The 42,985-nt window shown below is 60.4% G+C and carries 46 protein-coding genes (2 of these 46 running past the window's edge); 34 read left to right on the top strand and 12 right to left on the bottom strand.

Translation table 11 applies throughout. The annotated features are described in order from the left end of the window. Positions 1-669 carry the 5' portion of an acyl-CoA dehydrogenase gene (locus tag AB4N53_RS20535; protein ID WP_024015035.1) on the bottom strand. It extends 513 nt beyond the left edge of the window, so only the first 669 of its 1,182 coding nucleotides appear in the window; the start codon lies at positions 667-669; its stop codon lies off the left edge, out of view. Positions 670-826: 157 nt separating this feature from the next. On the opposite strand from AB4N53_RS20535, the gene AB4N53_RS20530 reads away from it, so the two are divergent. The 10 genes from AB4N53_RS20530 to AB4N53_RS20485 all read left to right on the top strand — a co-directional run bounded on the left by AB4N53_RS20530 (position 827) and on the right by AB4N53_RS20485 (position 10,678). Beyond that, positions 827-1,726, top strand: a complete 900-nt coding sequence (locus tag AB4N53_RS20530; RefSeq protein ID WP_460122687.1) for a LysR family transcriptional regulator — start codon at positions 827-829, stop codon at positions 1,724-1,726. A gap of 434 nt (positions 1,727-2,160) precedes the next feature. Further along, positions 2,161-3,282 (top strand): Re/Si-specific NAD(P)(+) transhydrogenase subunit alpha, encoded by a 1,122-nt coding sequence (locus tag AB4N53_RS20525; RefSeq protein WP_434767301.1) that lies wholly within the window; start codon positions 2,161-2,163, stop codon positions 3,280-3,282. Between the two features lie 15 nt (positions 3,283-3,297). Beyond that, a complete protein-coding gene (locus AB4N53_RS20520) occupies positions 3,298-3,618 on the top strand; it encodes an NAD(P) transhydrogenase subunit alpha part 2 (RefSeq protein WP_003220416.1) in 321 nt (106 codons plus the stop codon). Beyond that, positions 3,618-5,051 (top strand): NAD(P)(+) transhydrogenase (Re/Si-specific) subunit beta, encoded by a 1,434-nt coding sequence (locus AB4N53_RS20515; protein WP_460122684.1) that lies wholly within the window; start codon positions 3,618-3,620, stop codon positions 5,049-5,051. Before AB4N53_RS20520 ends, AB4N53_RS20515 begins: the two co-directional genes overlap by 1 nt. Positions 5,052-5,265: 214 nt before the next feature. Then, positions 5,266-6,759: an acetyl-CoA hydrolase/transferase family protein gene (locus AB4N53_RS20510; protein WP_460122682.1), complete on the top strand. Its 1,494-nt coding sequence runs from the start codon at positions 5,266-5,268 to the stop codon at positions 6,757-6,759. A 321-nt stretch (positions 6,760-7,080) separates the two neighbouring features. Further along, positions 7,081-7,296, top strand: a complete 216-nt coding sequence (locus AB4N53_RS20505) for a DUF1127 domain-containing protein (protein WP_007911656.1) — start codon at positions 7,081-7,083, stop codon at positions 7,294-7,296. Between the two features lie 332 nt (positions 7,297-7,628). Next, positions 7,629-7,946, top strand: coding sequence for a DUF2388 domain-containing protein (locus AB4N53_RS20500; RefSeq protein ID WP_042608980.1), 318 nt, complete (start codon positions 7,629-7,631; stop codon positions 7,944-7,946). Positions 7,947-8,054: 108 nt separating this feature from the next. Next, entirely contained in the window at positions 8,055-8,372 is a 318-nt protein-coding gene (locus AB4N53_RS20495; protein ID WP_460122680.1) for a DUF2388 domain-containing protein, read from the top strand. 27 nt (positions 8,373-8,399) lie between these two features. Continuing rightward, entirely contained in the window at positions 8,400-8,720 is a 321-nt protein-coding gene (locus AB4N53_RS20490; RefSeq protein ID WP_039757071.1) for a DUF2388 domain-containing protein, read from the top strand. After that, positions 8,717-10,678 carry a DUF7844 domain-containing protein gene (locus AB4N53_RS20485; protein WP_460122677.1) on the top strand — a complete coding sequence of 654 codons (1,962 nt, stop codon included), beginning with the start codon at positions 8,717-8,719 and terminating at the stop codon, positions 10,676-10,678. The genes AB4N53_RS20490 and AB4N53_RS20485 overlap by 4 nt, the downstream gene beginning before the upstream one ends. Before the next feature lie 58 nt (positions 10,679-10,736). Here the strand turns inward: AB4N53_RS20485 and trpA are convergent, their stop codons facing one another. Continuing rightward, positions 10,737-11,546: a tryptophan synthase subunit alpha gene (gene trpA, locus AB4N53_RS20480; protein ID WP_460122675.1), complete on the bottom strand. Its 810-nt coding sequence runs from the start codon at positions 11,544-11,546 to the stop codon at positions 10,737-10,739. Continuing rightward, a complete protein-coding gene (gene trpB, locus AB4N53_RS20475) occupies positions 11,546-12,778 on the bottom strand; it encodes a tryptophan synthase subunit beta (protein ID WP_039757076.1) in 1,233 nt (410 codons plus the stop codon). Before trpB ends, trpA begins: the two co-directional genes overlap by 1 nt. A 114-nt stretch (positions 12,779-12,892) precedes the next feature. On the opposite strand from trpB, the gene AB4N53_RS20470 reads away from it, so the two are divergent. Then, a complete protein-coding gene (locus tag AB4N53_RS20470; protein WP_460122672.1) occupies positions 12,893-13,810 on the top strand; it encodes a LysR family transcriptional regulator in 918 nt (305 codons plus the stop codon). Here the strand turns inward: AB4N53_RS20470 and AB4N53_RS20465 are convergent. Beyond that, on the bottom strand, positions 13,783-14,109 hold the full coding sequence (locus tag AB4N53_RS20465; protein ID WP_039757078.1) for an ElaB/YgaM/YqjD family protein: 327 nt from the start codon (positions 14,107-14,109) through the stop codon (positions 13,783-13,785). The two genes, AB4N53_RS20470 and AB4N53_RS20465, sit on opposite strands and share 28 nt — an antisense overlap. Positions 14,110-14,275: 166 nt before the next feature. Here AB4N53_RS20465 and AB4N53_RS20460 point away from each other — a divergent pair, with 166 nt between their 5' ends. Together AB4N53_RS20460 and AB4N53_RS20455 are read left to right on the top strand one after the other, a co-directional pair. Beyond that, entirely contained in the window at positions 14,276-14,491 is a 216-nt protein-coding gene (locus AB4N53_RS20460) for a dodecin (RefSeq protein ID WP_016772305.1), read from the top strand. 129 nt (positions 14,492-14,620) lie between these two features. Further along, a complete protein-coding gene (locus AB4N53_RS20455; RefSeq protein ID WP_071173980.1) occupies positions 14,621-14,845 on the top strand; it encodes a DUF1161 domain-containing protein in 225 nt (74 codons plus the stop codon). Positions 14,846-15,008: 163 nt separating this feature from the next. Here the strand turns inward: AB4N53_RS20455 and AB4N53_RS20450 are convergent, their stop codons facing one another. After that, positions 15,009-16,010 (bottom strand): LLM class flavin-dependent oxidoreductase, encoded by a 1,002-nt coding sequence (locus tag AB4N53_RS20450; protein ID WP_460122670.1) that lies wholly within the window; start codon positions 16,008-16,010, stop codon positions 15,009-15,011. 240 nt (positions 16,011-16,250) lie between these two features. Between AB4N53_RS20450 and AB4N53_RS20445 the strand changes: the two genes are divergently transcribed. Both AB4N53_RS20445 and AB4N53_RS20440 read left to right on the top strand, forming a co-directional pair. After that, positions 16,251-16,682 (top strand): OsmC family protein, encoded by a 432-nt coding sequence (locus AB4N53_RS20445; protein WP_101159624.1) that lies wholly within the window; start codon positions 16,251-16,253, stop codon positions 16,680-16,682. A 240-nt stretch (positions 16,683-16,922) separates the two neighbouring features. Continuing rightward, positions 16,923-17,162 carry a DUF1161 domain-containing protein gene (locus AB4N53_RS20440; RefSeq protein ID WP_125917048.1) on the top strand — a complete coding sequence of 80 codons (240 nt, stop codon included), beginning with the start codon at positions 16,923-16,925 and terminating at the stop codon, positions 17,160-17,162. Between the two features lie 4 nt (positions 17,163-17,166). On the opposite strand, the gene AB4N53_RS20435 is transcribed toward AB4N53_RS20440, so the two are convergent. Next, a complete protein-coding gene (locus AB4N53_RS20435; protein ID WP_125917046.1) occupies positions 17,167-17,586 on the bottom strand; it encodes a PA0061/PA0062 family lipoprotein in 420 nt (139 codons plus the stop codon). 40 nt (positions 17,587-17,626) lie between these two features. After that, on the bottom strand, positions 17,627-18,049 hold the full coding sequence (locus AB4N53_RS20430; protein WP_016772311.1) for a PA0061/PA0062 family lipoprotein: 423 nt from the start codon (positions 18,047-18,049) through the stop codon (positions 17,627-17,629). Positions 18,050-18,107: 58 nt separating this feature from the next. Between AB4N53_RS20430 and AB4N53_RS20425 the strand changes: the two genes are divergently transcribed. Then, the gene (locus AB4N53_RS20425; RefSeq protein WP_460122666.1) at positions 18,108-19,184 is read left to right on the top strand and encodes an aminopeptidase; all 1,077 of its coding nucleotides are present in this window, start codon (positions 18,108-18,110) and stop codon (positions 19,182-19,184) included. A gap of 99 nt (positions 19,185-19,283) precedes the next feature. On the opposite strand, the gene AB4N53_RS20420 is transcribed toward AB4N53_RS20425, so the two are convergent. Together AB4N53_RS20420 and AB4N53_RS20415 are read right to left on the bottom strand one after the other, a co-directional pair. Then, positions 19,284-19,934 (bottom strand): HAD family hydrolase, encoded by a 651-nt coding sequence (locus tag AB4N53_RS20420; RefSeq protein ID WP_460122664.1) that lies wholly within the window; start codon positions 19,932-19,934, stop codon positions 19,284-19,286. Between the two features lie 28 nt (positions 19,935-19,962). Further along, positions 19,963-20,508: a gamma carbonic anhydrase family protein gene (locus AB4N53_RS20415; protein ID WP_460122662.1), complete on the bottom strand. Its 546-nt coding sequence runs from the start codon at positions 20,506-20,508 to the stop codon at positions 19,963-19,965. Between the two features lie 89 nt (positions 20,509-20,597). Between AB4N53_RS20415 and prlC the strand changes: the two genes are divergently transcribed. The 3 genes from prlC (at position 20,598) to AB4N53_RS20400 (ending at position 25,077) form a co-directional block, all read left to right on the top strand. Continuing rightward, the gene (gene prlC, locus AB4N53_RS20410; RefSeq protein WP_460122659.1) at positions 20,598-22,649 is read left to right on the top strand and encodes an oligopeptidase A; all 2,052 of its coding nucleotides are present in this window, start codon (positions 20,598-20,600) and stop codon (positions 22,647-22,649) included. After that, positions 22,646-22,936 (top strand): YheV family putative zinc ribbon protein, encoded by a 291-nt coding sequence (locus AB4N53_RS20405; RefSeq protein ID WP_016772316.1) that lies wholly within the window; start codon positions 22,646-22,648, stop codon positions 22,934-22,936. The genes prlC and AB4N53_RS20405 overlap by 4 nt, the downstream gene beginning before the upstream one ends. A gap of 113 nt (positions 22,937-23,049) precedes the next feature. Beyond that, on the top strand, positions 23,050-25,077 hold the full coding sequence (locus tag AB4N53_RS20400) for a M3 family metallopeptidase (RefSeq protein ID WP_460122657.1): 2,028 nt from the start codon (positions 23,050-23,052) through the stop codon (positions 25,075-25,077). Positions 25,078-25,081: 4 nt separating this feature from the next. Here the strand turns inward: AB4N53_RS20400 and AB4N53_RS20395 are convergent, their stop codons facing one another. Continuing rightward, on the bottom strand, positions 25,082-25,729 hold the full coding sequence (locus tag AB4N53_RS20395) for a phosphatase domain-containing protein (RefSeq protein WP_460122655.1): 648 nt from the start codon (positions 25,727-25,729) through the stop codon (positions 25,082-25,084). A gap of 279 nt (positions 25,730-26,008) precedes the next feature. On the opposite strand from AB4N53_RS20395, the gene AB4N53_RS20390 reads away from it, so the two are divergent. From AB4N53_RS20390 to AB4N53_RS20365, 6 genes are all read left to right on the top strand, one after another. Continuing rightward, positions 26,009-26,755 carry a gluconate 2-dehydrogenase subunit 3 family protein gene (locus AB4N53_RS20390; RefSeq protein ID WP_460122653.1) on the top strand — a complete coding sequence of 249 codons (747 nt, stop codon included), beginning with the start codon at positions 26,009-26,011 and terminating at the stop codon, positions 26,753-26,755. Positions 26,756-26,757: 2 nt separating this feature from the next. Next, positions 26,758-28,542 (top strand): GMC family oxidoreductase, encoded by a 1,785-nt coding sequence (locus AB4N53_RS20385; RefSeq protein WP_460122651.1) that lies wholly within the window; start codon positions 26,758-26,760, stop codon positions 28,540-28,542. Between the two features lie 12 nt (positions 28,543-28,554). Next, positions 28,555-29,856, top strand: a complete 1,302-nt coding sequence (locus tag AB4N53_RS20380) for a c-type cytochrome (RefSeq protein ID WP_460122649.1) — start codon at positions 28,555-28,557, stop codon at positions 29,854-29,856. 74 nt (positions 29,857-29,930) lie between these two features. Then, positions 29,931-30,989, top strand: coding sequence for a PA0069 family radical SAM protein (locus AB4N53_RS20375; protein ID WP_460122647.1), 1,059 nt, complete (start codon positions 29,931-29,933; stop codon positions 30,987-30,989). A 237-nt stretch (positions 30,990-31,226) separates the two neighbouring features. Continuing rightward, a complete protein-coding gene (locus tag AB4N53_RS20370) occupies positions 31,227-31,955 on the top strand; it encodes a carbonic anhydrase (RefSeq protein WP_016772323.1) in 729 nt (242 codons plus the stop codon). 90 nt (positions 31,956-32,045) lie between these two features. Then, positions 32,046-33,572 carry a SulP family inorganic anion transporter gene (locus tag AB4N53_RS20365; protein ID WP_056791263.1) on the top strand — a complete coding sequence of 509 codons (1,527 nt, stop codon included), beginning with the start codon at positions 32,046-32,048 and terminating at the stop codon, positions 33,570-33,572. A gap of 125 nt (positions 33,573-33,697) precedes the next feature. Here AB4N53_RS20365 and AB4N53_RS20360 read toward each other — a convergent pair whose 3' ends face one another. Beyond that, complete coding sequence (locus AB4N53_RS20360) at positions 33,698-34,348, bottom strand: hypothetical protein (RefSeq protein ID WP_042609002.1); 651 nt, start codon at positions 34,346-34,348, stop codon at positions 33,698-33,700. Positions 34,349-34,717: 369 nt separating this feature from the next. Here AB4N53_RS20360 and coxB point away from each other — a divergent pair, with 369 nt between their 5' ends. The 4 genes from coxB (at position 34,718) to AB4N53_RS20340 (ending at position 39,105) form a co-directional block, all read left to right on the top strand. Then, a complete protein-coding gene (coxB, locus tag AB4N53_RS20355) occupies positions 34,718-35,845 on the top strand; it encodes a cytochrome c oxidase subunit II (protein WP_460122644.1) in 1,128 nt (375 codons plus the stop codon). An 82-nt stretch (positions 35,846-35,927) separates the two neighbouring features. Beyond that, positions 35,928-37,514 carry a cytochrome c oxidase subunit I gene (gene ctaD, locus AB4N53_RS20350; RefSeq protein WP_016772327.1) on the top strand — a complete coding sequence of 529 codons (1,587 nt, stop codon included), beginning with the start codon at positions 35,928-35,930 and terminating at the stop codon, positions 37,512-37,514. Between the two features lie 126 nt (positions 37,515-37,640). After that, on the top strand, positions 37,641-38,192 hold the full coding sequence (locus AB4N53_RS20345; RefSeq protein WP_460122642.1) for a cytochrome c oxidase assembly protein: 552 nt from the start codon (positions 37,641-37,643) through the stop codon (positions 38,190-38,192). A 25-nt stretch (positions 38,193-38,217) separates the two neighbouring features. Then, positions 38,218-39,105: a cytochrome c oxidase subunit 3 gene (locus tag AB4N53_RS20340; RefSeq protein ID WP_460122641.1), complete on the top strand. Its 888-nt coding sequence runs from the start codon at positions 38,218-38,220 to the stop codon at positions 39,103-39,105. 83 nt (positions 39,106-39,188) lie between these two features. Here the strand turns inward: AB4N53_RS20340 and AB4N53_RS20335 are convergent, their stop codons facing one another. Then, positions 39,189-39,392 carry a twin transmembrane helix small protein gene (locus AB4N53_RS20335; RefSeq protein WP_024015001.1) on the bottom strand — a complete coding sequence of 68 codons (204 nt, stop codon included), beginning with the start codon at positions 39,390-39,392 and terminating at the stop codon, positions 39,189-39,191. A gap of 70 nt (positions 39,393-39,462) precedes the next feature. Between AB4N53_RS20335 and AB4N53_RS20330 the strand changes: the two genes are divergently transcribed. The 5 genes in view from AB4N53_RS20330 to AB4N53_RS20310 are tightly spaced (at most 10 nt apart) and all read left to right on the top strand, a layout consistent with a single transcriptional unit that may run on beyond the window. Continuing rightward, positions 39,463-40,203 (top strand): SURF1 family protein, encoded by a 741-nt coding sequence (locus AB4N53_RS20330; protein ID WP_460122639.1) that lies wholly within the window; start codon positions 39,463-39,465, stop codon positions 40,201-40,203. After that, entirely contained in the window at positions 40,169-40,762 is a 594-nt protein-coding gene (locus tag AB4N53_RS20325) for a hypothetical protein (protein WP_460122637.1), read from the top strand. The genes AB4N53_RS20330 and AB4N53_RS20325 overlap by 35 nt, the downstream gene beginning before the upstream one ends. A gap of 10 nt (positions 40,763-40,772) precedes the next feature. Continuing rightward, complete coding sequence (locus tag AB4N53_RS20320) at positions 40,773-41,852, top strand: COX15/CtaA family protein (RefSeq protein WP_460122635.1); 1,080 nt, start codon at positions 40,773-40,775, stop codon at positions 41,850-41,852. Beyond that, positions 41,840-42,739: a heme o synthase gene (gene cyoE / locus AB4N53_RS20315; protein ID WP_460122633.1), complete on the top strand. Its 900-nt coding sequence runs from the start codon at positions 41,840-41,842 to the stop codon at positions 42,737-42,739. The genes AB4N53_RS20320 and cyoE overlap by 13 nt, the downstream gene beginning before the upstream one ends. Beyond that, positions 42,736-42,985, top strand: the start of a protein-coding gene (locus tag AB4N53_RS20310; protein ID WP_460122631.1) for an SCO family protein. The gene runs 386 nt beyond the window's last position; the window shows 250 of its 636 coding nt (coding positions 1-250); it begins with the start codon at positions 42,736-42,738; its stop codon lies beyond the right edge, outside the window. Before cyoE ends, AB4N53_RS20310 begins: the two co-directional genes overlap by 4 nt.

Raw genomic sequence — 42,985 nt, 5'->3', positions numbered from 1 at the left:
GACGATCTCACCGGTGATCGAAGCGCGCAGGCCGACCTTGCCGTGAATCGCCGGAGCGCTCAGACCTTTCCAGCCTTTCTCCAGAACGAAGCCACGGATATCGCCGGCATCATCCTTGGCCCAGACCACAAATACGTCAGCAATCGGGCTGTTGGTGATCCACATCTTCGCGCCGGTCAGGCTGTAGCCGCCATCGACCTTACGCGCCCGGCTAATCATCGCGCCCGGATCGGAACCGTGGTTCGGCTCGGTCAGACCAAAGCAACCGATCCATTCGCCGGAAGCCAGTTTCGGCAGATACTTCTGTTTCTGTGCTTCGGTACCGAATTCGTTGATCGGCACCATGACCAGTGAGGATTGCACGCTCATCATCGAGCGATAGCCAGAGTCGACGCGCTCGACTTCACGCGCGATCAAGCCATAACTGACGTAATTCAGACCGCTGCCACCGTATTGTTCTGGAATGGTCGCACCGAGCAGACCGACTTCGCCCATCTCGCGGAAGATCGCCGGGTCGGTTTTCTCATGACGGAACGCTTCGAGCACACGCGGCGCCAGACTCTGCTGAGCGAACTGTGCGGCGGTGTCGCGGATCATCCGCTCTTCCTCGGTGAGCTGTTGATCCAGCAGCAGGGGATCGATCCAGTTGAAACTAGCTTTACCGCCCATGAGTATGCCCTCGCAATCGGGTGAATTAACGTGGCATTGATCCTAGGCGCGGTTCGTCATCGCGGCAAACGAGGATTTCGCATTCTGCTGTGCTAATTTCTCACTCCGAAACGTCTTGAAATGCCATTTATGCGGCGAATTAGTGAGGTTGACGTACATGCGCAGGAAGATCCCCAGCACCGCCGCTCTGATCAGCTTCGAAGCTGCCGCCCGCCATGAGAGCTTTACCCGGGCCGCTGAAGAGCTTTCCCTCACCCAGGGCGCCATTTGCCGACAGATCGCCAGCCTCGAAGAGTTCCTCAGTGTGGAACTGTTCCGGCGCTCGCGGCGCGGAGTGAAGTTGACCGAGGCGGGCCTTTCCTACAGTCGTCGGGTGGCGACTCAGCTCGATGCGGTGGAGCGCGATACCCTCTCGGTGATGGGCCAGCAGGGCACCAACGTCATCGAGCTCGCCGTCGTCCCGACTTTCGGCACGCAATGGCTACTGCCCCGCCTCAAGGACTTCCAGCTCCAGCACCCGGAAGTGACCGTCAACCTGACCAACCGCACCCGGCCGTTCCTGTTTGCCGATACCGAATTCGATGGCGCGATCTACTTCGGCGATGCCGATTGGTCGGGTACCGAATCCCACAGATTGATGGGCGAAAATCCGATGCCGGTGTGCAGCCCCGCCCTACTCGGCGATCGCAAGCAGCTGACAGCGCAAGCCATCGCCGAGCTACCACTGCTGCAGCAGACCACCCGACCTTATGCCTGGCGCCAATGGTTCAACTCGCAGCAGTTGAATATCCCTCGCGACATGACAGGCCCACGCTACGAGCTATTCTCCATGCTTGCCCAAGCAGCCATGCACGACATGGGCGTCGCGCTGATTCCGCCGTTTCTGATTCAGCGTGAACTGGCCGAGAAACGCTTGGTGGTTGCAAACCCTCAAGCGCTGTCCAGCATCAAGGCCTACTACCTGATGATTCCGGAGCGAAAGGTCGAATCGGCATCGCTGAAAGCATTTCGTGACTGGCTGGTAAATCAGGCGCGGAGCTACAGCCTAGAAGAATAAAGGCCTCGGGCAATAACTAACCCCGTAGTCAGAAAATCCAAATCCCTACAGATATAACTATTTGTCGCTTTTGCGCAGACTGTATCCGAAAGTCGTACAGACGTCCCACAAGCTGCCAACCACGTGGCTTTGAGCCTCTAATGGCGACTCATTACTGCCTATTCACGCCACCGATGCGATTTTTTTTAGAATTCAGCCAGAATCCTTGCAGGGCACGGCTTGCAAGGGTTTCAACTGGCCATCTGCGACATTCGGTCACGGCATGACTTGTAGTTAATTTTCCGTCACCCGTCATAATCCCTTGAAGGGCATAAAGTTCGCCTGCAAAATGCCGCGCCCCGCCCTGATTCGGCGGGATCGTGCTGATCGGCCGCCCCAGCCGCACCATCCGTAGTGCATGGGTTTACTCAATAAGATCACGCAGGAGATTTGACGTGCACATTGGTGTTCCTCTCGAAACCCAGACCGGTGAAACACGGGTTGCTGCAACCCCGGAAACCATCAAGAAGCTGATCAGCCAAGGCCATAAGGTCACTGTACAAAGCGGTGCCGGCGTCAAAGCCAGTGTCGTGGACAGTGCCTATGAAGCAGCCGGCGCAAGCATTGGCAGCGCCAATGACGCGTTTGGTGCCGAGCTGATACTCAAAGTGGTCGCGCCAAGCGATGCCGAACTGACGCTGATCAAGCGCGGTACGGTGCTCGTGGGCATGCTCAACCCATTCAACAACGAGACCATCGCGAAGATGGCCGAATGCGGCATTACCGCGTTCGCCCTCGAAGCCGCGCCGCGCACCTCGCGGGCGCAGAGTCTTGATGTGTTGTCGTCGCAGGCGAACATCGCCGGCTACAAAGCGGTGCTGCTGGCCGCTCACTATTACCCACGCTTCATGCCGATGCTGATGACCGCTGCGGGCACCGTGAAAGCCGCGCGCGTGCTGATTCTCGGCGCGGGTGTGGCCGGTCTGCAGGCGATTGCCACGGCGAAACGTCTGGGTGCAGTGATTGAAGCGTCCGACGTGCGTCCAGCGGTGAAGGAACAGATCGAATCCCTCGGCGCCAAGTTCGTCGACGTGCCTTACGAGACCGACGAAGAGCGCGAATGCGCTGTTGGTGTCGGCGGTTACGCGCGGCCGATGCCGGCGAGCTGGATGCAGCGTCAGGCCCAGGCTGTGCACGAGCGCGCCAAGCAGGCCGATATCGTCATCACCACCGCGCTGATTCCGGGCCGCAAAGCGCCGACACTGCTCAGCGCCGAGACTGTGGCGCAGATGAAACCGGGCTCAGTGGTCATCGACCTCGCAGCCGCCCAAGGTGGCAACTGCCCGCTGACCATCGCTGATCAGGTCGTTGTGGAAAACGGTGTGACCATCGTCGGCCCGACCAACCTCGCTGGCGAAGTCGCTGCCGATGCTTCGGCGCTGTACGCACGCAACCTGCTGGACTTCCTTAAGCTGGTGTTCACCAAGGAAGGCCAGTTCGACGTCAACCTCGAAGACGACATCGTCGCCGCGTGCCTGATGTGCCGCGACGGCCAAGTCATCCGCAAAAACGCCTAAGCAGGGATTCAGACGATGGAAGAGCTTATCTCCCCCGGTATCTACAACCTGATCATCTTCGTGCTGGCGATTTATGTCGGTTACCACGTGGTCTGGAACGTTACGCCTGCGCTGCACACGCCGTTGATGGCAGTCACCAACGCGATCTCGGCGATCGTGATCGTCGGCGCCATGCTCGCCGCTGCGCTGACCGTCACGCCGCTGGGCAAGACCATGGGCACACTGGCTGTGGCACTGGCGGCGGTCAATGTGTTCGGTGGCTTCCTGGTCACCCGCCGCATGCTTGAGATGTTCAAGAAGAAAGCCCCGAAAGCAAAAGAAGAGGCGCCGAAGTAATGAGCATGAATCTCGTCACGACGCTCTACCTGATCGCGTCGATCTGCTTTATCCAGGCCCTCAAAGGCCTGTCGCACCCGACCACTTCGCGGCGCGGCAACCTGTTCGGCATGCTTGGCATGGCGCTGGCTATCATCACCACGGTCGGCCTCATCTATAAGTTGGGCGCTGAACTGGCCACGGCTGGCATCGGTTATGTGATCGTCGGCCTGCTGATCGGCGGCACCGCCGGGTCGATCATGGCCAAGCGCGTTGAAATGACCAAGATGCCGGAACTGGTGGCGTTCATGCACAGCATGATCGGCCTCGCGGCGGTATTCATTGCCATCGCAGCGGTAGTTGAGCCGCAGTCGTTGGGTATGGTTAAACAACTGGGCGATGCGATCCCGGCGGGCAACCGTCTGGAGCTGTTCCTCGGTGCGGCGATCGGTGCGATCACTTTCTCCGGTTCGGTGATTGCCTTTGGCAAGCTCTCGGGCAAATACAAGTTCCGCCTGTTCCAGGGCGCACCGGTACAGTTCGCCGGCCAGCACAAGCTCAATGCGGTTCTGGGTCTGGCTACGCTGGTTCTTGGCCTGACGTTCATGTTCACCGGTAACCTCACTGCGTTCGCGCTGATGCTGGCGCTGGCGTTCGTGATGGGCGTGTTGATCATCATCCCGATCGGCGGCGCCGACATGCCGGTGGTGGTGTCGATGCTCAACAGCTATTCCGGCTGGGCGGCGGCGGGGATCGGTTTCTCGCTGAACAACTCGATGCTGATCATTGCCGGCTCGCTGGTGGGTTCGAGCGGCGCGATTCTCTCGTACATCATGTGCAAGGCGATGAACCGTTCCTTCTTTAATGTGCTGCTCGGCGGTTTCGGCAATACGGCAGACGCAGGTCCTGCCGGTGCGCAGGAAGCCCGTCCGGTGAAATCCGGCTCGGCTGATGACGCAACCTTCCTGCTGACCAACGCCGACACCGTGATCATCGTGCCAGGTTACGGCCTCGCAGTGGCCCGTGCACAACACGCACTGAAGGAATTGACCGAGAAGCTGACCCATCGCGGCGTAACCGTGAAATACGCGATTCACCCGGTTGCCGGTCGCATGCCTGGGCACATGAACGTCCTGCTCGCCGAGGCCGAAGTGCCTTACGACCAGGTGTTCGAGATGGAAGACATCAACTCCGAATTCGGCCAGGCTGATGTGGTGCTGGTGCTCGGTGCGAACGACGTGGTCAACCCGGCCGCGAAGAACGATCCGAAGTCGCCGATTGCCGGCATGCCGATTCTCGAAGCGTTCAAGGCCAAGACCATCATCGTCAACAAGCGCTCGATGGCCAGCGGCTATGCAGGCCTGGACAATGAACTGTTCTATCTGGACAAGACCATGATGGTTTTCGGCGACGCGAAGAAAGTCATCGAAGATATGGTCAAAGCGGTCGAGTAATTCACCGTTGCAATAGCAAACGCCCCGACCTGTCGGGGCGTTTTCGTTTGCGCCACATGGTGGACAATTTGCCGCGTTGTTGCAGATCCGGTAACGGTGTTTTACTTAAAAGCCGCGAAATAGAGGCCTCGTTTGCGACCTTGGTAGCGGGACAGGCGCCGGCCAAATTCACTAGACTGCGCATCCTGCTACTCGTTGCCCGAGATAATAATCCATGTACCGTGACCGTATTCGCCTGCCTTCGTTGTTGGACAAAGTGATGAGCGCTGCCGACGCCGCTGCTCTGATTGAGGACGGTATGACCGTCGGCATGAGCGGTTTCACCCGTGCCGGCGAAGCCAAGGCCGTTCCCCACGCATTGGCCGAGCGGGCCAAGGTCACGCCGCTGAAGATCAGCCTGATGACCGGCGCCAGCCTGGGCAACGACCTCGACAAGCAACTCACCGAGGCCGGCGTGCTGTCGCGGCGCATGCCGTTTCAGGTCGACAGCACGTTGCGCAAGGCAATCAACGCCGGCGAAGTGATGTTCATCGACCAGCATCTCTCGGAAACGGTCGAGCAGTTACGCAACCAGCAGTTGAAACTGCCGGACATCGCCGTCATCGAGGCAGTCGCGATCACCGAACAAGGCCACATCGTGCCGACCACGTCGGTCGGCAACTCGGCCAGCTTCGCGATCTTCGCCAAACAAGTGATCGTCGAGATCAACCTGGCACACAACGCCAACCTCGAAGGCCTGCACGACATCTATATCCCCACGTACCGCCCGACGCGCACGCCAATCCCGCTGGTGAAAGTCGACGATCGCATCGGCAGCACGGCAATTCCGATTCCGCCGGAGAAGATCGTTGCGATTGTCATCACCCAACAGTCGGACTCGCCGTCCACGGTGTCGGTACCGGACGCCGACACCAACGCTATCGCCGAACACCTGATCACCTTCTTCAAGCAGGAAGTCGCGGCCGGGCGCATGACCAACAAACTCGGCCCGCTGCAGGCCGGGATTGGCAACATCGCCAACGCAGTGATGTGTGGCTTGATCGACTCGCCGTTCGAAGATCTGACCATGTACTCCGAAGTGCTCCAGGATTCGACTTTCGACCTGATCGATGCCGGCAAGCTGAGCTTTGCCTCGGGCAGCTCGATCACCCTGTCCGAGCGGCGCAACAGCGACGTGTTCGGCAACCTGGAGAAGTACAAGGACAAACTGATTCTGCGGCCGCAGGAGATCTCCAATCACCCGGAAGTGGTGCGGCGTCTGGGCATCATCGGCATCAATACCGCGCTGGAGTTTGATATCTACGGCAACGTCAACTCTACCCATGTCTGCGGCACGCGGATGATGAACGGCATCGGCGGCTCCGGCGACTTCGCGCGCAATGCGCATCTAGCGGTATTCGTGACCAAATCGATCGCCAAGGGTGGCGCGATCTCCAGCGTGGTGCCGATGGTCAGCCACGTCGACCATAGCGAGCATGACGTCGACATTCTGGTGACCGAGGTCGGGCTGGCCGATTTACGCGGCCTCGCGCCACGGGAGCGTGCTCGAGTGATCATCGACAACTGTGTGCACCCGGACTTCCGCCAGGCACTGAATGATTACTTCAGCGCTGCCTGTGCAATCGGCGGGCACACCCCGCATATTCTGCGCGAAGCCCTGAGCTGGCATATGAACCTGGAAGAAACCGGGCGCATGCTGGCGGTGTGATTCGCACAGATAACCACCGAGGCAAACACAGTTTTGCTTCGGTGGATGCCCGCGAGAAGCAGGATCACCAAAAACTGTACTGCTGTACCGGTCGTTTCCTACGGAAAATCCCTAGTCAACTCCCTAATACAAGCAGAAGTGCACCAACCGAGTGCAGACAGGTACAGTTTGCCCAATTTCGACCCGTACACCATCCATAAACAGTTAACTGCTCACTCACAATACAAATGAACTGTATCTAGAGAGACTAGGCAAACGAGAGGATCATGGGCACCAGTCAAACCACTACCTGATCCCGCCACAAGCGGAAGGATGTCAACCATGGAACGTACACTCAGTTCCGAACTGTTCTTCGAAGACAAAGCTGTAAACACCCAGGCTTCCCTGCCTCTGCGCGTTATTGCCAACCTGATGTTGTGGCAGCGCCGCATCTCCAGCCGCCATCAACTGGCTCGCCTGGACTCGCGTCTGCTGGCCGACGCCGGTATCAGCGAAGCACAACGCTACGAAGAGCTGAGCAAGCCGTTCTGGCGCTAAGCAGCGTCGCTGGCTCTGGTCGTCAGACCCACCGCCAGCAACCCGAATTGCACAAGCAGAACCCGTCGTGGGAAACCACGACGGGTTTTGTCGTTTTGGGGCGGCAAACGCTCTAAAACGCATAATTGATCGGCGGAAAGTACAATTTCACAAACCATAAAAATGACCAGTACAGTTATTCAGAAACGTTTGAGTATCAGTGGCCACCACTGGGCGAACCGTATCTGGCAGCCTAATATCCATGCAGAACGTGGCGAACGTTGCGCAACAGGCGTCTGACTCCTCAGATACCGAGCCACCTCTCACTACGGTTTATCCAAAGGAGTTACATCATGACCCGTCTTCGTCTGCTCAGTGCCGCCGCCCTGCTGGCCGTGGCTGCCAACGCCAGTGCTACCAGCTTCATCGTCACCACCGACTCGATCGTCGGCGCGCTGAAAGCCTCTTCTGACGCCACTTCCGATGTGACCTCCTCTTTCCGTGACGACAAGATCGTCCTCGCCGCCCGCGACGATGCCGCCAGCTTCGTGGCCAGCGAAGGCGATATCCGTGGGGTGAAACTGGAAAGCGCGCTCGATCACATCCGCCATCAGGCGCCACAACTCAATGCCACCGATGCCCAATTGGCTCAAGCCATTCTGACCCTCTGATCAATCGTGGCATCGCGGGACACGCCAGCCGTGTCCCGATGTTTCAATGCTGGCTCTGGCCCGGGCATTTGCGCTAGCCTTCAGGCTCGTTAACAGTTGTCGAGTCCCATGCGCTTTCTTCCAACTCTGCTCATCTCTTCTACTTTATTCGCTGCCTGCTGGGCGATGTCTGCCAACGCCTTCGACGCCTTCAATGCTTCGACTCAAGGCACGGTTGTCAGCGGTTACGCCACCAGCATGGTGTCTTCTGCGCCGTTCGACCGTAAACTGCTGCGCGCCGCCCATGATGACGCCGCAGCCTTCGTTGCCAGTGACGGTGAATGGCGAGGCGCACGGCTGGAATCCGCGCTGCATTACCTGCGCAAAACCCGGCCGAAACTTCATGCCAGCGACCTTGAACTGGCAGAGGCAATTCTCGTCCAATAGTTATCCTTTTCCTTCCGGAGTCGTTCCATGCGTAGCCCGCTGATTGCTGCCGCCCTTGGCCTGTTTGTGTTGGCCGATGTGGCCCAGGCGCACACCCTGGTAGCCACCAGTAACATCATCGTTCGTGCCTCCCAGCGCACCATCGATTTCACCTCCGATACCACCACGTCGATTCGCGATTCGAAAATCATCCGCGAAGCCCACGACGACGCCGCCAGCTTCGTCGCCAGCAACGGTGACATCCGTGGCGCGCATCTCGAAGCCGCCCTCAACACCTTGCGCACTCGCGTGCCGGAAGCGCGCGACGCCAGTGATCAGGTACTCGCCGAAGCCATCCTCGCACTGTGAGGTCCGTTGGCGCCTGGCTGCTGGCCGGGGCGTTGTTGCTGCTTGGCAACAGCGCCCACGCCGTCCTGCAATTGCGGCTCAAGACCGAGGGTCTGAACCCGGCTCAACAACAGGCCAGTCAGGCGCTGATCGATGAAGCCATAGCGAAACTGCCGCCGAGCTTCATCGCGCGGCTGGATCGGCGCATCGACGTCGGCTGGACCGACGACATGCCTGCCAACGCTTATGGACAAGCGACGCTGGTGTCCGAGCTCGATCTGAATCGCCAGCTGCTCGCCGGTCTCACCGATGGCAGCGCGGCAAAAGAGAAAACCAATCGCCCCCACGGCACCGTGCGGCAGGAACTGCTGGCCACGGTGCTGCACGAAATCACGCATATCTACGACCGTGCGCGTTTATGGCCAAGCGCCGAGCGCACGTTGATCCAACGCTGCACCCGACGCTTCAACAGTGCCGGGCTGATCGGTATTCCTGATGAGTGTCGCGGGCAGAACGGTCGCCGCTTCACCATCAGCGATGACCCGCGCCTGCTTGACCTGGCCGGGTGGCAGCAATATGTCGGCCGCCGTGGCGAGCGCGAACAACACAATCGCCAGATCGCGCGCAGTCCGGACCTCTACGAGATCTCCAGTCCCAAGGAATTTGTCGCGGTCAACATGGAGTACTTCCTCCTCGACCCGAGCTACGCCTGCCGCCGCCCGGCGCTGTATCGCTACTACAAGGAACATTTCGGCTGGGCGCCGGCAGCGCAGGACACCTGCAGCAAGAGCTTCGCCTTTCTCAATGCGGGCAATGATTTCGCCAAGCAGCCTCTGGGGCAAGTCGATCCGGAACGGGTCTACGCGGTCGATTACCTGCTGGCCGAGGCCAATCAGAACTGGGTCAGCCGCTGGGGCCACAGCATGCTGCGCCTGGTGATCTGCGCTCCCGGTCGCCCGCGCGGCCCGGATTGCCGCCTCGATCTCGATCAGCACCTGGTGCTGTCCTATCGCGCCTTCGTTGGCGATGTGCAGCTGTCGAGCTGGGACGGACTGGTCGGCAAATACCCGTCGCGGCTGTTCGTGCTGCCGCTGGCACAGGTGATCGACGAGTACACCAAGACCGAGCTGCGCAGCCTCGCCTCAGTGCCGCTGAACCTGTCTCGCGAGGAGATCGAGGGCGTGGTCGAACATGCTGCCGAGATGCACTGGAGCTACGACGGCAACTATTTCTTCCTGTCCAACAACTGCGCGGTAGAGGGTTTGAAACTGTTGCGCAGCGGCAGCAATAACAGCCAACTTGTCGGGCTCGACAGCATCATGCCCAACGGCTTGCTCGAAGTGCTCAAGGGCCGTGGTCTGGCCGACACCAGTGTGCTCGACGATCCGAAAGAAGCGCTGCGTCTGGGTTATCGCTTCGACTCGTTCCGTGATCGTTATCAGGCAATGTTCGATGTGCTTAAGAAGCAACTGCCGATCAAGCAGACCACTGTCGAAGACTGGCTGTCACTCAGCGCTGAACAACGCCGCGAATGGTTCGATCGCGCCGACCTGCGCACCAGTGCGGCGCTGTTGCTGCTCGAGCAGGCCAGTTTCCGCCGGCAGTTGTTGCTGGCGCAGGATGAGGTCAAGCAACGCTACCTCGGCGCCCGCGAGCTGGAGAACGGCGGCATGGACAAGGCCAACGCGACCTTGCAGGAAATCCTCGCCAACAGTGGTTTTCTCAGCCGCCCGGCGGAACTGCTCGACTCCAAAGGTTACGGACTGCCGCAGCCAAGCGAGTTTGGCCGACTGGAAGCGGAAAGCAGCCAACGGCAGAAGAAGCTGCTGGCGCTGTCCGGCGATCTCGATACCGAAGTGCGCAAGCTGCTCGAACCCAAGCGAGCGGCCGAGATTGCCGCCAGCGAGGCCAACGTCAAGCAGATTGGCGAGCATTTGCGCAAACTGCACAAGGCTTCGGGCGGACTGCAATTACCCTGAGCACAAAAAAAGGCTTCAGAACGCCTGTTCTGAAGCCTTTTTGTTTTCCCCTGTGGCTTTAGATGCGAGCCTTGCGCACGCCTTGGGACAGCGCCGAACACAAACTCAACACGCCATCGATGGCCTGTTCAGGCGTATCGGCACTGGCGATGTGATCGATCAACGCCGAGCCCACCACCACACCGTCAGCCAGACGCGCGATCGCCGCAGCCTGCTCCGGTGTACGGATACCGAAACCGATGCTGATCGGCAGGTCGGTATGCCGACGCAGACGTGCAACCGCCTCTTCCACATGCTCCAGAGTCGCTGCACCGGCACCGGTGACACCCGCGACGGACACGTAATAGACGAAACCGGAACTGCCGTTGAGCACGCGCGGCAGACGCGCGTCGTCGGTGGTCGGCGTGGTCAGGCGAATGAAATCCAGCCCGGCAGCCTGCGCCGGGTCACACAGCTCTTCGTTGTGCTCTGGTGGCATATCCACCACGATGAGGCCGTCAACGCCAGCCTCTTTGGCTTCGGCGATGAAACGCTCGACGCCGAATTTGTGGATCGGGTTGAAATAACCCATCAACACCAGTGGCGTGTCGCTGTTGCCTTCACGGAACTCGCGAACCATTTGCAGGGTTTTCGCCAGATTCTGTTTGGCGCCCAGGGCGCGAATGTTGGCCAACTGGATCGCCGGGCCATCGGCCATCGGATCGGTGAACGGCATGCCCAGCTCGATCACATCGGCACCTGCGGCCGGCAGGCCTTTGAGGATTGCCAGCGAAGTGTCGTAGTCAGGATCACCGGCAGTGACAAAGGTCACCAGCGCCGCACGATTTTGTTGCTTGAGGTCGGCAAAGCGGGTTTGCAGGCGGCTCATCAGTGTTTCTCCTGCTGCGACTGTTGCATATGGTGCATCACGGTTTGCATGTCCTTGTCACCACGGCCCGAGAGGTTGACCACCATCAGGTGATCCTTTGGCAGCTTCGGTGCGCGTTTGAACACTTCGGCCAGAGCGTGAGCGCTTTCCAGGGCAGGAATGATCCCTTCCAGACGGCAGCATTTGTGGAACGCTTCAAGCGCTTCGTCGTCGGTTACCGAGGTGTACTGGACGCGGCCGATGTCATGCAACCACGCGTGTTCAGGGCCGATGCCCGGATAATCGAGGCCGGCGGAAATCGAGTGGGCGTCGATGATCTGGCCGTCGTCGTCCTGCAGCAGGAAAGTCCGGTTACCGTGCAGCACGCCCGGCACCCCGCCGTTGAGGCTGGCCGCGTGCTTGCCGGTTTCGATGCCGTAACCGGCGGCTTCGACGCCGATGATCTCCACGCTCTTGTCGTCGAGGAACGGGTGGAACAGGCCCATGGCGTTGGAACCGCCACCGATGCACGCCACCAGGCTGTCCGGCAGACGACCTTCCTGAGCTTGCAGTTGATCGCGGGTTTCCTTGCCGATGACGGCCTGGAAGTCGCGAACCATTGCTGGATAAGGATGCGGGCCGGCCACGGTGCCGATCAGGTAGAAGGTGTTGTCGACGTTGGTCACCCAGTCACGCAGGGCCTCGTTCATCGCGTCTTTGAGGGTGCCGGTGCCGGCCACGACCGGGATGACTTCAGCGCCGAGCAGCTTCATGCGGAAGACGTTGGCCTGCTGACGTTCGATGTCGGTGGTGCCCATGTAGATCACGCAATCGAGACCGAAACGCGCAGCAACGGTGGCCGTGGCCACGCCGTGCATGCCGGCGCCGGTCTCGGCGATGATGCGCTTCTTGCCCATGCGCCGCGCCAGCAGGATCTGGCCGATGCAGTTGTTGATCTTGTGCGCGCCGGTGTGATTCAGCTCTTCACGCTTGAGGTAGATCTTGGCGCCGCCGCAGAATTCGGTCAGGCGTTCGGCGAAATACAGCGGGCTCGGACGTCCGACGTAGTCACGCTGGAAGTAGGCCAATTCTTCTTTGAAGGCCGGATCTTCCTTGGCCGCTTCGTATTCGCGGGCGAGGTCGAGGATCAACGGCATCAGGGTTTCCGCTACATAACGGCCACCGAACGCACCGAACAGGCCGTTGGCGTCAGGGCCGTTACGCAGATCAGAAGTGTGCGAAGTCTGGGTCATGGGGTCGCTCCAGGTGAATTCGGTCAGAAGACAATGACGACCACTCTACCCCTGACTTTCCAGGCTGAAAACCGATAAGATCGCCACAACCTGTCAGGAAAACTCACAGATACCATGAGCCATGACCTTCCCCCGCTGAATGCCTTGCGCGCCTTCGAGGCCACCGCTCGTTTGAACAGTGTCAGTCAGGCTGCCGAACAGCTGCACGTTACCCACGGGGCGGTCAGCCGCCAGCTCAAGGTGCTTGAAGACCATCTCGGTGTGAGCCTGTTCGTCAAGGACGGGCGCGGCTTGAAACTCACAGATGCCGGCGTGCGTCTGCGCGATGCCAGCGCCGAGGCGTTCGATCGGTTGCGCAGTGTTTGTGCGGAATTGACCCAAAGCACTGCCGATGCGCCGTTCGTGCTGGGGTGTTCCGGGAGCCTGCTGGCGCGCTGGTTTATTCCGCGCCTGGGGCGGCTGAACGCTGATCTGCCGGATTTGCGTCTGCACCTGTCTGCCGGTGAAGGCGATCTCGATCCCCGCCGCCCGGGGCTGGACGCGCTGTTGCTGTTCGCCGAGCCACCGTGGCCGGCCGATATGCAGGTCTACGAACTGGCGGCGGAACGCATCGGCCCGGTGATGAGCCCGTTGTTCAGCGGTTATCAGAAGCTGCACACCGCTGCGGCCGCAGATCTTTTTGACGAGCCCTTGCTGCACACCACCTCTCGCCCGCAAGCCTGGCCAAGCTGGGCGCAGCAAAACCACCTCGATCCCAAGGCGTTGAAGCTCGGGCAAGGTTTTGAGCATTTGTATTATTTGCTGGAGGCGGCTGTTGCAGGTCTCGGCGTGGCGATCGCGCCGGAGCCGCTGGTAACCGAAGATCTGAAGGCGGGTCGCCTGGTTGCGCCGTGGGGCTTCTGCGAAACCCCGGCGCAACTGGCGTTGTGGCTACCCAAGCGCGCCGCAGACGGACGCGCCCGGCAACTGGCGCAGTGGCTCAAGAACGAGCTGCGCCAGACCGATCACTCGCCGCGCTTGAACAGAAAGTAGGCGGCAAGCAGACCGATTGCACCGACAGCCACGCCGGCTGTGGTCCATGGGTGTTCCTGCGCGTAGTCACGAGTGGCAATGCCGGTCTCGCGGGTTTTCACTTTGACTTCTTCGTACGCGTCGCTGAGCAGATGACGGGAATGTTTCAGCGCACTTTCGGCGTTGCTTTTCAGCGCCTTGAGGGTCTTGCGCGACTCGTCTGAAGCATCGTCTTTCAAGCTTTCCAACGATTTGAGCAGACTCTCGATCTCGGCTTCCATGCTTTGCAACGAGGCTTTACGTAAAGAGGTGTTGGCCATGGTGGCTCTCCTGCATTGGTGATGAGTGGCGTGTGTTGGTTGGGACTTCACCACTTCGAGAAAGTGCAGAAATTCTGAACTTCGGCAGCGCAGAGGCGCCGAAATCAACGGTGCAATTGCCTGCTAGGCTCAATTTCACACGCCCTTCCAACCCAAGGAGAACGCCATGAGTGACCATCACACGTACAAGAAAGTCGAGCTGGTCGGTTCGTCCACCACCAGCATCGAAGACGCCATCAACAACGCGCTGGCCGAGGCCAACAAGACCCTGCGCAATCTGGAATGGTTCGAAGTGACCGAAACCCGTGGCCACATTGAAAACGGCCAGGTGGCGCACTTTCAGGTAACACTTAAAGTCGGCTTCAAGATTGCCGCCAGCTGAGTTTGAGCTAGTCTTCTGAACTTGCGCGCTGGCCGAGTGCCATAGGGAATGGCAAAGCGCTACAAGGTGAGCGCATCGGGTGGATGATCCGATGCCCGCCTCTTTCAATCCGACCAGGGAGTGCGACCGATGAAGAAGTTCATGTTGGCAGTAGGTTTGTTGAGCCTTGCGGGTGGTGCATTTGCAGCCGGCAAGCCATGTGAAGAGTTGAAAAGCGAAATCGCCGCGAAGCTCGACGCCAAAGGCGTTTCCGGTTATTCGCTGGAAGTTGTCGACAAGGGTGCGGCGGCTGATGGCGACGTCGTCGGCAGTTGCGAAGGCGGCAGCAAGGACATCGTCTACAAGCGCGGTTGATTGCGCCTGAAATACAAAAGCCGACGTCGATGCGTCGGCTTTTTTATGGGCGATGATTCCGAGTGTGGGAGATGCGCCACGCTGCGATCTTTGGATATTGATTTCAAATCACAATCCGAAGATCGCAGCCTCGTTGCACTCGACAGCTCCTACAGGGTTCGCGTTATCCCTTCATGACTTGGGCCAGCAGTTCGTAGGAATGGATGCGATCGGCGTGTTCGTAAAGATCACTGGTGAAAATCAGCTCGTCCGCCTGGGTCTGCTCAATGAGCACTTCAAGCCTGGCGCGGATCTTCTGCGGGCCGCCGACCATGGCGAGGCCGAGGAAATCGCCCACCGCTTCACGTTCATGGGGCAGCCACAGACCGTCCATGGTTTTCACCGGCAGACGCTGCACTAGGCTCTGGCCACGCATCAACGCAAGAATGCGCTGGTACACCGACGTCGCCAAGTAATCGGCTTGCTCATCGGTATCCGCTGCCACCAGCGGCACGCCGAGCATCACGTACGGCTTGTCGAGCACCGCCGACGGTTTGAAGTGGTTGCGGTAGATGCGGATCGCCTCGTGCATGAAGCGCGGCGCGAAGTGCGAGGCGAAGGCGTAAGGCAAGCCGCGCTCACCCGCCAATTGCGCACTGAACAGGCTTGAGCCGAGCAGCCAGATCGGCACGTTGGTGCCTGTGCCGGGCATGGCGATCACCCGTTGCTCCGGGGTGCGCGGGCCGAGGTAGCGCATCAGTTCGGCGACGTCTTCGGGAAAATCGTCAGCACTGCCAGAGCGCTCACGACGCAAGGCGCGGGCGGTCATCTGGTCAGAGCCGGGGGCGCGGCCCAGACCCAGGTCGATTCGCCCCGGATAAAGACTCTCGAGGGTGCCGAACTGCTCGGCAATCACCAGCGGCGCATGGTTGGGCAGCATCACCCCACCGGAACCGACACGGATCGTCGAAGTGCCACCAGCCAGATAGCCGAGCAAGACTGATGTAGCAGAACTGGCGATGCCGTCCATATTGTGATGCTCGGCGACCCAGAAGCGCGTGTAGCCAAACTTCTCGGCATGCTGCGCCAAGTCCAGCGAATTGCGCAGCGATTGCGCCGCGCTGCCGTTTTCGCGCACCGGCACCAGGTCGAGGGTGGAAAATTTAACGTCGGACAGTTTTTTCATGAACCTGCATCTCCGGGTGGGGAGGCAGGTTTTTCTTGCGAACGAAAACCTGCCAAATCCATAAGCGTGTTTTATGGAATGAGGGCATATACCCGAGATTCAATAGCAGCGACGAAATTTCCTACTAAAAAAGTCAACGATTCAGCCAGGCTGAACTTTGTTCCGCCGTCTATCCTCAGAAGCCTTGCTAGTAAAAACCGCGACGGCGCGGCGTTCCGCGCCACATTTGAGGAGGCAGACATGGCTATCGTGAAAAAGGCATCGGCGCATTGGGAAGGCGACCTGAAAACCGGTCTCGGCTCGATCTCCACCGAAACCGGCGTACTGCGCGAAGCGCCGTACGGCTTCAAGGCGCGCTTTGAAGGCGGCAAAGGCACCAACCCGGAAGAACTGATCGGCGCGGCCCACGCCGGGTGCTTCTCCATGGCGTTTTCGATGATTCTCGGCGACGCCGGCCTGAAGGCAGACAGCATCGACACCAACGCTGAAGTCACCCTCGATCAGGTTGAGGGCGGCTTCGCGATCACTGCTGTGAAGCTGATTCTCAAGGCGAAGATCCCGGGCGCAACTCAGCAGCAGTTTGAAGAGTTGAGCAACAAGGCCAAGGAGGGGTGCCCGGTTTCCAAGGTCCTAAATGCGAAGATCACCCTCGAGGCTTCGCTGGTCAGCTGATTCGGCGTTTGCCGGGCTGACGCTTTCGCGAGCAGGCTCGCTCCCACAAGGGATTTGTGCACGACGCAGATCCAGTGTGTGAGCGAGCCTGCTCGCGAAGGCGGCCTCGGATTCAACTCAGCAACCGGCAATCAATACAAGGTGTGAGCAAAGTCAGAACCCGCTCTGTAAAAATGTGGTCGAATAATCCACAGCAGCTTCAGCGCACGCCTGTGCGCGCTGCCTCAAGGAGCTTCATCGATGAAACGTATTGGCTTGGCGATCCTTTGCAGTGCACTGGCCACGTCCGCTTTCGCAGCCCCCAAGGACTGCGAAGAGCTCAGAAAGGAAATCGAGATCAAGATTCAGGCGAAGGCAATTCCCTCCTACACCCTGGAAATCATCACGGCAGAAGAGGCGAAGCAGCATGACTCGGCCATGATCGTCGGTTCTTGCGAGAACGGCACCAAACGGATCATCTACCAGAAAAACGACAGCTGAAGCGCTAGATGATGCAGTGGAACTCGCGGTCTTCAGCAACGATCTCGCGCTTGGCATTGTACAAACGCGCGCTCGGTGTGAACGCCAGCGAGCGGCCTTCCAGCAGATAACGCTGGCCGGCCTCGAAGTGGTCATAACGGATCGTCAGATAACACAAACGCTCGACCGGGCCGGTGAGCAGACTGCCACCGCCGCCAAACACTTCGAAGTCGAAACGCACCCGCAGCTCGTGGCTGCCGGGCGTCACCTGGAAGAACCGCCCGTCGTTCAAGCGCTGGTTGTCGAGACGCTCGGCCATCAGCAACTTGCCGCCGGGGCTTGGCGTAGAGAAGTCGACCCAAGCCATGTGCGGATCAACCGGTGGCAATGGCGTCTGGCATCCGGCGACGAGACCGACAACGAGCAACAGCAGCAAGGTGCGCATGATGGATATCCGCAGGTTTGAACAGCCAGCATAGCGCCGATCAACTGCTCTGACAGCCCGCCGGTGTGCCCTGACCGACAACCTTGCGCTGTTCGTCATAAAGCTTGGCCCAAGGCCGGAAGCCGATGCTGCCAGCCTGCAGCTGATAGCGCTGGCCGGCGTTGAAGTCCTTGAATTTCACGCTCAACTGGCAATCGCGCCACAGCGGTTCGGCAGTCGGGCCGATGTTTGTGGCTTCGACCGGAAATTGATAGCGCACCTTCAGCTCATGGCTGCCGGGCTGCACTTCGAAATAACGTTTGTCGACAGCCTGTGTGGCATCGACTTGTACGGCTTGCAGCGCCGTGTCGTGTTGGCGAGCGTCAAGATCGATCCAGGCTTGCGAAGGGTCGGGGTCGGGCATTCCGAATCCGGCACAACCGGCCAGCGTCAGCAGGCCTCCTGTCAGCATCAACATGCGCATAGCGGTGCTCCTTGAGGCGGGATAGTCTTGGGGCAGACTTTCCGGGGAATTTCTTATTTTGATCAGGCCGTCTTCAAGCCTTGGGTTACTTGATCGCGTTTTTCCGATTTTGTTTCCGGGTGTGTTGTTTTTGTTGCTCAACGGTTGCGCCAGCGTCAGCTACTACAGCCAGCTGGCCAGCGGACAATTGCAATTGCTGCGCGCGCGGGAACCGGTGGAGAAAGTCATTGCCGACCCGAACCGCGACGCCAGATTGCGCACGCATTTGGCTCAATCGCAGAAGGCTCGCACGTTCGCCAGCGAGCACCTGCATCTGCCGGACAACCAAAGCTATCGTCTCTACGCCGACATCGGCCGACCGTTCGTGGTGTGGAATGTGTTCGCCACCGCCGAATTTTCTCTCACGCCGCAGAATCACTGCTTCCCGATTGCCGGCTGCGTGGCCTATCGCGGCTACTACAGCCAGAGCGCCGCCCGTGGCGAAGCGGCGATTCAGCGATTGCAGGGCATGGACGTATCGATCGGCGGGGTCGAGGCGTACTCGACGCTTGGCTGGTTCAATGATCCGATCCTCAACTCGATGATGGGCTGGGGCGATGAACGACTGGCCACGCTGATATTTCATGAACTGGCGCACCAGCGCTTTTATGTAAAAGACGACACCGAGTTCAACGAGTCTTTCGCTACCTTCGTCGAGCAGGAAGGGACGCGGCAGTGGCGGGCGTTTCGCGGGCTTCCGGCGGAGTCAGGCGCGAAACTCAAGCAGCGTGACCAGTTCATCAAACTGGTACTCGACACGCGTTCACGACTGGAAAAGCTCTATGCGCAGCCGCTGTCCGCGGAGCAGATGCGAGAGCGCAAAGCGGCGGAATTCGAGCGCTTGCGCCGGGAGTATCGGGTCATGCGCGACGGTCAGTGGGCCGGAGACAAGCGCTATGACGCCTGGGTCAACGCGCCGCTGAACAATGCGCGGTTGTTGCCGTTCGGGCTGTATGACCAGTGGGTGCCGGCGTTTGCGGCGGTGTTCAGGCAAGTAGATGGGGATTGGCTGAGGTTTTATGCCGAGGTTGAGCGGTTGGGACGGTTGCCGGTTGATGAGCGTAAGGCGAGGCTAAAAGCGCTGGCCCAGTCCTAAGGAACTCGGGGGCATAACGGCCCTTTCGCGAGCAGGCTCGCTCCCACATTGGATCGCGGTGCCTCTGTGGGAGCGAGCCTGCTCGCGAAGGCTATTTCATCAGCTCTGCAAAAACGCCTGATGCAACGCATCCAGCGTCTCGAAGTGATACGCCGGCGCCTCCGCGTTCAACTCCTCGAAGCTGCCAAACCCATAGCCCACCGCCGCTGCATCGAGACCATTGCTGCGCGCGCCGATCAGGTCATGCTTGCGGTCACCGATCATCAGTGTCTGCGCCGGGTCCAGGCGTTCTTCCTCAAGCAGGTGCGCAATCAGCTCAACCTTGTTGGTCCGCGTGCCATCCAGTTCGCTGCCGTAGATCACTTTGAAGTGGCGGGCGAAGTCGAAGTGGCGGGCGATCTCGCGGGCAAACACCCACGGTTTGGAGGTGGCGATGTACAACTGCCGTCCCTGCCCGCTCAAAGTTTCCAGCAACGGCGTAACCCCGTCGAACACTCGGTTTTCGTAGAGGCCGGTGACCTTGAAGCGCTCGCGATAGAAATTCACCGCTTCCCAGGCCCTGGCCTCGTCGAAGTCGTAAAACTGCATGAACGCTTGCAACAACGGCGGGCCGATGAAGTGTTCCAGTTTGCTCAGGTCCGGTTCGTCGATGCCGAGATTGGCCAAGGCAAACTGGATGGAGCGAGTGATGCCCTCACGCGGATCGGTCAGGGTGCCATCGAGGTCGAACAGTACGGTCTGGTAATGCATGGAAATTCCTGAGCTGGTGTAGGGCAATTCAGAGCTGGTCGTAGCCTTCGGCCAGATGCAGGTCCTTGAGCTTGACGTAGTTCGCCGCGCTGTAAGTAAAGAAGGCGTTTTCCTTATCGGTCAGCGGGCGAACTTGCTTGACCGGGCTGCCGACATACAGAAAGCCGCTCTGCAGACGCTTGCCCGGCGGTACCAGACTGCCAGCGCCAATGATCACGTCGTCCTCGACCACCGCGCCATCCATGACAATGCTGCCCATGCCGATCAACACGCGATTGCCAACGGTGCAGCCGTGCAGCATGACCTTGTGGGCGATGGTCACGTCATCGCCGATCAGCAGTGGAAAACCGGCCGGGTTGAACGGGCCGGCGTGGGTGATGTGCAGCACGCAGCCGTCCTGCACGCTGGTGCGCGCCCCGATGCGGATGCGGTGCATGTCGCCACGGATCACCGTCAGCGGCCAGACCGAGCTGTCTGCGCCAATTTCGACGTCGCCGATCACCACCGCCGAACCGTCGACGAATGCGCCGTTGCTCAAGCGGGGGGTGTGATTCTGATATTTGCGAAGGGACACGATTAGTTCTCTCTCTGTCGCCGATAGCTGCGGTGAGTGTCGATTGTAATTAAGATGGGCGCATGTTTCTTCCAGCCAAGGTGCCAACCGTGAGCGTGAACAACCCTCTTTTGCAGTCCTACGACCTGCCGCCGTTCTCCACGATCCGTGCCGAACACGTCCTGCCCGCCATCGAAACCATCCTCGCGGACAACCGCGCCGCCATCGTCGAAATTCTCGAGACCCAGGGCAAGAACCCGACCTGGGCCGGTCTGGTGCTGGCGATGGACGAACTCAACGATCGTCTCGGTGCGGCATGGAGCCCGGTCAGCCATCTTAACGCCGTGTGCAACAGCGCTGAATTGCGTGAAGCCTACGAGTCGTGCCTGCCAGCGCTGAGCGCCTACTCCACCGAGATGGGCCAGAACCGCGAGCTGTTCCAGGCGTATGAAGCGTTGGCCAACAGTCCGGAAGCTGCCAATTTCGACGTCGCGCAAAAAACCATTCTGGAACATGCCCTGCGCGATTTCCGTCTGTCGGGTATCGATCTGCCGGAAGCCGAGCAGAAACGTTACGCCGAAGTGCAGAGCAAACTGTCCGAGCTGGGCAGCCGCTTCTCCAACCAATTGCTCGACGCTACGCAGGCCTGGACCAAGCACGTCACCGACGAAGCCGCCCTCGCCGGCCTGACCGATTCGGCCAAGGCGCAAATGGCTGCCGCCGCCCAGGCCAAAGGCCTCGACGGCTGGCTGATCACACTGGAATTTCCCAGCTATTACGCGGTGATGACCTACGCGCAAGACCGCGCGCTGCGTGAAGAAGTCTACGCCGCCTACTGCACCCGCGCCTCGGATCAAGGCCCGAATGCCGGTCAGAACGACAACGGCCCGGTGATGGAGGAGATCCTCGATCTACGTCAGGAACTGGCCCAACTGTTGGGCTTCGCCAGTTTTGCCGAGCTGAGCCTGGCGACGAAAATGGCCGAATCCAGCGATCAGGTGCTGAGCTTTCTGCGCGATCTGGCCCAGCGCAGCAAGCCTTTCGCCGCGCAGGATCTGCAACAGCTGCGCGCTTACGCCGCCGAACAGAGCTGCGCCGACCTGCAAAGCTGGGACAGCGGTTTCTACGGTGAAAAACTTCGCGAGCAGCGCTACAGCGTCGCTCAGGAAACCCTGCGTGCCTACTTCCCGATCGATAAAGTCCTGAGCGGTCTGTTCGCCATCGTCCAGCGTTTGTACGGCATCGAGATCGCCGAGCAGAAAGGCTTCGACACTTGGCATCCGGACGTACGCCTGTTCGATATCAAGGAAAACGGCCAGCACGTCGGCCGCTTCTTCTTCGACCTGTATGCCCGCGCCAACAAGCGTGGCGGCGCCTGGATGGACGGCGCCCGCGACCGTCGTCGCACCGTCGACGGTGTGTTGCAAAGCCCGGTGGCCAATCTGGTGTGCAACTTCACCCCGGCCGACAGCGGCAAACCGGCGCTGCTGACCCACGATGAAGTGACCACACTGTTCCACGAGTTCGGCCACGGCCTGCATCACCTGCTGACCCGCGTCGAACACGCTGGCGTATCCGGCATCAATGGCGTGGCTTGGGACGCGGTCGAGCTGCCGAGCCAGTTCATGGAAAACTGGTGCTGGGAGCCGGAAGGCCTGGCGCTGATCTCCGGCCACTACGAGACCGGTGAGCCACTGCCGCAGGACCTGCTGGAAAAAATGCTCGCGGCGAAGAACTTCCAGTCCGGCCTGATGATGGTGCGTCAGCTGGAGTTTTCGCTCTTCGACTTCGAACTGCACGCCACCCACGGCGATGGCCGCAGCGTGGCGCAAGTGCTCGAGGGCGTGCGTGACGAGGTGTCGGTGATGCGTCCTCCGGCTTACAACCGTTTCCCCAACAGCTTTGCGCACATCTTCGCTGGTGGTTACGCGGCGGGTTACTACAGCTACAAGTGGGCCGAAGTGTTGTCCGCCGATGCCTTCTCGAAATTCGAGGAAGACGGTGTGCTCAACGCTGACACCGGTCGGGCGTTCCGCGAAGCGATTCTGGCGCGCGGCGGCTCGCAGGCACCAATGGTGCTGTTCGTCGACTTCCGTGGCCGTGAGCCTTCGATCGATGCGCTGTTGCGCCACAGCGGCCTGAGTGAGGACGCGGCAGCATGAGCGACGGCCCTGTGATCACCAAGAAGCGCTTTATCGCCGGGGCGGTCTGCCCGGCGTGCAGCGAGCCGGACAAACTGATGATGTGGAACGAGGACGGCGTGCCACACCGCGAATGCGTGGCCTGCGGTTACTCCGACACCCTCAACGAGCAGGGCCTGTCGGTGCCCAAAGAGCTTGGCACGCGGGTGAACACCAGCGCGCTGAAGCCTGCCGCCGATAAAAAGGTTCAGGCCGTGCAGTTCTTCCCCAACCCCAAGTTGAAGAAAAAGCCCGACGAGCAGCAGTGACAATTACCGCCGCCTGCCGATGACCGTCGGCAGGCGGCGGTAACTATCTACCACCGCGCCCCTGCGCTTCCTGATTAGGCTGGCCAATCCAGCCCTCTCTCATGGAAGACGCCATGCCTGACACCAATCCCCTCCTGCAACACTGGCAGCTGCCGCCCTGGTCGGCAGTACGCGCCGAGCATTTGCTGCCGGCGGTCGAGCACATCGTTGCCGACAACCTGCTGATTATCGACAACGTCATCGCCACTCAGGTCGATCATCCCAATTGGGACGACGTGGTGATTGCCATTGATGAAGCCGACGCGCGCCTGGCGGAAACCATGGCGATCATCGAGTTCCTGACAGTGATCCACTCCGACGATGCCGACTGGTTATTGCAGAGCGCACTGAGCGGCAATACCGCAGAACGCTTCAGCGCAACGAGGAGCAGTCATCGGGCGTTGCTCCAAACCTATCAGCGGCTGGCAAAGAGCTCGATTGCCCCGAGTTTCAATGATTCACGCAAAACCGCGCTGGCGAAGATCCTGCGCAGATTTCGTCTGGCCGGCACTGAGTTGCCGGCAGCGCAGCGAACACAGCTGGCACAGTTGAACGAGGACATCGACCTGCAGGAAAAGCGCTTCCTGGCCAACCTCGCCGCAGCCAACTCCGCCTGGTACAAGCACATCGATGATCAGACCGTGCTGGAAGGGCTGACACCCGATGTGCAAGCGCATCTGGCTGCCAACGCTAAACAGGCTGGGCTGTCCGGCTGGCGACTTACGCTGAATCAGCACACTTTCGAACAGATCATGACCCGCGCACAAAACCGCGCATTGCGCGAGGAGTACTTCAAGGCTTACTACACCCGTGCCTCGGATCAGGGGCCCACGGCCGGGCGCTTCGACAATGAGCCAGTACTGGCCAGGCTGTTGATCGCTCGCCATGCGAAGGCGAAGTTACTGGGTTTCGACGATTTCGCCCAATTGCGCCTGCACAACCGCATGGCCACGCATACCGATCAGGTCAGCCGTTTCCTGCATCGGCAGATCGCGCTCAATGCCGCGCAACTGGCGCGCGACACCGCAGAGCTGCAAGTCTTCGCTCGCCAGCGGGGCATCGAGCAGCTGCAGGCGTGGGATCAGGACTTCCTCGCGGAACAGTTGCGCCTGCAGCAACTGGACGAGGCGCTGAGTGACCTGCGCCAGTATTTTCCGCTCAATGCCACTCTGCGCAGCCTGTGCCGGTTCGGCGAGCATCTGTTTGGCATCACCATTGTGGAGGACCCGCAGGGCGAACGCTTCGATGACCAGGTTCGACTATTCGAGGTCAGTGAGCATGGACAGCCGATCGGCTTTATCTACATCGACCCATTCCATCGTGAAACCGGCAGCGATTACGCCTGGACCGGTGTGCTGCGCAATCGACGCATCACTGCCGAAGGCCGGCCGGTACTGCCGATAGCCTCGCTGCAAAGTAATTTCACCGCTGCCGCTGCCGGCCATCCTGATCTGCTTTCTCACCAGGATCTGCGCGTACTTCTGCATGAGTTCGGGCATTGTCTGCATCACGTGCTGACGCGCTCGCCCCATTACAACCTGTCAGGCATATCGCAACTGAGCCGCGACGCGGCCGAATTTACCGGTCAACTTTTCGAACACTGGGCGCGGTCAGGGGAATTTTTGCGCTGGCTGGGCACGCATCACGAAACCGGCGAGCGTCTTGGCGAAGAGCAGATCAACCGTGCACTGGTTGCTCTCGGCGCTCAGCGCAGTCGAGACACGGCAATGCTGCTGATGAGCGCGCTGCTGGATTTCGAGCTGCACCGCAGTCAGGGCGACGGGCGCAGCGTTCAGCAGGTATTCGATGAGGTTCAAGGCGTGTTCCCGCACTTGCAGTTGCCAGCAGAATGCCGCTTTGCCAACAGCTGCGACTATCTGGCGACCGGTTACGAAGCTTCGCTGTACGCATACAAGTGGTCAGGCGTGCTGGCGAGCGAAGCATTCAAACGCTTCGAACGAGAAGGCGTATTCAATGAGAAAACCGGCCGCGACCTGCGCGAAACACTGCTTTCGGGTGACAAGAAGTCGCTGCCCGAAGCGCTGCAAGCCTTTCTCGGCCAGCCGATCAACCCTGAGCTCTTCGCCGGGCTGCCAGACTGAGCGGTCAACGCTGGACGTGCGCCGAGTCGAACCAACTCTTCATCGAGCACATGGCGAAGGCACTGGTGCTGCATTCGCCATTGACCAGCGCCTCGTGCAATCGGTCGACGTCGACTTGCATCACATAACGCACGCTGTCGTGAAAATGCTGGCTGTCACCAAAGCCGCCCTCGGTCATTTCCTTGAGCGCCTGCTCCTTGCTCCAGCCCTGCACTACCACGCGGTACATCGCCGCCATCAGTCCGGTGCGGTCAGATCCGTGCTTGCAGTGCATCAGCACCGGGCCATCAGCTTCAGCGGACTGAATCGCGCGCAGGGCCTTGAGCACATCGCTGTCGTCGACGTGATTGGTGCGATACGGCAGTTGCACCTGCCTGATTCCCGGCACAGAGAGCCAGTCGCTGTCAGCATCAGGCAGGAAGTTGATCACCGTGACGACATGTAGGTCGTTCAACAGCGGCACCGCGCTGCGGCTGGGCAAGGCGCTGCGATACAGCGTCGGTGACATGCGGAACAGGTTGAACTGCGCTTCTACCGGCTGCGCCCAATCCGCCGGGCGAGATGGCGCGGCGTCGGCCGCCCGGGCCGCAATGCCATGCAACAGGGCAACAAGCGAAAAGCATAACGCGGGAAAAAAGCGCACTCGATACATGCTGGGCTGACCGTTTCGGCAATCTTCATGGGAGGAATTGCAGCTTCGCTATTGAGCGGTCAACACGCCGTGAGCCGGCCGTCAAAGAAACGTGAATCGGCGCCTCGTCGGGCTTTTTTCCGCGCGAACGGTTTTTCTTGATGCTTAGCCTGCTACCATTTGTCACATGATGTTGCAGACGTGGCGCCCTTGGCCGGGACAGACACTCGTTATCGCAACGCAAAATTCCTCGAGCTGCTCGCAGAAGCGGCTGACTTCTATGCCTGATGAGGTGCCCCCATGTCTGATCAAGATCGAGACAACCCGCGCCGTGAGTTCTTGCGCAAATCCCTGACCCTGATTCCGGTGGTCACGCTTGCCGGTACCGGCCTGGGCAGCAGCGTGCTGCAAGCCGCACCTGAAAGCACACCGGCGCCTGCCGCAGCAAAACCGGCCGCTGCTGGCGCCGGTGATTATCAGCCGAGCTTTTTTACCGCCGAAGAATGGGCGTTCATCAACGCCGCCGTCGCGCAGTTGATCCCCAACGATGCGCAAGGCCCCGGCGCCCTCGAAGCCGGCGTGCCGGAATACATCGACCGACAGATGAACACCCCGTATGCCGCCGGCGCCCTCTGGTACATGCAAGGCCCGTTCAATGCCGACGCTGCTCCGGAAATGGGCTGGCAGAGCAAATTGGTGCCCAAAGAAATCTACCGCCTCGGCATCGCTGCCACGGATCAGTGGGTAAAAGGTCTGAGCGGTAAAACATTTGCCGAGCAAGACAGCGCTACCCGAGACGATTTGCTCAAGCAACTTGAAGCCGGCAAACCGCAGTTCGACGCGGTGCCAGCGAAGATCTTCTTCAATCTGCTGCTGCAAAACACCAAGGAAGGTTTCTTCTGCGACCCGATCCACGGTGGCAACAAAGGCATGGTCGGCTGGACCATGATCGGTTTCCCCGGCGCCCGCGCCGATTTCATGGATTGGGTGGAACGCAACGAGCAATACCCCTTCCCGGCAGTATCGATTCGCGGCGAGAGGGCGTAAGCATGGCAACGGTAATGAAGAAGGTTGATGCAGTCATCGTCGGTTTCGGCTGGACTGGCGCGATCATGGCCAAGGAGCTCACCGAGGCGGGTCTGAACGTGCTGGCGCTGGAGCGCGGGCCGATGCAGGACACCTACCCCGACGGCAACTATCCGCAGGTGATCGACGAACTCACCTACAGCGTGCGGAAAAAGCTCTTTCAGGACATCTCCAAAGAAACGGTGACCATTCGCCACAGCGTCAACGACATCGCCCTGCCCAACCGCCAGTTGGGCGCGTTCCTGCCGGGCAATGGCGTCGGCGGTGCCGGTCTGCACTGGTCGGGCGTGCACTTTCGCGTCGACCCGATCGAGTTGCGCATGCGCAGCCATTACGAAGAACGCTACGGTAAAAGCTTCATCCCCAAGGACATGACTATCCAGGACTTCGGCGTCAGCTATGAAGAGCTGGAACCGTTTTTCGACTTCGCGGAAAAAGTCTTCGGCACCTCCGGCCAGGCGTGGACGGTGAAAGGCCAATTGGTCGGTCAGGGCAAGGGCGGCAACCCCTATGCGGCGGATCGCTCCAATCCGTTTCCGCTTCAAGCGCAGAAAAACACCGTGTCCGCACAGCTGTTCGGCAAGGCGGCTACAGAAGTCGGTTACAAACCCTACAACCTGCCTTCCGCCAATACCTCCGGGCCATACACCAATCCCTACGGCGCACAAATGGGGCCATGCAACTTTTGCGGATTCTGCAGCGGCTACGTTTGCTACATGTATTCCAAGGCTTCGCCGAACGTGAACATTCTGCCGGCGCTCAAGCCTCTGCCGAATTTCGAACTGCGGCCCAACTCCCATGTGCTGCGGGTCAACCTCGACAGCAGCAAGTCCAAAGCGACCGGCGTCACCTACGTCGATGGCCAGGGCCGCGAGATCGAGCAGCCGGCGGACCTGGTGATTCTCGGCGCCTTTCAGTTGCACAACGTGCGTCTGATGCTGCTTTCCGGAATCGGCAAACCCTACGACCCGATCAGCGGCGAAGGCGTGGTCGGGCGTAACTTCGCTTACCAGAACATGGCCACCATCAAGGCGTTCTTCGACAAGGACACCCACACCAACAACTTCATTGGCGCTGGCGGCAATGGCGTGGCGGTGGACGACTTCAACGCCGACAACTTCGATCATGGCCCGCACGGCTTCGTCGGCGGCTCGCCGATGTGGGTCAACCAGGCCGGCAGTCGACCGATTGCCGGCACCTCGAACCCGCCGGGCACACCGGCCTGGGGCAGCGCGTGGAAACGCGCGACCGCCGATTACTACACCCACCAGGTGTCAATGGACGCCCACGGCGCGCATCAGTCCTACCGTGGCAACTATCTCGATCTCGATCCGGTGTACCGCGACGCCTACGGTTTGCCGCTGCTGCGCATGACCTTCGACTGGCAGGAAAACGACATCAAGATGAACCGCTTCATGGTCGAGAAGATGGGCAAGATCGCCCAAGCCATGGGCCCGAAAGCCATTGCAGTGATCGGCAAGCAAGTCGGCGACCACTTCAACACCGCCTCGTACCAGACTACCCACCTCAACGGTGGCGCGATCATGGGCACCGATCCGAAGACCAGCGCCCTGAACCGCTATTTGCAGAGCTGGGACGTGCACAACGTATTCGTCCCGGGCGCCTCGGCGTTCCCGCAGGGCCTGGGCTACAACCCGACCGGGCTGGTGGCGGCGCTGACCTACTGGTCGGCAAAAGCGATCCGCGAGCAATACCTGAAAAACCCCGGCCCGCTGGTGCAGGCTTAAGGAGCGATGACCATGAAAACTTTCGTTATCGCCACCCTCGCGCTGCTCGGAAGCACGGCAGTTTATGCGGCCGACGTTGATCAGAAGCTGATCAAACAAGGCGAATACCTCGCCCGCGCCGGTGACTGCGTGGCCTGCCACACGGCCAAGGACGGCAAGCCGTTCGCCGGCGGCCTGCCGATGGAAACGCCGATCGGCACGATCTACTCGACCAACATCACCCCGGACAAGACCGGTCTGGGCGATTACAGCTTCGAGGACTTCGATCAGGCCGTGCGCCACGGTGTGGCCAAAAACGGCAGCACCTTGTACCCGGCGATGCCGTATCCGTCTTATGCGCGGGTAACCGAGGCCGACATGCAAGCGCTGTACGCGTATTTCATGCACGGCGTCGAACCGGTGGCGCAGGAGAACAAGGCCAGCGACATCCCGTGGCCGTTGAGCATGCGCTGGCCGCTGATGGGCTGGCGCTGGCTGTTTGCGCCGAAGGTCGAGGATTACCAGGCCACGTCGGCCGATCCGGTAATCGATCGCGGGGCATATCTGGTCGAAGGCCTCGGGCACTGCGGCGCCTGTCACACCCCGCGCGCGCTGACCATGCAGGAAAAAGCCCTGAGCGCGGCGGACGGCAGCGAATTCCTTGCTGGCAGTGCGCCGCTCGAAGGCTGGATCGCCAAGAGCCTGCGCGGCGATCACAAGGATGGCCTCGGCAGCTGGAGCGAAGAACAATTGGTGCAGTTTCTCAAGACCGGGCGCAGCGATCGCAGCGCAGTATTCGGCGGTATGAGTGATGTGGTGACTCACAGCATGCAGTACATGAGCGATGCCGACCTCACCGCGATTGCCCGCTATCTCAAATCGCTACCGGCCAATGACCCGGCGGATCAGCCGCATCAGTACGACGAGAAAGTGGCCACAGCGCTGTGGAACGGTGACGACAGCCAACGCGGCGCGTCGGTGTACATCGACAACTGCGCGGCCTGCCACCGCACCGATGGCCATGGCTACACCCGGGTGTTCCCGGCACTGGCGGGCAATCCGGTGCTGCAAACCGACGATCCGACCTCGCTGATTCATATCGTGCTCAAGGGCGGGACTTTGCCGGCAACGCACACCGCGCCATCGACCTTCACCATGCCCGGTTTCGCCTGGCGCCTGTCGGATCAGGAAGTGGCGGATGTGGTGAGTTTCATTCGTGGCAGCTGGGGCAACAAGGGTGCGCCAGTGAAAGCTGCCGATGTTGCAGAGTTGCGTACAGAGGATATGAAGCAGACCTCCGGTGACGATCTGGGCCAAGTGACGCAACACAACTGACCACTCGCCCGACGGCACTAGCCAGATGAGGATCGCCCCGATACTGTGCGCATATACAGTATCGGGGCGTTTTCATGTCTACTCCATTGCCACCTCGCGGTCGCGGCACCGCAACCAACCCGCACAACCGTTTTGCGCCGAGTCGTTCGGTGGCCGAGGACGATGGCTGGTATCAGGAAGTGCCAGAGACGCAAAACACCGAAGTGATTATCGAGAAGGCCAAATCGATCATCAGCCGCAACACCTCGCCGGATCTGCCCTTCGACCGTTCGGTAAATCCCTATCGCGGCTGCGAACACGGCTGCATCTATTGCTATGCACGGCCCAGCCACGCCTATTGGGACATGTCACCGGGCCTCGATTTCGAAACCCGGCTGATTGCCAAAACCAATGCCGCCCAGGTCCTCGAGGAACAGCTGAGCAAACCCGGCTATCAATGTGCGCCGATCAATCTCGGCTCCAATACCGACCCGTATCAGCCCATCGAGCGCGAATACAAAATCACCCGACAGACCCTGGAAGTGCTGCTGCGCTATCGCCACCCGGTGACCATCGTCACCAAAGGTTCGCTGATTCTGCGCGATCTCGATTTGCTCACGGAGCTGGCGCAGCAACGGCTGGTGGCGGTGATGATCAGCCTGACCACGCTGGATGATGAACTCAAACGCATCCTTGAACCACGCGCCGCTGCGCCCAAGGCACGCCTGCGCGCGATCCGGGTGATGCGCGAAGCCGGGATTCCGGTCGGCGTGCTGTGTTCGCCGATGATTCCAATGATCAATGACAGCGAAATCGAAAGTCTGCTCACCGAGGCCCATGCTGCCGGTGCGCAAAGCGCTGCCTACATGATGCTGCGCCTGCCGCTGGAAGTTGCGCCGCTGTTCGAGGAGTGGTTGCAGGCGCACTATCCGCAACGTGCCGCCCATGTGCTGAGCCTGATCCGCCAGAGTCGCGGCGGCGAACTCTACGACAGCCGATTCGGCGCGCGGATGCGCGGTGAAGGGCCGTTTGCCGACCTGCTCGCACAAAGATTTGCCAAGGCCATCAAAAAGCTTGGCCTGAACAAACGCGAGGGCTATAACCTCGACTGCACGGCCTTCTGTCCGCCGGGTCGCCAGATGTCGTTGATTTAGCGACAATTGGCTTTGGGTTGACGGGTTGGAATCCTTCCGCCGAAACACGCCGGTCACGTTTTTTGTGACCTGGAACACACGTTCTAGAGCGTTTGATTCAGTTTCAGTTAAGTTTCGGCGGCTACCTTGTTCATCGAGTGACTGACGGGTCGGGATGACCCGGATGGTTTAAACAGCCACTGGCTTCATACCGGAATACCGGGGAAGACTCCCTGAATCCGCACAAGAGGATGAATCATGAGTGACAAGGATAAACAGTCGTTGGCTGCCTCGGCGCAAAGCCCTGAAGCACAATCCGCCGATGCAGCACTGCGACAGATCGTTGATGGCTTTTTACGCTTTCACCATGACGTTTTTCCGCAGCAGGAAGAACTGTTCAAGAAGCTCGCCACCGCTCAGGCGCCCAAGGCGATGTTCATCACCTGCGCCGACTCGCGCATCGTTCCCGAGCTGATCACCCAGAGCTCACCGGGCGATCTGTTCGTTACCCGTAACGTCGGCAACGTAGTGCCGCCCTACGGTCAGATGAACGGCGGCGTCTCCACCGCGATCGAATACGCGGTACTGGCGCTGGGCGTGCAGCACATCATCATTTGCGGCCACTCCGATTGCGGCGCCATGCGTGCGGTACTCAACCCCGACAGCCTGGAAAAAATGCCGACGGTCAAAGCCTGGCTGCGCCACGCTGAAGTCGCGAAAACCATGGTGCACGACAACTGCAACTGCACCGACGAAAAAGACAGCATGCCGATCCTCACCGAGGAAAACGTCATCGCCCAACTGCAGCACTTGCGTACCCATCCTTCGGTAGCCTCGCGCATGGCGAACGGTCATCTGTTCATCCATGGCTGGGTCTACAACATCGAAACCAGCGAAATCAAAGCTTACGACGCGGACCAGGGTCGTTTCCTGCCTCTCGACGGCAGCCATCCGATTCCTGTGGCGACGCCCAAAGCGCGCTTCTAAATCTTCCCAACAATCTGTGTGGTATGACGCCGGCCGCTGATTCAGCGGCCCGGCCTCGCCACGCCTGAAGAAAACTTCGGGAGAATCGCCATGCGTGCGGCTCAATTGAAAGCTGTGTTGCCACGGGAGCTGCTCGCCTCCGTGGTTGTGTTTCTGGTCGCCCTGCCGCTGTGCATGGGCATCGCGATTGCCTCAGGGCTGCCGCCGGCAAAAGGTCTGATCACCGGCATCATCGGCGGTCTGGTGGTCGGTTGGCTGGCGGGTTCGCCGTTGCAGGTCAGCGGTCCAGCGGCGGGTCTGGCGGTGCTGGTTTTCGAGCTGGTGCGCCAGCATGGCATCGAGATGCTCGGGCCGATCCTGCTGCTCGCCGGCTTTCTGCAACTGGTCGCCGGGCGCCTGAAGCTTGGTTGCTGGTTTCGGGTCACGGCGCCTGCGGTGGTCTACGGCATGCTCGCGGGCATTGGCGTGTTGATTGTGCTCTCGCAAATCCATGTGATGCTCGATGCCAAGCCGCAGCCTTCCGGGCTCGACAACCTCACGGCGTTCCCGGCGGCCGTAGCGCAAGCCTTGCCATCGTTCGGCTGGCAGGCGGGTCTGCTCGGCTTGTCGACGATTGCGGTGATGTGGCTGTGGGAAAAATTCCGCCCGCATTCGCTGCGCTTCATTCCCGGCGCATTGCTCGGTGTGGGTCTGGCGACGGTGGCGAGCCTGATGCTGGCGTTGCAGGTCAAACGCGTCGAGGTACCGGCGAATCTGGCGGAGGCGATCGATTGGCTCAAGCCGGCCGACCTGATGAGCCTGGCCGACCCGACGCTGCTGATCGCCGCGTTCGCCGTGGCGTTTATCGCCAGTGCCGAAACCCTGTTGTCGGCGGCAGCGGTGGACCGCATGCACAGCGGCGTGCGTTCGGACTTCGACCGTGAGCTGTCGGCACAAGGTGTCGGCAACATGCTCTGCGGCCTGGTCGGCGCGCTGCCGATGACCGGGGTGATCGTACGCAGTTCGGCCAACGTTCAGGCCGGTGCGACCACACGCTACTCGACGATTTTCCATGGCCTGTGGCTGCTGGCATTCGTGCTGTTGCTGTCGAGCGTGCTGCAAAGCATTCCGGTGGCGAGTCTGGCGGGTGTGCTGGTGTATACCGGCTTCAAACTGGTCGACCTGAAAGCTTTCCGTGGTCTGGGTCGGTACGGGCGGATGCCGATGTTCACCTACGCCGCGACGGCGCTGGCGATCATTTTTACTGACCTGCTCACCGGTGTGCTGATCGGCTTCGGTCTGACGATGCTGAAGCTGGCGTTCAAGGCTTCGCGCCTGAAGATCAGCCTGATCGACCTGCCGCAGGACGGCGAGATGGAATTGCGTCTGGTCGGCGCGGCGACGTTCCTCAAAGTACCGGCATTGACCCAGGTGCTGGGCAGCATTCCTCACGGCACAACGGTGCATGTGCCGCTCAACAACCTGAGCTACATCGACCATTCGTGTCTCGAGTTGCTTGAGGAATGGGGCCGGGCGAATGCGGCGAAGGGATCGAAGCTGTTGATCGAATCGCGTGGGTTGAAGCGCAGGCTGGAAGGCCGGGTGCGGACCAATACCGGGATTGGTGCGGCGGGTTAAATCTTCGGGTTGAACTCGACCCCTGTAGGAGCTGCCGCAGGCTGCGATCTTTTGATCTTGATTGTTAAAAAACAAGATCAAAAGATCGCAGCCTGCGGCAGCTCCTACATTGGATTGTGTATGACTCAGGCAGCAGGCTGATCCAGCTCAAGCCCCACACCCAAGCGGCGGCTCATGCACGGCCAGCGTTTCCAAGCGGCGCCGGTATCCGGACTGCTGAGTTTTTCGCGATAGGCTTCGACCGACTCCAAAGCAAAACTCTCGTCGTTGAGCATCTCGTCGATGGCGTGATGCACCGCTTCGTCCAGTTGGTTGGCGAATTCCTCACCGATCAATTGGTGAGCGATCAGGTTGGCGACCGTCATGTCCAAGGGGATCAGTGGCTGGCCGAAATGCTTGATGTACAGGTCGTTGACCTCTTCGACAAAACGGTGCGCCAGATAGGCTTCGTCGAGGAGGCTGTCCAGGCCGACGTGCCCGGCCATGATCGCCGGCGGCTGGAGGAAATACTGCTCGGCGATTTTCAGCACCGGTTTGATCTGTGATTCGATGCCGGCTTCCCTGGCGACTTCATTGGCTGCATCCAGCAGGTCAGGTACTTCATCGATGTAGGCGGCGACGAAACGCGTCAGCACGCCCTGGGCGTCGGCTTCCGGCAACTGGATCGCCGGGTGCAGGTGAGGCAGCTTGCTTTCCAGCTGACGGGTCAGCAGGCCGGTGTCCTTTTCGTGCTGTTGGGCTTTTTGGATCTGCTCGCGCAATGCGGCGGTGTTCATGAAAACTCCAGGAAACAAGGCAATGAAATAGGAAGACATAACTTAGCTGGCTTACGAAAAACGCTAAGACGCATTTGTCATAATTATTTCATCCTTGATGCAGCTGCGTTATATCCATTCGCCACCACTCGTCTGCATCCTTCTCCATTCGGGCACTTGAACGCAAGCTCCGGGTGTTTCAGCTCATTTACGTGGCCGGGTTGCATTTCCCGGGCGCTGTCTATACTCGCCAATGAATGGAGTTAGCTGATGACGCCCGACTGCACCCGCAGCAAGGCCCGGCGATTCAAGTTCGTAGTCTGATGCAGCCGCTCCCTTGCCGCAGGCGATACGCCGGCGGGATAACAAGAACGATAAGGGGAACCCGCAATGATGCGACATCCACATGTCTGGATGGGCCTCCTGTTGTGGTCGATTTTCAGCCAGGCCCATGCAGCCTGGACTGTGAATATGGCGCCTGGAGCGACTGAAATCAGTCACGCAGTATTCGACCTGCACATGACCATCTTCTGGATCTGTGTGGTGATCGGGATCATCGTCTTCGGCGCCATGTTCTGGTCGATGATGGTGCACCGCCGCTCCACCGGCCAGGTCGCCGCGAAATTCCACGAAAGCACCGGCGTCGAGATCATGTGGACCATCGTGCCGCTGCTGATCCTGGTGGCCATGGCCGTCCCCGCCACCGCGACGCTGATCAAGATGTACGACACCAGCGAGCCGGACATCGATATCCAGATCACCGGCTATCAGTGGAAGTGGCATTACAAATACCTGGGCCAGGACGTCGAGTTCTTCAGCAACCTGGCCACCCCCGCCGAGCAGATCCACAACCAGCAAGCCAAGGGCGAGCACTACCTGCTCGAAGTCGACAAGCCGCTGGTGCTGCCGATCGGCGCCAAGGTGCGCTTTCTGGTGACCTCGGCCGACGTCATTCACTCCTGGTGGGTGCCGGCATTTGCGGTCAAGCGCGATGCGATTCCCGGATTCGTCAACGAAGCCTGGACGCGTATCGACAAACCCGGCCTCTATCGCGGCCAGTGCGCCGAATTGTGCGGCAAGGACCACGGTTTCATGCCGATCGTGGTCGAGGTCAAGGAGAAGGCCGACTACGAAACATGGCTCGCCGAGCGCAAGGCCGAGGCCGCGCAGCTCAAAGAACTGACCAGCAAGGAATGGACCCTCGACGAGCTCAAGGAGCGCGGCGACAAGGTTTACCACACCACTTGCGTGGCCTGTCACCAGGCCGAAGGCCAGGGCCTGCCGCCGATGTTCCCGGCGCTCAAGGGCTCGAAAATCGCCACCGGGCCGATCAAGGATCACCTGAGCATTGTCTTCCACGGCAAACCCGGCACCGCCATGGCGGCGTTCGGCAAGCAGCTGTCGGAAGTCGATATCGCAGCGGTCGTGACTTACGAACGTAACGCCTGGGGCAACAACAAGGGCGACATGGTCACGCCAAAAGAAGTGCTGGAGCTGAAACAGGCGGAAAGCAAATGAGCCGGTCAATTACGTCCTCAGTGAACCGGTCGGGGCAGCGTGCCCCGACCTGCCCCGTCCACTTTCGTGAAGGAGACCGGCCATGAGCGCTGTCATCGATGACCACGGTCACGCCGACCACGCCCACGGCCCCGCCAAAGGCCTGATGCGCTGGGTGCTGACCACCAACCACAAGGACATCGGCACGCTGTACCTGTGGTTTGCCTTCTGCATGTTCCTGCTCGGCGGCTCGTTCGCCATGGTCATTCGCGCCGAGCTGTTCCAGCCCGGCCTGCAGATCGTGCAGCCGGAATTCTTCAACCAGATGACCACCATGCACGGTCTGGTGATGGTGTTCGGCGCGGTGATGCCGGCGTTCGTCGGCCTCGCCAACTGGATGATTCCGCTGATGGTCGGCGCGCCGGACATGGCCCTGCCCCGGATGAACAACTTCAGTTTCTGGCTGTTGCCGGCGGCGTTTCTGCTGCTGGTGTCGACGCTGTTCACGCCGGGTGGCGGGCCGAATTTCGGCTGGACCTTTTACGCGCCGCTGTCGACCACCTACGCGCCGGAAAGCGTGACGTTCTTCATCTTCGCCATTCACTTGATGGGGATCAGTTCGATCATGGGCGCGATCAACGTGGTCGCGACCATCCTCAACCTGCGCGCGCCCGGCATGACCCTGATGAAAATGCCGCTGTTTGTCTGGACCTGGCTGATCACCGCGTTTCTGCTGATCGCGGTGATGCCGGTGCTCGCCGGCTGCGTGACGATGATGCTGATGGACATTCACTTCGGCACCAGTTTTTTCAGTGCTGCCGGCGGTGGTGACCCGGTGCTGTTCCAGCATGTGTTCTGGTTCTTCGGCCACCCGGAGGTGTACATCATGATCCTGCCGGCGTTCGGCGCGGTCAGCCAGATCATTCCGACCTTCGCGCGCAAGCCGCTGTTCGGCTACACCTCGATGGTCTACGCCACGGCGAGTATCGCGTTCCTGTCGTTCATCGTCTGGGCGCACCACATGTTCGTGGTCGGCATTCCGCTGGTGGGCGAGTTGTTCTTCATGTACGCGACCATGCTTATCGCCGTGCCGACGGGTGTGAAAGTGTTCAACTGGGCGAGCACCATGTGGCAAGGCTCGATGACCTTCGAGACGCCGATGCTGTTTGCCGTGGCGTTCGTCATCCTGTTCTCCATTGGCGGTTTCTCCGGGCTGATGCTGGCGATCGCCCCGGCGGACTTCCAGTATCAGGACACCTACTTCGTGGTCGCGCACTTCCACTATGTGCTGGTGCCGGGGGCGATCTTCGGCATCTTCGCCTCGGCCTATTACTGGCTGCCGAAATGGACCGGACACATGTACGACGAAACCCTCGGCAAGCTGCACTTCTGGCTGTCGTTCGTCGGCATGAACCTGACCTTCTTCCCGATGCACTTCGTGGGTCTTGCGGGGATGCCACGGCGGATTCCGGACTACAACCTGCAGTTCGCCGACTTCAACATGGTCTCGTCGATCGGTGCGTTCATGTTCGGCGCCACGCAGATCTTCTTCCTGTTCATCGTCATCAAGACCATCCGTGGTGGTGCACCGGCCCCGGCGAAACCGTGGGATGGCGCCGAAGGGCTGGAGTGGAGCGTGCCGTCGCCGGCGCCGTATCACACCTTTACCACGCCGCCGGAAGTGAAATGAACATGGAGTTCTTTGTGGGAGCGCGCCTGCTCGCGAAGAACGCTGACGCGGTGTGTCTGACGCACCGCAGCGTCTGCTTCGCGAGCAGGCTCGCTCCCACAGGGATTCGTGTAGAGGCTGAAAATCATGGCTGACTCGATCTCGCTGAAGAAACTCGTCACTCGCCTGCTGCTGGTGGTGGTGGCGATGTTTGTCTTCGGCTTCGCCCTGGTGCCGATCTATGACGTGATGTGCAAAGCCTTCGGCATCAATGGCAAGACCGGCGGGCAATACGAGGGCGAGCAAGTGGTCGACACCTCGCGCCAGGTGCGCGTGCAGTTCTTGTCGACCAACACCGCCGACATGCCGTGGGACTTTTACCCGAAACACGACGAGATGACCGCCAATCCCGGTGCCGTGAACGAGATGGTATTCATCGCGCGCAACCCCACCGACAAACCGATGAGTGCGCAAGCGGTGCCGAGCATCGCGCCGAGCAACGCGGCGGCGTTTTTCCACAAGACCGAATGCTTTTGTTTTACCCAGCAGGTGCTGCAGCCCGGTGAACAGATCGAAATGCCGGTGCGTTTCATCGTTGACCGCGACATGCCCAAGGAAGTGAAGCACCTGACGCTGTCCTACACGCTGTTCGATATCACCGCCCGACATCCACCGGTGGCCGTTAGTACCGGCGGTTGAGCGTGCCCGATAAGGAGAACAATAAATGGCAACTCATGAGCATTATTACGTCCCGGCCCAGAGCAAATGGCCGATCGTCGCCACGGTCGGGATGTTCGTCACCGTCTACGGCCTCGCTACCTGGTTCAACGATCTCAAGGCAGCACGCCCGGATTCCCACGGCCCATTGATCTTTTTCGTCGGTGGCCTGCTGCTGGCGTACATGCTGTTCGGCTGGTTCGGTGCGGTGATCAAGGAGAGTCGCGCGGGGTTGTACAGCCCGCAGCTGGACCGCTCGTTCCGCTGGGGCATGAGCTGGTTCATCTTTTCCGAAGTGATGTTCTTCGTCGCCTTCTTCGGCGCGCTGTTCTATGTGCGTCATGTATCCGGGCCGGCGCTGGGCGGTGAGGGGCCGAAAGGCATCGCGCACATGCTCTGGCCAAACTTCGAATTTGTCTGGCCGCTGCTGCACACGCCTGATCCGAAACTGTTCCCGCCGCCCAAGGACGTCATCAGCCCTTGGGGCCTGCCGCTGCTCAACACGGTTCTGCTGGTCAGCTCCAGCGTGACCATCACCATCGCCCACCATGCGCTGAAGAAAGGTCATCGCGGCGCGCTGAAACTGTGGCTGGCGATGACCGTACTGCTGGGTGTCGCGTTCCTCGGCTTCCAGGCCGAGGAGTACATCCACGCCTACAAAGAGCTGGGCCTGACCCTCGGTTCGGGCATCTACGGCGCGACATTCTTCATGCTCACCGGATTCCACGGCGCCCACGTAACCATCGGCACGATCATCCTGTTCGTGATGCTGATGCGGATCATGAAGGGCCACTTCGACAACGAGCACCAGTTCGGTTTCGAAGCGGCGAGCTGGTACTGGCACTTCGTCGACGTGGTCTGGATCGGTTTGTTCTTCTTCGTTTATGTGCTTTGACGGCAGCTGCAAGCTTCAAGCGGCAAGCTTCAAGTAAAAGCGGTAAGGCTTCTAACTTGCAGCTTGTAGCTCAACGCTTGCAGCTACCACGGCACGTGGGAAACCAACTGGCCGCTGTAGAAACCCCAGGCCATCAGGCCGACGGTGACTACGGCCAGTGCCACCCGAACACTCAAGGCGATGACAAGGCGATTGGAGCTGCTGTCGTCCTTGACCAGGAAAAACAGGCCGCTGAACAGGCTGACGACCGTGGCAATCAGCATCAGGACGATCGCTGCTTTGAACATGGCAAGACTCCGGGGGACAGGCGATGCACTTGAGTATAGCGATCGCGATGACTGACTTTATGGCGCGCCCATGAAGCGCTTTCGTCCGGGCGTGATACCCACTGTTGTGGTGGCGCTGCTGCTGCCGCTGATGGTTGCGCTGGGCTTCTGGCAACTGGGCCGGGGCGCGGAGAAAACCGCGCTGCTGGCCAGTTACGCTGAACGTCGGGTGGCCGAACCGCTGGCCAGCAGCGAGTTGCTCGGCAACGCCGACCCGGCTTACCGCCGCGTGCGCCTGCACGGCCAGTTCGATCCGGCCCACACGCTGTTGCTCGACAACCGCCAGCGTGGCGGCAAGGTCGGCGTTGAATTGTTGCAACCGTTTCAGGATCAACGCAGCGGTCTGTGGCTGCTGGTCAATCGCGGCTGGCTGCCATGGCCCGACCGGCGCGTGCCGCCGCAATTTCGCACACCCGCCGAGCCCCTGACGCTCGACGCCTGGGTCTACGTCGCCCCCGGCGCAACGTTCCAGTTGCACGCCGATCCGGTCAGCAGTGTCTGGCCGCAGACCATCACCGCCGTCGAGCCGGGCAAATTGTGGCGAACCCTGGAGCGCGACGGCTTCGCCTACGAATTACGCGCCGAACCCGGCCCGGTCAGCTATCAGACCGATTGGCCGGTAGTCGCGATGGGGCCGGAAAAACACCTCGGCTACGCCGTGCAATGGTTCGCCATGGCCACGGCGTTGCTCGGTCTTTACCTCTATTTCGGCTGGCACAACGCAAAGGAGAAACGCCATGGGAAGCGCCATGAATCCACCCAGCATGTCTGAGGCCAAACCCGTTCCCAGCCGCCGGCGTGGGCGCATTCAGCTGCTGCTGATCGTGCTTGGCGTGGTCGGGCCGATGTTGCTCGCTACCGGCATGTACAAATTGCAGTTCTGGGTACCGGAAGGACGCAGCTATCACGGCGATCTGATCGGCAACGGCCAGACCCGCGCCGACCTCGGCGTGCAGGCCGATGAGCAGCGTTGGCAGATTCTGGTCACGGCGCCGAAGGACTGCGCAGTCGATTGCCAACAACTGGTTTATCTGGCGCGGCAGATCCAGATCAGCCTCGGCCGCGAAGCCGGCCGCGCCAGCCACGCCCTCGCCGCCGCGCAACCACTGAGCACCGATTACGCCGCCAAGCTCGACCGTGAATATCCGCAGCTGCAGCGCTATCCGCTGGATGCCGGCGTGTTCACCAGGACCACCGGCGACAAAGCCGTGCCGCAGCTGTGGATCGTCGACCCGCACGGCAATCTGGTGCTGCGTTACGAGTCGAATGTGAAGGGCAAGGATCTGCTCAACGACCTGCGGCATCTGCTGAAACTGTCGAACATCGGATGAGGGCATCGTCATGGCCAAACCTGGATTTCGCCTCGCGCTGTTTGCCACCCTGCTGGCACTGATCGTGGTGCTGCTCGGCGCCTATACGCGCCTGACCCACGCCGGCCTCGGCTGCCCCGACTGGCCAGGCTGCTACGGCTTTATCAGCGTGCCGAAAAGCGAGGCGCAACTGGCCCATGCCGAACTGCATTTCCCGGATGCGCCCGTCGAGACGCACAAAGGCTGGAACGAGATGATCCACCGCTACTTTGCCGGCACTCTGGGTTTGCTGATTTCAGTACTGGCCGGGCGCGCCTGGGTCAACCGGCGCCATCCGGGCCTGCCAGTGAAACTGCCGCTGTTTCTGTTGGCGGTGGTCATCGCTCAGGCGGCGTTCGGCATGTGGACGGTGACGCTCAAGCTCTGGCCGCAAGTGGTCACCGGGCACTTGCTCGGCGGCTTTGCCACGCTGAGTCTGCTGTTCCTGCTGACGCTGAGGTTGTCCGGCGTACTGCCGGCGCTGACGGTTCCGAAGCGCCTGCAATACTGGGCGACGGCGGGCCTGCTGCTGGTGATCGGCCAGATTGCATTGGGCGGCTGGGTCAGTTCCAACTACGCAGCGGTGGCCTGCATCGACTTTCCCACCTGCCACGGCCAATGGCTGCCGCCGGCGGACTTCGCCAATGGCTTTCACCTGACCCAGCACATCGGCCCGAATTATCTCGGCGGACAACTCGATAGCGATGCGCGCACGGCGATTCATCTGACCCACCGCATCGGCGCGTTGCTGGTGACGGTCGTGCTGCTGGGTCTGGCCTGGCAGTTGAAAGCGGTGGGCATGAGCCGACTGGCCGGTTTGCTGCTCATCGCCCTCGCCGCGCAGATCACCCTCGGCATCAGCAACGTGCTGTTTCATTTACCGCTGCCCGTGGCCGTCGCGCATAACGCCGGAGGCGCAGCGTTATTGCTGACGCTGGTGCTGGTCAATTATCACGCGCGCACCAGCCTGCTGCGGGTGAGCCAACCGGTGCTGGCGCGCTGGCGCTTGAGTGCGCACAAACCTGCCGTCGCGCCCATTGCATTGAAAGGAGAAACGCCATGGCGAGTCTGATCGGCGAACGTGCGGGGCAAGCGCTGTGGCGCGATTATCTGGAGCTGACCAAGCCGAAAGTCGTGGTGCTGATGCTGATCACCTCACTGGTCGGCATGTTCCTCGCCACTCGTGCGGGTGTGCCGTGGACAGTGCTGGTGTTCGGCAATCTGGGCATAGCCTTGTGCGCCGGCGGTGCGGCGGCGGTCAATCATGTGGTCGATCGGCGTATCGATGCGGTGATGGCGCGCACGCACAAAAGGCCACTGGCCGAGGGTCGGGTTTCACCTGCGGGGGCGCTGACGTTTGCGTTGCTGCTGGCGTTGCTCGGCCAGGCGCTGCTGCTGACGTTCACCAATCAGCTGACCGCTTGGCTGACTCTCGCTTCACTGCTCGGTTACGCCGTGGTCTACACCGGCTTCCTCAAACGGGCGACGCCGCAGAACATCGTCATCGGCGGCCTCGCTGGCGCCGCGCCACCGCTGCTCGGCTGGACCGCCGCCACCGGCCATGTCAGCGCCGAACCGCTGTTGCTGGTGCTGATCATCTTCGCCTGGACGCCGCCGCATTTCTGGGCGCTGGCGATTCATCGCAAGGAGGAATACGCCAAGGCCGACATTCCGATGCTGCCGGTGACGCATGGCGAGCACTACACCAAAGTGCACATTCTGCTGTACACCTTCGCACTGCTGGCGGTGAGTCTGCTGCCCTACGTGATTCACATGAGCGGCGTGCTCTATCTGGTCTGTGCGCTGGCGTTGGGCGCAAGGTTTCTGCAATGGGCCGTGGTGCTGTACCGTGGCAGTCGGCCGCACGCGGCGATCAACACCTTCAAGTACTCTATTTATTACTTGTTCCTGTTGTTCATCGCCCTGCTCGTAGACCACTACTTACTGTTGAACCTATGACCCGAACCCAGAAAACCGTCTTCATCCTCGTCGCCTTGATCGCGTTGATCCTCGGGCTTACCGTCAACAAAGTGCTGAACGGCAAAGGCCAGGGCGACCCGACTGCGCTGATCGACGCCGGGATCATCCTGCTGCCGCAGAGCCGCAACCTGCCGGACGTGACCATGACCGATCAGGACGGCAAACCGGTTGCCATCGACGAGTTGAAAGGCAAGTGGAGTCTGTTGTTCTTCGGCTACACCTTCT

This window comes from Pseudomonas sp. H3_E04 (assembly GCF_054668915.1).
Note: the sequence above shows the minus strand (reverse complement) of the source record. Positions and strands in the feature narration are given on the sequence as shown.

Bases quoted from the DNA above. Each gene is read 5' to 3' on its own strand.
- AB4N53_RS20335 (WP_024015001.1), bottom strand. From the start codon at position 39,392: ATGTTCAAAGCAGCGATCGTCCTGATGCTGATTGCCACGGTCGTCAGC.
- AB4N53_RS20465 (WP_039757078.1), bottom strand. From the start codon at position 14,109: ATGGCCAACACCTCTTTACGTAAAGCCTCGTTGCAAAGCATGGAAGCC.
- AB4N53_RS20495 (WP_460122680.1), top strand. From the start codon at position 8,055: ATGCGCTTTCTTCCAACTCTGCTCATCTCTTCTACTTTATTCGCTGCC.
- AB4N53_RS20325 (WP_460122637.1), top strand. From the start codon at position 40,169: ATGGGAAGCGCCATGAATCCACCCAGCATGTCTGAGGCCAAACCCGTT.
- AB4N53_RS20380 (WP_460122649.1), top strand. From the start codon at position 28,555: ATGAAAACTTTCGTTATCGCCACCCTCGCGCTGCTCGGAAGCACGGCA.
- AB4N53_RS20365 (WP_056791263.1), top strand. From the start codon at position 32,046: ATGCGTGCGGCTCAATTGAAAGCTGTGTTGCCACGGGAGCTGCTCGCC.
- AB4N53_RS20430 (WP_016772311.1), bottom strand. From the start codon at position 18,049: ATGCGCATGTTGATGCTGACAGGAGGCCTGCTGACGCTGGCCGGTTGT.
- AB4N53_RS20490 (WP_039757071.1), top strand. From the start codon at position 8,400: ATGCGTAGCCCGCTGATTGCTGCCGCCCTTGGCCTGTTTGTGTTGGCC.
- AB4N53_RS20330 (WP_460122639.1), top strand. From the start codon at position 39,463: ATGAAGCGCTTTCGTCCGGGCGTGATACCCACTGTTGTGGTGGCGCTG.
- AB4N53_RS20420 (WP_460122664.1), bottom strand. From the start codon at position 19,934: ATGCATTACCAGACCGTACTGTTCGACCTCGATGGCACCCTGACCGAT.
- AB4N53_RS20445 (WP_101159624.1), top strand. From the start codon at position 16,251: ATGGCTATCGTGAAAAAGGCATCGGCGCATTGGGAAGGCGACCTGAAA.
- AB4N53_RS20345 (WP_460122642.1), top strand. From the start codon at position 37,641: ATGGCTGACTCGATCTCGCTGAAGAAACTCGTCACTCGCCTGCTGCTG.
- AB4N53_RS20340 (WP_460122641.1), top strand. From the start codon at position 38,218: ATGGCAACTCATGAGCATTATTACGTCCCGGCCCAGAGCAAATGGCCG.
- AB4N53_RS20370 (WP_016772323.1), top strand. From the start codon at position 31,227: ATGAGTGACAAGGATAAACAGTCGTTGGCTGCCTCGGCGCAAAGCCCT.
- AB4N53_RS20455 (WP_071173980.1), top strand. From the start codon at position 14,621: ATGAAGAAGTTCATGTTGGCAGTAGGTTTGTTGAGCCTTGCGGGTGGT.
- AB4N53_RS20405 (WP_016772316.1), top strand. From the start codon at position 22,646: ATGAGCGACGGCCCTGTGATCACCAAGAAGCGCTTTATCGCCGGGGCG.
- AB4N53_RS20375 (WP_460122647.1), top strand. From the start codon at position 29,931: ATGTCTACTCCATTGCCACCTCGCGGTCGCGGCACCGCAACCAACCCG.
- cyoE (WP_460122633.1), top strand. From the start codon at position 41,840: ATGGCGAGTCTGATCGGCGAACGTGCGGGGCAAGCGCTGTGGCGCGAT.
- AB4N53_RS20400 (WP_460122657.1), top strand. From the start codon at position 23,050: ATGCCTGACACCAATCCCCTCCTGCAACACTGGCAGCTGCCGCCCTGG.
- AB4N53_RS20450 (WP_460122670.1), bottom strand. From the start codon at position 16,010: ATGAAAAAACTGTCCGACGTTAAATTTTCCACCCTCGACCTGGTGCCG.
- trpA (WP_460122675.1), bottom strand. From the start codon at position 11,546: ATGAGCCGCCTGCAAACCCGCTTTGCCGACCTCAAGCAACAAAATCGT.
- AB4N53_RS20385 (WP_460122651.1), top strand. From the start codon at position 26,758: ATGGCAACGGTAATGAAGAAGGTTGATGCAGTCATCGTCGGTTTCGGC.
- AB4N53_RS20440 (WP_125917048.1), top strand. From the start codon at position 16,923: ATGAAACGTATTGGCTTGGCGATCCTTTGCAGTGCACTGGCCACGTCC.
- coxB (WP_460122644.1), top strand. From the start codon at position 34,718: ATGATGCGACATCCACATGTCTGGATGGGCCTCCTGTTGTGGTCGATT.
- AB4N53_RS20320 (WP_460122635.1), top strand. From the start codon at position 40,773: ATGGCCAAACCTGGATTTCGCCTCGCGCTGTTTGCCACCCTGCTGGCA.
- trpB (WP_039757076.1), bottom strand. From the start codon at position 12,778: ATGACCCAGACTTCGCACACTTCTGATCTGCGTAACGGCCCTGACGCC.
- AB4N53_RS20510 (WP_460122682.1), top strand. From the start codon at position 5,266: ATGTACCGTGACCGTATTCGCCTGCCTTCGTTGTTGGACAAAGTGATG.
- AB4N53_RS20530 (WP_460122687.1), top strand. From the start codon at position 827: ATGCGCAGGAAGATCCCCAGCACCGCCGCTCTGATCAGCTTCGAAGCT.
- AB4N53_RS20505 (WP_007911656.1), top strand. From the start codon at position 7,081: ATGGAACGTACACTCAGTTCCGAACTGTTCTTCGAAGACAAAGCTGTA.
- AB4N53_RS20435 (WP_125917046.1), bottom strand. From the start codon at position 17,586: ATGCGCACCTTGCTGCTGTTGCTCGTTGTCGGTCTCGTCGCCGGATGC.
- AB4N53_RS20520 (WP_003220416.1), top strand. From the start codon at position 3,298: ATGGAAGAGCTTATCTCCCCCGGTATCTACAACCTGATCATCTTCGTG.
- AB4N53_RS20500 (WP_042608980.1), top strand. From the start codon at position 7,629: ATGACCCGTCTTCGTCTGCTCAGTGCCGCCGCCCTGCTGGCCGTGGCT.
- AB4N53_RS20360 (WP_042609002.1), bottom strand. From the start codon at position 34,348: ATGAACACCGCCGCATTGCGCGAGCAGATCCAAAAAGCCCAACAGCAC.
- AB4N53_RS20470 (WP_460122672.1), top strand. From the start codon at position 12,893: ATGAGCCATGACCTTCCCCCGCTGAATGCCTTGCGCGCCTTCGAGGCC.
- ctaD (WP_016772327.1), top strand. From the start codon at position 35,928: ATGAGCGCTGTCATCGATGACCACGGTCACGCCGACCACGCCCACGGC.
- AB4N53_RS20460 (WP_016772305.1), top strand. From the start codon at position 14,276: ATGAGTGACCATCACACGTACAAGAAAGTCGAGCTGGTCGGTTCGTCC.
- AB4N53_RS20515 (WP_460122684.1), top strand. From the start codon at position 3,618: ATGAGCATGAATCTCGTCACGACGCTCTACCTGATCGCGTCGATCTGC.
- AB4N53_RS20390 (WP_460122653.1), top strand. From the start codon at position 26,009: ATGTCTGATCAAGATCGAGACAACCCGCGCCGTGAGTTCTTGCGCAAA.
- AB4N53_RS20395 (WP_460122655.1), bottom strand. From the start codon at position 25,729: ATGTATCGAGTGCGCTTTTTTCCCGCGTTATGCTTTTCGCTTGTTGCC.